General features: G+C 53.9%; 57 protein-coding genes, 1 tRNA gene and 1 other RNA gene (1 of these 59 running past the window's edge). 28 read left to right on the top strand and 31 right to left on the bottom strand.

Features of this window, described 5'->3' with window-relative positions; translation table 11 throughout:
• On the top strand, positions 1-515 hold the final stretch of the coding sequence (gene guaD, locus ABXG94_RS06475; protein WP_353533008.1) for a guanine deaminase. The gene continues 784 nt to the left of window position 1, outside the view; 515 of the gene's 1,299 nt are visible here — the last part of the coding sequence; its start codon lies beyond the left edge, outside the window; the stop codon is at positions 513-515.
• On the opposite strand, the gene ABXG94_RS06480 is transcribed toward guaD, so the two are convergent.
• The 4 genes from ABXG94_RS06480 to ABXG94_RS06495 form a co-directional block, all read right to left on the bottom strand.
• Complete coding sequence (locus ABXG94_RS06480) at positions 512-949, bottom strand: CAP domain-containing protein (protein WP_353533010.1); 438 nt, start codon at positions 947-949, stop codon at positions 512-514. The genes guaD and ABXG94_RS06480 overlap by 4 nt on opposite strands.
• Positions 949-2,301 (bottom strand): 8-oxoguanine deaminase, encoded by a 1,353-nt coding sequence (locus ABXG94_RS06485; RefSeq protein ID WP_353533012.1) that lies wholly within the window; start codon positions 2,299-2,301, stop codon positions 949-951. The genes ABXG94_RS06480 and ABXG94_RS06485 overlap by 1 nt, the downstream gene beginning before the upstream one ends.
• 117 nt (positions 2,302-2,418) lie before the next feature.
• Positions 2,419-3,222, bottom strand: a complete 804-nt coding sequence (gene hisN, locus ABXG94_RS06490) for a histidinol-phosphatase (protein ID WP_353533014.1) — start codon at positions 3,220-3,222, stop codon at positions 2,419-2,421.
• 49 nt (positions 3,223-3,271) lie between these two features.
• On the bottom strand, positions 3,272-3,637 hold the full coding sequence (locus ABXG94_RS06495; RefSeq protein WP_353533016.1) for a helix-turn-helix domain-containing protein: 366 nt from the start codon (positions 3,635-3,637) through the stop codon (positions 3,272-3,274).
• A gap of 289 nt (positions 3,638-3,926) precedes the next feature.
• Between ABXG94_RS06495 and ABXG94_RS06500 the strand changes: the two genes are divergently transcribed.
• Complete coding sequence (locus ABXG94_RS06500) at positions 3,927-4,889, top strand: NADPH:quinone oxidoreductase family protein (protein ID WP_353533017.1); 963 nt, start codon at positions 3,927-3,929, stop codon at positions 4,887-4,889.
• A 27-nt stretch (positions 4,890-4,916) separates the two neighbouring features.
• Here the strand turns inward: ABXG94_RS06500 and ABXG94_RS06505 are convergent, their stop codons facing one another.
• Positions 4,917-5,819, bottom strand: a complete 903-nt coding sequence (locus ABXG94_RS06505; RefSeq protein ID WP_353533019.1) for a LysR family transcriptional regulator — start codon at positions 5,817-5,819, stop codon at positions 4,917-4,919.
• A gap of 125 nt (positions 5,820-5,944) precedes the next feature.
• On the opposite strand from ABXG94_RS06505, the gene ABXG94_RS06510 reads away from it, so the two are divergent.
• The 3 genes from ABXG94_RS06510 (at position 5,945) to ABXG94_RS06520 (ending at position 7,629) form a co-directional block, all read left to right on the top strand.
• Complete coding sequence (locus tag ABXG94_RS06510) at positions 5,945-6,154, top strand: DUF1127 domain-containing protein (protein ID WP_353533020.1); 210 nt, start codon at positions 5,945-5,947, stop codon at positions 6,152-6,154.
• Between the two features lie 118 nt (positions 6,155-6,272).
• On the top strand, positions 6,273-7,052 hold the full coding sequence (locus ABXG94_RS06515) for a Bax inhibitor-1/YccA family protein (RefSeq protein ID WP_353533021.1): 780 nt from the start codon (positions 6,273-6,275) through the stop codon (positions 7,050-7,052).
• Positions 7,053-7,194: 142 nt separating this feature from the next.
• Positions 7,195-7,629: a hypothetical protein gene (locus tag ABXG94_RS06520; RefSeq protein ID WP_353533022.1), complete on the top strand. Its 435-nt coding sequence runs from the start codon at positions 7,195-7,197 to the stop codon at positions 7,627-7,629.
• A 25-nt stretch (positions 7,630-7,654) separates the two neighbouring features.
• On the opposite strand, the gene ABXG94_RS06525 is transcribed toward ABXG94_RS06520, so the two are convergent.
• The 3 genes from ABXG94_RS06525 to ABXG94_RS06535 all read right to left on the bottom strand — a co-directional run bounded on the left by ABXG94_RS06525 (position 7,655) and on the right by ABXG94_RS06535 (position 9,203).
• The gene (locus tag ABXG94_RS06525; RefSeq protein WP_353533023.1) at positions 7,655-8,167 is read right to left on the bottom strand and encodes a GNAT family N-acetyltransferase; all 513 of its coding nucleotides are present in this window, start codon (positions 8,165-8,167) and stop codon (positions 7,655-7,657) included.
• Between the two features lie 97 nt (positions 8,168-8,264).
• Entirely contained in the window at positions 8,265-8,432 is a 168-nt protein-coding gene (rpmG, locus tag ABXG94_RS06530) for a 50S ribosomal protein L33 (RefSeq protein WP_106607011.1), read from the bottom strand.
• Positions 8,433-8,690: 258 nt separating this feature from the next.
• Complete coding sequence (locus ABXG94_RS06535; protein ID WP_353533024.1) at positions 8,691-9,203, bottom strand: SRPBCC family protein; 513 nt, start codon at positions 9,201-9,203, stop codon at positions 8,691-8,693.
• A gap of 126 nt (positions 9,204-9,329) precedes the next feature.
• Here ABXG94_RS06535 and ABXG94_RS06540 point away from each other — a divergent pair, with 126 nt between their 5' ends.
• Positions 9,330-10,223: a LysR family transcriptional regulator gene (locus ABXG94_RS06540; protein WP_353533025.1), complete on the top strand. Its 894-nt coding sequence runs from the start codon at positions 9,330-9,332 to the stop codon at positions 10,221-10,223.
• A gap of 75 nt (positions 10,224-10,298) precedes the next feature.
• On the opposite strand, the gene rnpB is transcribed toward ABXG94_RS06540, so the two are convergent.
• The 7 genes from rnpB to ABXG94_RS06575 form a co-directional block, all read right to left on the bottom strand.
• An RNA gene (gene rnpB / locus ABXG94_RS06545) (RNase P RNA component class A) lies at positions 10,299-10,684 on the bottom strand.
• An 88-nt stretch (positions 10,685-10,772) separates the two neighbouring features.
• Positions 10,773-11,462: an N-acetylmuramoyl-L-alanine amidase gene (locus tag ABXG94_RS06550; RefSeq protein WP_353533026.1), complete on the bottom strand. Its 690-nt coding sequence runs from the start codon at positions 11,460-11,462 to the stop codon at positions 10,773-10,775.
• Positions 11,462-12,139, bottom strand: a complete 678-nt coding sequence (locus tag ABXG94_RS06555) for a hypothetical protein (protein WP_353533028.1) — start codon at positions 12,137-12,139, stop codon at positions 11,462-11,464. The genes ABXG94_RS06550 and ABXG94_RS06555 overlap by 1 nt, the downstream gene beginning before the upstream one ends.
• 36 nt (positions 12,140-12,175) lie before the next feature.
• Positions 12,176-13,663, bottom strand: a complete 1,488-nt coding sequence (gene gatA / locus ABXG94_RS06560; RefSeq protein WP_353533029.1) for an Asp-tRNA(Asn)/Glu-tRNA(Gln) amidotransferase subunit GatA — start codon at positions 13,661-13,663, stop codon at positions 12,176-12,178.
• Positions 13,663-13,950 (bottom strand): Asp-tRNA(Asn)/Glu-tRNA(Gln) amidotransferase subunit GatC, encoded by a 288-nt coding sequence (gene gatC, locus ABXG94_RS06565; RefSeq protein WP_353533030.1) that lies wholly within the window; start codon positions 13,948-13,950, stop codon positions 13,663-13,665. Before gatC ends, gatA begins: the two co-directional genes overlap by 1 nt.
• A 34-nt stretch (positions 13,951-13,984) precedes the next feature.
• Complete coding sequence (locus tag ABXG94_RS06570) at positions 13,985-14,641, bottom strand: ceramidase domain-containing protein (RefSeq protein ID WP_353533031.1); 657 nt, start codon at positions 14,639-14,641, stop codon at positions 13,985-13,987.
• Positions 14,642-14,751: 110 nt separating this feature from the next.
• Positions 14,752-15,204: a nucleoside deaminase gene (locus ABXG94_RS06575; RefSeq protein WP_353533032.1), complete on the bottom strand. Its 453-nt coding sequence runs from the start codon at positions 15,202-15,204 to the stop codon at positions 14,752-14,754.
• Positions 15,205-15,266: 62 nt separating this feature from the next.
• Here ABXG94_RS06575 and ABXG94_RS06580 point away from each other — a divergent pair, with 62 nt between their 5' ends.
• From ABXG94_RS06580 to dtd, 8 genes are all read left to right on the top strand, one after another.
• Positions 15,267-16,301, top strand: coding sequence for a pseudouridine synthase (locus ABXG94_RS06580; RefSeq protein ID WP_353533033.1), 1,035 nt, complete (start codon positions 15,267-15,269; stop codon positions 16,299-16,301).
• Positions 16,302-16,407: 106 nt separating this feature from the next.
• Positions 16,408-17,226 carry a TerC family protein gene (locus tag ABXG94_RS06585; protein WP_353533034.1) on the top strand — a complete coding sequence of 273 codons (819 nt, stop codon included), beginning with the start codon at positions 16,408-16,410 and terminating at the stop codon, positions 17,224-17,226.
• Between the two features lie 251 nt (positions 17,227-17,477).
• Positions 17,478-18,356, top strand: a complete 879-nt coding sequence (locus ABXG94_RS06590; RefSeq protein WP_353533035.1) for a 5-bromo-4-chloroindolyl phosphate hydrolysis family protein — start codon at positions 17,478-17,480, stop codon at positions 18,354-18,356.
• Between the two features lie 25 nt (positions 18,357-18,381).
• The gene (locus tag ABXG94_RS06595; RefSeq protein ID WP_353533036.1) at positions 18,382-19,581 is read left to right on the top strand and encodes a toxic anion resistance protein; all 1,200 of its coding nucleotides are present in this window, start codon (positions 18,382-18,384) and stop codon (positions 19,579-19,581) included.
• Positions 19,582-19,641: 60 nt separating this feature from the next.
• A complete protein-coding gene (locus tag ABXG94_RS06600; protein ID WP_353533037.1) occupies positions 19,642-20,511 on the top strand; it encodes a DUF2927 domain-containing protein in 870 nt (289 codons plus the stop codon).
• A 17-nt stretch (positions 20,512-20,528) separates the two neighbouring features.
• Positions 20,529-21,647 (top strand): SPFH domain-containing protein, encoded by a 1,119-nt coding sequence (locus tag ABXG94_RS06605; protein WP_353533038.1) that lies wholly within the window; start codon positions 20,529-20,531, stop codon positions 21,645-21,647.
• 46 nt (positions 21,648-21,693) lie between these two features.
• Positions 21,694-22,818, top strand: a complete 1,125-nt coding sequence (locus ABXG94_RS06610) for a TFIIB-type zinc ribbon-containing protein (protein ID WP_353533039.1) — start codon at positions 21,694-21,696, stop codon at positions 22,816-22,818.
• Positions 22,819-22,839: 21 nt separating this feature from the next.
• Positions 22,840-23,289 carry a D-aminoacyl-tRNA deacylase gene (gene dtd, locus ABXG94_RS06615; RefSeq protein ID WP_353533040.1) on the top strand — a complete coding sequence of 150 codons (450 nt, stop codon included), beginning with the start codon at positions 22,840-22,842 and terminating at the stop codon, positions 23,287-23,289.
• A 464-nt stretch (positions 23,290-23,753) separates the two neighbouring features.
• On the opposite strand, the gene ABXG94_RS06620 is transcribed toward dtd, so the two are convergent.
• The 5 genes from ABXG94_RS06620 to ABXG94_RS06640 all read right to left on the bottom strand — a co-directional run bounded on the left by ABXG94_RS06620 (position 23,754) and on the right by ABXG94_RS06640 (position 31,159).
• Positions 23,754-24,272 (bottom strand): alkylphosphonate utilization protein, encoded by a 519-nt coding sequence (locus tag ABXG94_RS06620; RefSeq protein ID WP_353533041.1) that lies wholly within the window; start codon positions 24,270-24,272, stop codon positions 23,754-23,756.
• Positions 24,273-24,406: 134 nt separating this feature from the next.
• Complete coding sequence (gene glpK / locus ABXG94_RS06625; RefSeq protein WP_353533042.1) at positions 24,407-25,894, bottom strand: glycerol kinase GlpK; 1,488 nt, start codon at positions 25,892-25,894, stop codon at positions 24,407-24,409.
• 267 nt (positions 25,895-26,161) lie between these two features.
• The gene (locus tag ABXG94_RS06630; protein ID WP_353533043.1) at positions 26,162-28,042 is read right to left on the bottom strand and encodes an acyl-CoA synthetase; all 1,881 of its coding nucleotides are present in this window, start codon (positions 28,040-28,042) and stop codon (positions 26,162-26,164) included.
• Positions 28,043-28,272: 230 nt separating this feature from the next.
• Positions 28,273-30,069 (bottom strand): ABC transporter transmembrane domain-containing protein, encoded by a 1,797-nt coding sequence (locus tag ABXG94_RS06635; protein WP_353533044.1) that lies wholly within the window; start codon positions 30,067-30,069, stop codon positions 28,273-28,275.
• 193 nt (positions 30,070-30,262) lie between these two features.
• The gene (locus tag ABXG94_RS06640) at positions 30,263-31,159 is read right to left on the bottom strand and encodes a LysR family transcriptional regulator (protein WP_353533045.1); all 897 of its coding nucleotides are present in this window, start codon (positions 31,157-31,159) and stop codon (positions 30,263-30,265) included.
• A 122-nt stretch (positions 31,160-31,281) separates the two neighbouring features.
• Here ABXG94_RS06640 and ABXG94_RS06645 point away from each other — a divergent pair, with 122 nt between their 5' ends.
• Positions 31,282-31,761, top strand: a complete 480-nt coding sequence (locus ABXG94_RS06645; protein WP_353533046.1) for an ester cyclase — start codon at positions 31,282-31,284, stop codon at positions 31,759-31,761.
• A 156-nt stretch (positions 31,762-31,917) separates the two neighbouring features.
• Positions 31,918-31,991 (top strand) — tRNA-Gly (locus ABXG94_RS06650).
• A gap of 48 nt (positions 31,992-32,039) precedes the next feature.
• Here the strand turns inward: ABXG94_RS06650 and ABXG94_RS06655 are convergent.
• The 3 genes from ABXG94_RS06655 to ABXG94_RS06665 form a co-directional block, all read right to left on the bottom strand.
• Positions 32,040-33,425 carry an FAD-binding oxidoreductase gene (locus ABXG94_RS06655; RefSeq protein ID WP_353533047.1) on the bottom strand — a complete coding sequence of 462 codons (1,386 nt, stop codon included), beginning with the start codon at positions 33,423-33,425 and terminating at the stop codon, positions 32,040-32,042.
• An 83-nt stretch (positions 33,426-33,508) separates the two neighbouring features.
• Positions 33,509-34,954: a sensor histidine kinase gene (locus ABXG94_RS06660; RefSeq protein ID WP_353533048.1), complete on the bottom strand. Its 1,446-nt coding sequence runs from the start codon at positions 34,952-34,954 to the stop codon at positions 33,509-33,511.
• The gene (locus ABXG94_RS06665) at positions 34,954-35,691 is read right to left on the bottom strand and encodes a response regulator transcription factor (protein ID WP_353533049.1); all 738 of its coding nucleotides are present in this window, start codon (positions 35,689-35,691) and stop codon (positions 34,954-34,956) included. The genes ABXG94_RS06660 and ABXG94_RS06665 overlap by 1 nt, the downstream gene beginning before the upstream one ends.
• 221 nt (positions 35,692-35,912) lie before the next feature.
• On the opposite strand from ABXG94_RS06665, the gene ABXG94_RS06670 reads away from it, so the two are divergent.
• The 4 genes from ABXG94_RS06670 to ABXG94_RS06685 are packed head-to-tail and all read left to right on the top strand — an operon-like array spanning position 35,913 to position 40,083.
• Positions 35,913-37,157 carry an ABC transporter substrate-binding protein gene (locus ABXG94_RS06670; RefSeq protein WP_353533050.1) on the top strand — a complete coding sequence of 415 codons (1,245 nt, stop codon included), beginning with the start codon at positions 35,913-35,915 and terminating at the stop codon, positions 37,155-37,157.
• Between the two features lie 59 nt (positions 37,158-37,216).
• Entirely contained in the window at positions 37,217-38,089 is an 873-nt protein-coding gene (locus tag ABXG94_RS06675; RefSeq protein ID WP_353533051.1) for a carbohydrate ABC transporter permease, read from the top strand.
• Positions 38,082-38,981 carry a carbohydrate ABC transporter permease gene (locus tag ABXG94_RS06680; protein WP_353533052.1) on the top strand — a complete coding sequence of 300 codons (900 nt, stop codon included), beginning with the start codon at positions 38,082-38,084 and terminating at the stop codon, positions 38,979-38,981. The genes ABXG94_RS06675 and ABXG94_RS06680 overlap by 8 nt, the downstream gene beginning before the upstream one ends.
• A gap of 4 nt (positions 38,982-38,985) precedes the next feature.
• The gene (locus tag ABXG94_RS06685) at positions 38,986-40,083 is read left to right on the top strand and encodes an ABC transporter ATP-binding protein (RefSeq protein ID WP_353533053.1); all 1,098 of its coding nucleotides are present in this window, start codon (positions 38,986-38,988) and stop codon (positions 40,081-40,083) included.
• A gap of 37 nt (positions 40,084-40,120) precedes the next feature.
• On the opposite strand, the gene ABXG94_RS06690 is transcribed toward ABXG94_RS06685, so the two are convergent.
• A complete protein-coding gene (locus ABXG94_RS06690) occupies positions 40,121-41,020 on the bottom strand; it encodes a LysR substrate-binding domain-containing protein (protein WP_353533054.1) in 900 nt (299 codons plus the stop codon).
• 126 nt (positions 41,021-41,146) lie between these two features.
• Here ABXG94_RS06690 and amaB point away from each other — a divergent pair, with 126 nt between their 5' ends.
• The 8 genes from amaB to ABXG94_RS06730 all read left to right on the top strand — a co-directional run bounded on the left by amaB (position 41,147) and on the right by ABXG94_RS06730 (position 49,700).
• Positions 41,147-42,643 carry an L-piperidine-6-carboxylate dehydrogenase gene (gene amaB / locus ABXG94_RS06695; protein WP_353533056.1) on the top strand — a complete coding sequence of 499 codons (1,497 nt, stop codon included), beginning with the start codon at positions 41,147-41,149 and terminating at the stop codon, positions 42,641-42,643.
• 314 nt (positions 42,644-42,957) lie between these two features.
• On the top strand, positions 42,958-44,142 hold the full coding sequence (locus ABXG94_RS06700; protein WP_353533057.1) for an ABC transporter substrate-binding protein: 1,185 nt from the start codon (positions 42,958-42,960) through the stop codon (positions 44,140-44,142).
• Positions 44,143-44,243: 101 nt separating this feature from the next.
• Positions 44,244-45,029: an ABC transporter ATP-binding protein gene (locus ABXG94_RS06705; RefSeq protein WP_353533058.1), complete on the top strand. Its 786-nt coding sequence runs from the start codon at positions 44,244-44,246 to the stop codon at positions 45,027-45,029.
• On the top strand, positions 45,026-45,733 hold the full coding sequence (locus ABXG94_RS06710; RefSeq protein WP_353533060.1) for an ABC transporter ATP-binding protein: 708 nt from the start codon (positions 45,026-45,028) through the stop codon (positions 45,731-45,733). Before ABXG94_RS06705 ends, ABXG94_RS06710 begins: the two co-directional genes overlap by 4 nt.
• Positions 45,734-45,738: 5 nt before the next feature.
• The gene (locus tag ABXG94_RS06715; RefSeq protein ID WP_353534013.1) at positions 45,739-46,749 is read left to right on the top strand and encodes a branched-chain amino acid ABC transporter permease; all 1,011 of its coding nucleotides are present in this window, start codon (positions 45,739-45,741) and stop codon (positions 46,747-46,749) included.
• Between the two features lie 5 nt (positions 46,750-46,754).
• Entirely contained in the window at positions 46,755-48,047 is a 1,293-nt protein-coding gene (locus ABXG94_RS06720) for a branched-chain amino acid ABC transporter permease (protein ID WP_353534015.1), read from the top strand.
• A 158-nt stretch (positions 48,048-48,205) separates the two neighbouring features.
• Positions 48,206-48,598 (top strand): BlaI/MecI/CopY family transcriptional regulator, encoded by a 393-nt coding sequence (locus ABXG94_RS06725; RefSeq protein WP_353533061.1) that lies wholly within the window; start codon positions 48,206-48,208, stop codon positions 48,596-48,598.
• Entirely contained in the window at positions 48,588-49,700 is a 1,113-nt protein-coding gene (locus ABXG94_RS06730; protein WP_353533062.1) for a M56 family metallopeptidase, read from the top strand. Before ABXG94_RS06725 ends, ABXG94_RS06730 begins: the two co-directional genes overlap by 11 nt.
• 104 nt (positions 49,701-49,804) lie before the next feature.
• Here ABXG94_RS06730 and ABXG94_RS06735 read toward each other — a convergent pair whose 3' ends face one another.
• The 7 genes from ABXG94_RS06735 to gloA2 form a co-directional block, all read right to left on the bottom strand.
• Complete coding sequence (locus ABXG94_RS06735) at positions 49,805-50,083, bottom strand: DUF2160 domain-containing protein (protein ID WP_353533063.1); 279 nt, start codon at positions 50,081-50,083, stop codon at positions 49,805-49,807.
• A gap of 1 nt (position 50,084) precedes the next feature.
• On the bottom strand, positions 50,085-50,882 hold the full coding sequence (locus ABXG94_RS06740) for a carbohydrate ABC transporter permease (RefSeq protein WP_353533064.1): 798 nt from the start codon (positions 50,880-50,882) through the stop codon (positions 50,085-50,087).
• Positions 50,883-50,893: 11 nt separating this feature from the next.
• Positions 50,894-51,757, bottom strand: a complete 864-nt coding sequence (locus tag ABXG94_RS06745; protein ID WP_353533065.1) for a carbohydrate ABC transporter permease — start codon at positions 51,755-51,757, stop codon at positions 50,894-50,896.
• Between the two features lies 1 nt (position 51,758).
• The gene (locus tag ABXG94_RS06750) at positions 51,759-52,844 is read right to left on the bottom strand and encodes an ABC transporter ATP-binding protein (RefSeq protein ID WP_353533066.1); all 1,086 of its coding nucleotides are present in this window, start codon (positions 52,842-52,844) and stop codon (positions 51,759-51,761) included.
• Between the two features lie 9 nt (positions 52,845-52,853).
• Complete coding sequence (locus tag ABXG94_RS06755; RefSeq protein ID WP_353533068.1) at positions 52,854-53,915, bottom strand: ABC transporter ATP-binding protein; 1,062 nt, start codon at positions 53,913-53,915, stop codon at positions 52,854-52,856.
• A 121-nt stretch (positions 53,916-54,036) separates the two neighbouring features.
• Positions 54,037-55,773 (bottom strand): ABC transporter substrate-binding protein, encoded by a 1,737-nt coding sequence (locus tag ABXG94_RS06760; protein ID WP_353533069.1) that lies wholly within the window; start codon positions 55,771-55,773, stop codon positions 54,037-54,039.
• A gap of 289 nt (positions 55,774-56,062) precedes the next feature.
• Positions 56,063-56,470: an SMU1112c/YaeR family gloxylase I-like metalloprotein gene (gloA2, locus tag ABXG94_RS06765; RefSeq protein ID WP_353533070.1), complete on the bottom strand. Its 408-nt coding sequence runs from the start codon at positions 56,468-56,470 to the stop codon at positions 56,063-56,065.
• Positions 56,471-56,532: the final 62 nt, after the last annotated feature.

The raw sequence follows: 56,532 nt of genomic DNA on the forward strand, positions 1-56,532 counted from the left end.
TTGGCCTGCTGGGGCAAAAGGGGCTGTATGGGCATGCCATCCACCTGACAGAGCGCGAGCGGGCCCGCCTGAAAGACGTGGGTGCCGGGCTCATTCATTGTCCAACCTCCAACACCTTTATTGGCTCTGGCCTGTTTGATCTGCCAGGGCTGATGGCCGAGGGTCAGCGTATCGGTCTGGCCACCGATACCGGCGGCGGCTCGTCATTTTCCATGCTGCGCACGATGGCAGCCGCCTATGAAATTTCTCAGCTGCGTCACACACCATTGCACGCCGCACAACTTTTGTGGCTGGCCACAATCGGCAGCGCACAAACCCTTCATATGAAAGACAAAATTGGTAATCTTGCGCCGGGAATGGAGGCCGATCTGGTGGTTCTGGACCTGGCTTCCACCGATGCGATTGCACAGCGGACGGCCCGCGCAGATGACATTTGGGAAGCGGTTTTTCCAACCATTATGATGGGAGATGACCGCGCCATTCGGGCGGTTTGGATCAACGGCAAAGCCGCCTAACAGCCGCCACGCCCCAACACCATAACCCAGATGTTGCCGCGTTGGCGCACAACGCCAATATCCGTGACCGAGGCGTCCAATAGGTTCTCGCGATGCCCACGAGATTTGATCCACCCACGGGTCACATCACGGGCCGAATGGTGCCCTTTGGCGATATTCTCTGCGATCACGCAATACCTATACCCTGCCCCAAGTGCACGGCCTGCCACATCTGATCCATCAGACCCCCGATGATCAAAAAATCGATTGCGCGCCATATCTGCGCCGTGCCGATCAGCCACGACCTCTAACAAACCCGAGACCCGCAGCGGTGGCAGCCCATATTGTGCGCGATACTGATTTGTCAGCCCTGCGACTTCACGGGCAGGCTCTGCACTGGCAAATGTTCCCACAGCCAAACTCAATGCTGTAATCACGCCACTCCAACGTAACATTACACCGACTCCAACAAGGCCCCCACCAGCTTAGTCTGACGTTCAAGTGCTAACGGAAGATTGACAGTTAAAAGGCAACCTTGTTTTACAACCTGCCGGCCTTCGACAAACAGATCCCGCACTTTTTGTGGCCCCGCCAATACCAAGGCGGCCGGGTCCCAGCTGCCCGCGCTTTCGATGCCGCTGACATCCCAAAGCGCAATATCAGCCCGTTTGCCCACCGCGATCTGACCACAATCGCTGCGCCCCAGAACCTCGGCCCCGCCACGGGTTGCCACCTCCAATGCCTCTCGGGCGCTCATCGCATCAGCCCCCAATGACACGCGCTGCAACATCATGGCTTGCCGTGCTTCGGCCATCAAATTCGAGGTGTCATTGCTGGCAGATCCATCTACGCCTAGGCCAACGCGAACGCCCGCATCTCGCATGGAACGTACGGGCGCAATGCCTGATCCAAGTCGACAATTCGAACAAGGACAATGCGCCACCCCGGTTTTTGTTTTGGCAAATAAATCAATATCTTGCCCATCTAACTTAACGCAATGTGCATGCCAAACGTCTTGTCCCACCCAGCCCAAATCTTCTGCATATTGTCCGGGTTTACAGCCAAATTTCTCTATAGAATAAGCCACATCTTCGTCGTTTTCCGCCAGATGCGTGTGCAGCATCACCCGCTTATCACGCGCCAATATCGCCGCTTCGCGCATCAGATCTCGGGTCACGGAAAACGGCGAACATGGGGCGATCCCAACCCTGACCATCGCGCCCTCGCGCGCATCGTGAAAGGCGTCAATCACCCGCACTGAATCTTGCAAGATTGTATTTTCATCCTCCACCAGCGCATCCGGTGGCAACCCTCCTGCACTTTCCCCAATGCTCATCGCACCGCGTGTGGGATGAAACCGCAACCCTATGTCCTGAGCGGCCGCAATCGTGTCATCTAATCGCGCGCCATTTGGAAACAGATAAAGGTGATCAGAACTCAGACTGCACCCGGACAATGCAAGTTCAGCCAGACCAATTTGGGCGGACGAATAGATTTCTTCGGGACCAAACTTTGCCCAAATCGGATAGAGCGTCTTTAGCCAACCAAAAAGCAGCGCGTCTTGCGCCTTGGGGACGGCCCGCGTCAAAGTCTGAAAAAGGTGGTGATGCGTGTTCACCAAACCGGGAGTCACCACGCAACTTTCTGCCGAAACCACTTCTCCCGTGGTCACAAGCCCCGGACCAACATCAGCAATAACGCCATCCCGAATCAAGACGTCAGATCCGGTCAACTCTGACCGTTCATCGTCCATTGTCAGAACAGTTTGCGCATTTTTGATTAAGATTTCACCACTTCGCACAATCACACCTCTCGCTGCCCGTTCGGATGTGATGTGTCACCGGGCCGACAGAAGCGGGTAAGGACTCGACCGTTGAAAACCCTATTTCAACGTATAGTTGAAATCAAGCCCCGCCCCGCTGAGCTATGCAAATTGACTTAGAATCTGCAACGCTTCGGCATGCACCCGTGCATTTGCAGCTGCAATAATCCGGCCACCATTTGGTGCAGGATTGCCCTGCCAGTCTGTCACAATGCCCCCAGCCGCCTCGACAACACCAATTGGCCCCTGAATGTCATAGGCATTCAACTGCGCCTCAATCACCAAATCCACCTGCCCGCAGGCGACTAGCGCATAGGCATAACAATCGGTGCCATACCGCGTCAGTTTGACTTTTTTGGCAACGGCTTGAAAGGCTCTGGCCTCCACGTCACTCCCCACTTCGGGAAATGTGGTGAACAGGATCGCCTCGTCCAAGGCAGTTTCTGCCCGCGCTTTCAGCGGTCTCGTGCCATGGGGTCCCACCACCTCGGCAACCCCAAAACCACCAATAAAACGTTCTTTAATATAGGGTTGATCAATGATGCCAAGCAAAGGGCCCGTGTCATCAGACACCGCAATCAGCACACCCCAAGTGGGTGTTCCACTGATAAATCCACGCGTGCCGTCGATCGGGTCTAGCACCCAAGTCAGCCCGGTGCGGCCGTCGCTATGTCCAAATTCCTCGCCAAAAACCGCGTCATCCGGGCGTTTTATGGCCAGAACTTCACGCATCGCCAGCTCGGCAGCCCTGTCCGCTTCGGTGACCGGATCAAACCCCGCTTCAAGCTTGTTGTCAGCCACCAGGCCTTGCTGTCGGAAAAACGGCAAAATGGCCGAGCGTGCAGCATCGGCCATTTCATTCGCTACCAAAAGCAGCTCTGATCCGTTGATATCTTCTTTAGTCATTTTCAATCCTACCCAGACGCAAAATCGCTATCTCAGGCAGATGGAAAACTCAAGCAACGTTGCTCAAAACGCGCGCTAATTCAAACAAGCGGCGGCGTTGATTTTCAGGAATCGCATAATAAGAACGCACCAGATCCAACGCTTCTTTGTCGCCCATCAAATCGGCAGGAAACGAAGAGGTCGATTCTGTGTTGCTTTCACCAATACCTTCAAAGAAGAAACTAACCGGCACTTCCAGCGCTTCTGCGATATCCCAAAGCCGGGACGCGCTCACGCGATTTGCACCAGTTTCGTATTTTTGAATTTGTTGGAATTTAATACCGACTTGTTCCGCCAGCTGCTGTTGGGTCATGCCCACCAACCAACGACGGTGTCTGATACGCTTACCAACATGGACGTCCACGGGGTGCGTCATTCTTTACTCCTTTAATACTGATCAACCGAACACACAGAAATACTGCAAGCCCGAGCGTCGAAGCCAGCTCCCACACTGACACCAACTGTGAAGATTGGTCACCACGCATCCCTTCGGCGACAGGTTATAATAACATCGCTCTACAATTGATCAAGCTATTTGAGAAAAACTTGCATTCAAAGTTACCATAGGTTGCTGACGCTTGGTGAATTCATTGCATTTTTTCATTGCACCCAAATTATAGAGAAATATTATTGCGCGGCCGATCATTAACAAACAGGACCACATCATGCGCGCTTTCCAAGTCCAGTCCTTTGACACGCCAGCGCGGCTGAGTGACCTGCCGATCCCCGCACCTGCCAAAGGTCAGGTGCGGCTCAAGATCCATGCCTGTGGCTTAAACTTCGCAGATCTTTTGATGCAAACCGGGCGTTATCAAGACACGCCGCAAGTGCCCTTTACGGCCGGCATGGAAGTGGCGGGCGTTGTGGATGCGCTTGGCCCAGACACCGAAGGCCCGGCAATTGGCACGCGGGTTGCCGCCTTTGGCGGACAAGGTGGGCTGGCAGAATACGGTGTGTTTGACGTGGAACGCGCTGTGCCCCTGCCCGCGAGCATGAGCTTTGAACAAGCCGCAGCCTTTCAAATCGCTTCTGGCACCAGCCATGTGGCCCTGTCCTATCGCGCAGACTTGCAGCCCAATGAAACACTACTGGTGCTGGGGGCCGCTGGGGGGGTTGGCTTAACCGCAGTTGAAATTGGCAAACTCATGGGGGCCAGGGTCATCGCTTGCGCGCGCGGCCAAGACAAGCTGGCCATTGCCAAAAACGCCGGTGCTGATCACCTGATTGATGCCACACAGGACGATCTGCGCACCGCAGTCAAAAATCTTGGTGGGGCCGATGTTGTTTATGACCCCGTTGGCGGCGACCAGTGGAAAGCGGCCTTTCGCGCCTGCAACCCAGACGCCCGTTTGCTGCCCATCGGCTTTGCCAGCGGCGAGGTTCCGCAAATCCCCGCCAATCACATGCTGGTCAAAAACCTGACAGTAATGGGCGTCTATTGGGGCGGTTATCTAAAATACAAACCGCACGTGGTGACCGACAGCATGGCCCACCTGTTTGCCTGGTTCACACAGGGCAAACTCAGCCCGCATATCAGCCATGTTTTACCGCTAGACCAAACCGCAGAGGCCATGAGCTTGCTCAAGGCGCGCAAATCCACGGGAAAAATTGTGATCACCCTGCCCTAAAACCGGTCATAGCTACGCGCTTACAACTTAGCCAACCGTGCTGAGGCGCGGGTGTATAAACCGGCCATCGCGATGCGGTTGCATCTGCAAAAAGGACAGGCGCAACATATCTGCCAACGCCTGTATCGCTTCGCCCTTAGAGGCATCCGCCCCGTACATATTGACGTAATAAGTACCGAGGTCGGGTAAAACTCCGGCGTGGTTGATCACCTCCAGATGCGGTGGCTCAGTGCCTTCCAGCATGGTCATCACTGCCAAATCAGCGCTGACGGTGGCTTCGACGGCCCGATCAGATGTCGAATCAAGCGCAGGTTCCCACTCGATCCCCTCGGAATCCAGCCCCGCCAAAGTCCCAGACCGGAAAAGACACCTGCGACAAGAAGCAAAACGCAACGGACGCCGCCGCCATGTTGCGCCCCCTTGGGCACCAACCCAGACCAAGGGCGTTGCGCACAGCTCTTCTGACTCGGGTGTGGCCGTCGCTTCGGTGGTCAAAATCAAATCAAACGCCCCCTTGCTGTGCTGTTCTTTCAATGCCTGAGTATAACTAAAGTGCAAATCCACTTTGACCCGCGGATAAGCTGCGTTGAATTTTTGCAAAACCTGAGGAATGGCCGGATACACAATATCATGCGGCACCCCCATGCTGATCGAGCCTTCAAAATCATCATGGGTCAGTCGCCGCACAGCCTCGTCATTCAAAGACACAATGCGACGGGCAAAGCCCAGCAACTGTTCGCCCTCCGCTGTCAGCGCGATTGTCCGCCCTGTGCGATCCAGCAAAGACACATCCAACAACTCTTCCAAGCGCTTCAGCTGCATTGAAACCGCAGATTGGGTCAGATTCAAAAACCCAGCGGCCTTGGTCACCCCACCCATATCCGCAACAGCCATAAAGCTGCGCAATGTGGTCACGTCCAGATTTCTCATACATCACACCTTTTGATGGAACCGACAACAAACATTCGTTTTAAAAATATCCCATAGCCGGGCATATACATCAAGAGTTTTGATGGAACTCGATGATAACATCACATTCAAGAAAGGACATGACCATGACATACCTACACTCTTTCGGTCGCTTTGCAGGCCTCTCTTTGAAAAAAGGCCACAGCCTCTTTGACCTGATCGCCCTGCGCCGCGAGCGCAATAAGCTTGCGGCACTGGATGCCAGAGCGCTTGACGATATTGGCCTAACCGCCGACCAAGCCCGCACCGAAGCCAGCCGCCCAAGCTGGGATGTGCCACAACATTGGTATAAATGATGTAATCGCGCGGGATTTCATACGGAATTCCTTGAAAACCCGCGCTGAGTCACCGATATTCACTAATGACGGTCCGCACATCACTTTGCGGACCCCTGACTTTTATCGGAGGCTATTGATGGCTGAATTTGACACAATCCGCGGCGTCGCAGGTGCACGCGCAGCAGATATTGATGCGGGCCTACGCGCCCATATGAACAAAGTGTACAGCACCATGTCCGCGGGCATGTTGATTACATTTGCTGCCGCTTGGGCGATTGCCACATTGGCCGTAACCAGCGACCCGTCTCAGGCGGTTGCGCAAATTGGCACTGGCAAGTACCTGACATCTTTGGGTGGCGCGATTTACACGTCTCCCCTTAAGTGGGTGATCATGTTTGCTCCGCTGGCCTTTATCTTCTTTGGCTTTGGCGCAGCAATGAAGCGCCTGTCAGCCTCTGGTGTGCAACTGGCGTTCTTTGCCTTTGCGACCCTTATGGGTCTGTCGATCAGCTCGATCTTCCTCGTTTACACCGGCTTTTCGATCATCCAGGTGTTCTTGGTCACCGCCATCGCCTTTGCTGGCCTGTCGCTTTACGGCTACAGCACCAAAAAAGACATCTCAGGTTGGGGCTCTTTCCTGATCATGGGTGTGATTGGCCTGATCGTGGCATCTATCGTCAACATCTTCATTGGCTCTTCTGCCATTGAATTCGGGATTTCGATCCTAGGTGTCCTGATCTTTGCGGGTCTCACAGCCTATGACACGCAGAACATCAAAAACACCTATTTGCAGCACGCGCATGCGGGTGACAGCGAATGGCTGGGCAAAGCCGCCATCATGGGGGCCCTCAGCCTGTACCTGGACTTCATCAACATGTTCATGATGTTGCTCAGCCTGCTTGGCAATCGCGAATAAGCGTCAAACATACCGCAAACTTACAAAGGCCGGCTTATTCAGCCGGCCTTTTTCTTTGCGCGGTATTTGGCCAACCGTGAAAAAAGCACTTAACATTTGCCGCAAACCACAGCATCAATTGCTGCACAAACCGGAGTTATCTATGCGCAACAGCCGTATCGCCCTCACCGCTGCTCTTGGCGCCACCGCAGCAACCGCCCATGCCGAAACAGACGCATGGAATTTGCTCGAGCAAATTCAGATCAAAGAGCTTGTCACCGAAACCTCTTATGAAGTGCAAAAAACGTACCCAAGCAACATGGACACCATTGGCAAAGATATAAAAATTTCTGGCTATGCGGTGCCCATGTATCCCGGAGACCAGGTGACAGAGCTTTTGCTGGTATCGGACATGGGCCTTTGCCCTTTATGTGGAAACTCAGAGCACGGCGCAAATCTTCAGGTCACGCTTGCCGAGCCGATATCCGTCATTGATGAAAGCCAGCGCATTGTATTGCGTGGCGATCTGATACCGGTCCGAGACCCGGAAACCTGGCAAGCTGCAATCCTAAAGAATGCCCGCATAGTCACGCAATAAAACCCACCCAGACAGCACGCACGCCCTAGCTGAGCGTGCGCCGCATTTCAACGGCCGGGAAGAATAGACCGGGTTCAAGCGCAAGCTCAATTTCCTGCACATAAGAAAAGCCCATCGCCTGATAAAAGCTTTGCGCCGTCAAAGTGCTCATGCAGCGCAACGCCCGCACGCCCTGTGCCCGCGCCGACTGAAACGACGCTTTCGCCAACGCCCGCCCAATCCCAAGACGCAATGCGCTGGGGGCCACGGCCACATGCCGCATGTGCCCCTCTCCGCGTGCAGCCAAGCCACGTGTTGGGCTGACATCCGTCCAGCCCCCAGCCCCGACAACACGGCCTGTGTCAGTCTCTTGCGCCAGAAAATATGTGCCTGACGTCAGCAATTCAGGACGTGCGGTTGAAATACGCGGCAAGGCTTTGGCCAAAATGCGTGGATTATAGTCAGGGGCCAATAATTGACCATAAGACAGCTGCATCATCGCCGAGATGCTGTCAGCATCAGCGGGCAACGCGGGGCGGATCGTGATTTGTGAATTCATTGTCGCAGTCCTGAAAAATCTCGGTTCAGGCGCGACGTCTTAAAAACAAAAAGCCGCGCTCAAGGGGCGCGGCTTTTGCATGTGTCTGAAAGCGATCTTACTTGATCTTGCCTTCTTTGTACTCAACATGCTTCCGCAACACCGGGTCGTACTTACGGACGACCATTTTTTCGGTCATTGTGCGTGCATTCTTTTTGGTCACGTAGAAATGGCCAGTGCCCGCGGTCGAGTTCAGGCGGATCTTAATTGTGGTCGGCTTCGCCATGTGTCTTCTCCTGCGCGGGCAGCAGCGCCCGTGAAATCTCTATTGAGCTGGCCTTTTACCTACGCCACCAGCCAAGTCAATGGCCAGCGAGGGGAATTCTTGGGGATTTCCGAAAAATTGTCAGATCTCCTGCATTCGGCAGGCCATCCCGTTATCAAAAGCTGCTTTCCTATTACTTTGCCAACCATTTCCCCAATCCATTTAGGCACCAAAGCACTTGCGCAATTCCGATACGCGTCCCTACACAATACCCTGCCCTCAAACCATTCGCTCGGCACGCTGTTTCAACGCCTGATTCATGCGAACAAATCCATCCAGCGTGTCCTGACGAATGAGCGCGAGCAACGGATAGGCTAAGAGCCCCCTGAATGTCTCACCATGGCGCAAAACCGTCGTGCCCTCTGGTGTTTCCTCAAGCAGAAAATAATGTTCGCCATCAAAGACCCCGCGAAAACCCAACTTGCCAACCCAGCGCAATTCAGAATTCTGATCAGCGGCCAGTACCTCAGGTCTAAACCGCATTGCTTTGCCGCCTTCGGGTTGAATGAGTACATCCAAATGTGACCCGACCACCAGATCACCCGACAGATGTTTCACAAAAGGATTCCACTCGGGATAAGCATCGCCTTGGGTCAACGTGCGCCAAACCGCGTCAACCGGTGCCGATATTTCGACTTGAGTGCTGATCGAAGGACCAACCATCAGCCCTGCTGCATAAAGTCCCGCAAGCGCCACCACCCCAATTTTTCCCGCAGTCAATAGAACTGACATCCCAATTCTCCTTTGTTTGTACGTTTCAGTGTGTCTCTCAACGGGTGTCAGCTTCTAACATTTATAAAGCTTTATAAATTGGCTAAAATTTGATAATTTATATAAATTATTTAATACAGGTCTGAAATGCCATATTCGCTTGATCATATCCGCACGTTCCAAGCTGTTGTGAAACACGGCTCGCTTCTTGCAGCTTCCAAACAGCTCGCGCTCACCCAACCAACTGTGGGCCGCCATATCGACCTGCTGGAAGACGCACTTGGCATTCAGCTATTTACGAGAGGTCGCGCGGGCATGCGTCTCACAGAGAAGGGGGCGGACCTTGTCGGAGTCGCCAATGAAATTTCAGGCAGCGCATTGGAATTTGAGCGCGTCGCAGCGGGGCTAGAAGAACAAATATCTGGGTCCGTACGGCTATCCACAAATCAGATTTTCGGCACATTGCTGTTGCCCGGCTTAGTTGCTGCCTTCATGCAAACCCACTCTGAAATTGACTTGGAAATTGTTGTGACCAACGCTGTTTCAAATCTGCTGCAACGGGACGCTGACATTGCAATTCGCATGTTCCGACCAACGCAAAACGACTTGATCGCGCGCAAAGTTACTGATCTTCCAATGGGGCTTTATGCCCACAAAAATTATCTTGATCGCAATGACGCGCCCCAAACGCTTGCGGCTCTAAAACAGCATGTCTTGATCGGCCAGGATCGCAGCCCAACTTTGATAGCCGCCTTTCATTCAGCAGGGATAGATTTGACACGGGGCGATTTCAATTTTCGCTGCGACGATGATGTGGCCGCACTGCATGCGGTGCGCGCGGGCATTGGCATCGGCCCCCTTCACACTGGCATGGCCGCGCGCTGGCCGGATTTGGTGCGAATTCTGCCACAGCTAGACATCCCACCACTGCAGCTATGGCTCGCGTGTCATGCGGACGTCAGGCACAACAAACGTATACGTCTGGTTATGGATTTTTTGGCGCAAAAACTCAGTTCGCCCTATGCCAACTGCTCTATCTAGCTTGGCCACGCCCGAATCGTACGTTTCAGGCCGCCAAACGTACAAATTGTACAAATAACCAAAAATGAAGAGAACGTGCGCAGGCGGCCTATAAGCCGGATTTTGTCCAAGAGGTTGCCCTCTTTGGATGACCATTCATCTAAAGGACCAGTTGCCTGATCCCCTCTAGCTGCCAACCCGGATCGCCAGGCCAAGACGTCCCTGCCGCAAGCGGCGTGCGATCCCTATTCGGCATTGCTCCCGGTGGGGCTTGCCATGCCAGTTCTGTTGCCAGAACCGCGGTGAGCTCTTACCTCGCCGTTTCACCCTTACCCTATTGAAAAGCAACGCTTTTCTACAAGGCGGTCTGTTCTCTGTGGCGCTATCCCTTGGGTTTCCCCAGCCGGGCGTTACCCGGCACCGTTGCCCTGTGGAGTCCGGACTTTCCTCGAGGTTACCCCCGCGGCCACCCAGCCACCTACGCAGGTGCTCACATATGCTGTGGCATCCGGATCGTCAATCTGACCCAGACTGAAATGTTAAGTTTTGAGTATTTTTGGAAAAGTGAATTCAGGACGTAGCCTGCGCCACAAGCCGCGCCATAATACGGCGATCTTCGGCATCTTCTGCCCCCGTTTTCCAAGGACAAAACCTTGATCTAAACGCCTGAAAACAAAGATTATTTGCCTTTTCTGGGTCTGGATCACAATCCAGTGGGTACCCAAAAGTTCTGGCCGATTGCGCCCACTCTTCGGTGCTTATTTTGTCATCCGGCCACAGGGCCAGATCCCTTTTTGCCAGCCGAGCCCAGTCAAATCGTTTCCCGGGATCAATTTTGCGTTGCGGTGCCAAGTCAGAATGCGCAATCACACCTTTTGGTTTAATATCCCAACGTTTCAAAACCCCCTCAAGCAACAGTTCCAGAGACGCCATCAGCGGTTCGGAGAATCCGTGATCGCCCTTGTTATCAAGCTCGATTCCGATCGAATGAGAATTTACATCCGTGATGTCGCCCCAGCGCCCTGCCCCCGCATGCCAAGCACGCGCAGCTTCATCTACCATCTGAAAAACCCGCCCATCAGCAGCGATTAGGTAGTGGGCTGATACTTCGGTATTGGGGTTGCACAGGGTGTCAAGCGCGCTTTGCGCATCTGACATCGCCGTATAATGGATCACCACCAAAGAGGGCCGCGCGTTTTCACGTCGCGGCCCAAAATTTCCAGAAGGATATTGAATGATATCAATCGCTTCGGAACCCATCAGCCATTCAAGGCCTTGCGAAACGGTTGCGGGTTCCAAGAACAGGCATAGCCATCGCCATCCGGATCCAAGCCCAACCGATCTTTTGCGGGACCACCTTTGGTCAAAAAGTCGATTTGCGCCTGATCAGGCGACGGGTATTTTCGACAATTGCGGTCAAACCGTGCCTGCGCGTTCAATCCAAACCGTTGATATATACGTGTCCCAACCGGGTTGGTACTTTTGAGCGCATAGTCAACGATATTTGGCCCCGAGGATTGACGCTGAGGCAGATCTGTTGGCGCAACAACTTGATATTGTGCGGCAATATCAGCTCGGCGTTTTGCGTCATCTTCAATTGTGCGCCGCGTACCGACCGTTGCAAAATCGTTTTCATCGGAAATTCCGGCGTTTTCAACTTTGACAGGCTGCGGATTGGACGGGCTAGCGTTCACCACCCCGTTTTGGCCCGCTGGAGCGGTTGCAACAACGGTTAAAGACTGTGTGGCCTGCAATGTAGAAAGCGTCTCTTGTGAGACCGCCTGCGCAGGCGGCACTGCAGGCTCAAACCCCGGCGCACTTGATGATTGCGGGTTCATGGCCGGGTTATCAAACCCAACACCGGCCCCGCTGTCAGGAACTGGTGGGCTGCAAGCCACCATCGCCAGAATTGCACAGCCGCTCAAAATCAACCGCATTGTTTTGCCTCGTGGTTTATGCATTTTTTTCTGACGTTACCACCAACGACCTGGTTTCGCTATAAAGCCAGCAGCGTTTTCAAGCGCATAGGCGGTATTTAGCAGATCGCCTTCTTCCCAAGGACGGCCAATCAACTGCAAGCCCAATGGCAAGCCTTGGCTGTCGATGCCTGTGGGTACGGAAATACCTGGCAACCCTGCCAGATTCACGGTGACGGTAAAGACATCGTTTAGATACATTTTCACCGGATCAGCGTCGTTCATTTCGCCCAATCCAAAGGCTGCGGACGGCGTTGCTGGTGTTAGGATCGCGTCGATACCCGCAGCGAACACATCATCAAAGTCTTTTTTGATCAGGGCACGCACGCGACGCGCCCGGTTATAATACGCATCATAAAACCCAGCAGACAGCACATAGGTGCCCACCATGACGCGGCGCTGAACTTCTGAGCCAAAGCCCTCGGCACGGGTCTTTTCATACATTTCAGTGATGCCATCACCTGCCGCCAAATTGGCGCGGTGCCCATACCGCACACCGTCATAACGCGCCAAATTGGAAGAGGCTTCAGCTGGCGCAATCACGTAATAGGAAGGTAAAGCGTATTTTGTATGCGGCAGGCTAATATCAACAATTTCCGCCCCCGCGGCTTTCAACATAGCGGTGCCGTCTTGCCAGAGTTTTTCGATTTCTTCTGGCATACCATCCATACGGTATTCTTTTGGGATACCGATTTTCTTCCCCTTGATATCGCCTGTCAGCATCGCCTCAAAATTGGGCACGGCCAATTCGGCAGAAGTGCTATCTTTGGGGTCGTGACCTGACATTGCCTCTAGCATTATCGCAGCGTCGCGCACGGATTTGGTCATTGGGCCAGCTTGGTCAAGCGAGCTTGCAAACGCCACAACACCCCAACGGGAACAGCGCCCATAGGTGGGTTTGATCCCAACAATCCCTGTAAAAGCAGCCGGTTGGCGAATAGAGCCACCAGTATCGGTTCCGGTTGCCGCGAGGCAAATATCGGCGGCCACAGCTGCTGCTGATCCACCTGATGACCCGCCTGGTGTCAGGGCAGCGGTGTCATTACCACGTCGCCACGGGCTTACTGCATTGCCGTAAACCGAAGTTTCATTTGAGCTGCCCATGGCGAATTCGTCCATGTTCAACTTGCCCAGCATAACCGACCCGGCGTCAAACAGGTTCTGGGTCACAGTGGATTCATACTCAGGAATAAACCCTTCCAGAATGCGGCTGCCAGCTTGGCTCGCGACACCCTTGGTGCAGAACAGGTCTTTGATTCCAATGGGCAGGCCACACATCGCGGGCGCATCGCCTTCTGCCAAACGTGCATCTGCAGCTTTGGCTTGCTGTAAAGCCAATTCAGGGGTGTTGTGCACAAACGCATTGAGAGCCCCGGAAGCTTCGGCGGCGTCTAGGCAAGATTGCGTAAGCTCGACCGACGTCACATCCTTGGCACGCAATTTGTCGCGTGCATCGGCCAGTGTAAGCGTATTTAGATCCGTCATTATTCAACCACCTTGGGTACGGCAAAAAAGCCTTCTCGCGCATCTGGCGCATTGGCCAATATTTTTTTCTGCTGGTCACCATCCGCCACGACATCAACACGGCGCTTCAGGCGCTGCGGTGTCACAGAGGTCATGGGTTCGACCCCCTCAACATCAACTTCGTTCAACTGCTCGATGAACCCAAGGATTGTGTTAAATTCCTGCGCCAAGGCCGGCAGCGCATCCTCTTCAACCTTAATACGCGCGAGCTTTGCCACGCGTGCGGCGGTGTCCTTGTCAATCGACATTGCGAAAACTCCAGTTGCAACTTGGAAATAGCGTTTAGCCTTGGTTTTGCATCGGTGCAAGCATGTGACGTCGGTAGGTCTCGATCATCCACCCTAATGCAACGGCATTCAACAAATGCCATAGAAAATGTGTGCCCAGTGGAAAGCTTGGGCAAAGTGGCAAATCGGTGGCGCGTATTACGATCGACAGAAAAATCAACCCTGCCCCAACGGCAAGCCGTTTTGCGGTTTGCGGCACCTTCCGACTAAGACCGAGCGCATAGATCAGGATCAACAGAGGCACAGGCCCATAAGCTGCCGAGGAGCCCAAAAACGCAATTTTCTGAAACACAGGCACGGTTAGGGCCGCATAGGGCACAAACAACAGCACTGCGCTGAAAGCGACCAAGGTACTGCTTTGCCAAAAATCTCTGGTCGCCGCGAAAATATACAACAGCACAAACAGCAAGATCGGCAAAGTGTCTGCAAGCCCTGCCCAGGTTTGCGCAAAGGTGTGAAACAGAAAACTGCCAAGTCCGATCAGTGCCAAGACAATGCAAAGCACCCGCGCACGTGGCAGCCCGTAACTACGACGCCACATCAACAACGCCACAATAACGAAGGCCAAGTTTGTTACGGCGTTGACAGGTTCCGCCCAAAACGCACTGTCCAGGCGCTCGCAATATCCATCAACCTGCTGTGCCCAATCCATGAAACATCCGATTCGTTTTGCTGATCACGTTGCTTGCTGACACGCCGGACCTATTGCCAGCTGCCACAATTAAATACCAACTTCCGCCAAGGCCCCAAAGATAAAAAATACTACGCGCGCTTATTGTGGAAAAAAGCGCGCAACAAAGCCTCGCTGTCCGCGCTTGCCAATCCATCATAGACCTCTGGAACATGATGGCTTTGGGGGTGACTAAAGACACACGGCCCCTGCGCAACGCCGCCGGACTTAGGATCCGATGCCCCATAATAAACTCGTGCAATACGCGCCTGAGAAATGGCGCTGGCGCACATTGGACAAGGCTCTAATGTCACGTATAGATCACAACCAGTCAGCCGTTCGCTCGCCAGTTTTTCCCCACCTGCACGTATCACAAGGATCTCTGCATGTGCGGTTGGGTCATTCAATTCTCGCGTACGATTGCCGTCGGCAGCCAATACCTGGCCATCTGGCGCGATCAGAACCGCGCCAACTGGCACTTCGCCCCGCTCGGCGGCCTTCTCTGCTTCGGTTAACGCAAGGTTCATGTGGCTTTTAAACTGCATTCTTATCTTTTGCCCCTGCATTGGCCCTTTCGCAATCCCTGTTTGACAGATACAGAATGCCCATGACCCAAGATACACCCAAAGGCGACCGGATCGCCAAAGTTCTGGCACGCGCCGGTGTGGCTTCGCGCCGCGACGCAGAGCGTATGATCGAGGCTGGCCGCGTGTGCGTTGATGGTAAAACATTAACGTCGCCTGCGCTTAATGTAATGCCAAAGTCCCGCATTCTGGTTGACGGCAAGCCTATCGCAGAAAAAGAACCAGAACGCATTTGGTTGTATCACAAACCAAGCGGGCTCGTGACCAGTCACAAAGACGAAAAAGATCGCCAAACGATTTTTGACGAACTGCCCGAAACATTGCCGCGGGTCATGACAATTGGCCGTCTGGACCTGAATTCCGAGGGTCTGCTGTTGCTCACCAACGACGGCGATGTCAAACGCAAGCTTGAACTGCCATCCACCGGCTGGGTGCGCAGATACCGAGTGCGCGTCAATGGCCGCCCAACTGATGCGCAATTTGATCCACTGCGCAAGGGTATCACGGTTGAGGGTGAAGATTTTGCACCGATGACGATCACCTTGGACAGTCAAAAAGGTGCTAATGCTTGGGTAACTGTCTCATTGCGCGAAGGCAAAAACCGCGAAATTCGCCGCGCCATGAATGCGATTGATCTCACAGTAAACCGCTTGATCCGCATCGCATATGGGCCATTTCAATTGGGCGACATCAAACCTGGCGAAGTGGAAGAGCTGCGCCGCAAAGTTGTACGTGACCAGCTAGGGCTTGATGGCGCGATACCACCTGAAGAGCGCAAAAAACCCACGCGGCGTAAAAAGCCAACCGGTGCTGCCAAGAGCGGCGACAAAACCACACAAATCAAGCATGCATCTGAAATACCTGCATTTGGCAAAAAATTCTCCAGCAAGTCTGGTGCTGCAAAACCCTCAAAAAATCGCGCAAAAGAAAAACGGCCAGAATCTCCTTGGGATGACTATGGTAACTTGATCGCGCGTGGACGTGGCAAGCGAAGTGGTGATAAGTCAGGGAAACCTGCCGCCGCGCGGTCCGGACGAAAGCCACCGTATAAGGGGTAACGCGCGCGGGGGGATCACTCTGAAAATTTCCCCGTTCTCAAGCCTTTGCGATGCCAACCGCTTGCGTTATGCAGAGATCAAATGCATGTAACGCAAGGGTGTTTTAATGGCCGACCTTTTAACAATTCAAAACCTTGGTAACCTAGTGATGCTTTGCTTTCTGCAAGCCGTTCTTGGGTTCGACAATCTTCTTTATATTTCGATTGAATCTCAGCGCGCACCTGTGGCGCACCAAAAATCTGTCCGCTTTTGGGGCATTATCCTCGCGGTGGCGCTGCGCGTCGTTCTATTGTTCACCATGATCGAACTGATAGACGCCTTGTCAGAACCATTCTGGGTGTTTAATCAGCCGGGCCTAATCGAAGGCGGTGTGAACTTTGCCACCTGTATCTTTATCATTGGCGGAATTTTCATCATCTATACGGCGGTGAAAGAGATCGGGCACATGTTGTCCATCGAGCATCTGGATGCCGATGTTTCAAATAAGGGTGGGAAGTCAGCGGCACAGGTTGTGACCTTGATTGTTCTGATGAACCTGATTTTTTCCTTTGATTCCATTCTGTCAGCGTTGGCGATCACCGATGTGTTTCCAATTTTGGCGGCCGCAATTCTGATTTCTGGTGGCGCAATGCTATTGCTGGCAGACGGTGTTACACGCTTTCTAGAAAAGAACCGCATGTATGAGGTTTTGGGACTGTTCATTCTGCTGATCGTTGGTGTTGTACTGCTTGGCGAATCCGGACAAGCGGCAGCCCATGCGATGCATGATGATTCCTTGGCACTGAAATTCTTTGGATATGAAGTGATCCCAATGTCCAAAACCACCTTCTACTTCAGCGTCTTGGTATTGTTTGCAGTCGAAATCATCCAATCCGGCTACTCGCGCAAACTCAACGCTGAGCGCGCGTCTCACGCTCGCCACTAAGCCAAAGCCCCTGTCGAATCCGAAAACGCCCGCATCGCGCGGGCGTTTTCTTTAGGTCTGGCACCAAAAATAGACCTCGGCGTGATACCGCTTTGGTTTTCTTCCCCCTAGCAACACAGTTCAAAAGTTCCTAAGTTTCTAGCAGGGTTAGCGGGGATAGCTATTACATGTCTGGAACTGGACTACAAAAACTGGCGTTTATCGTTCTCGTCATTTTGGTGTTTTACGTCTCTGTCGCAGGAGGCAACTAAATGGCGCAGAATTTTGGTGGAAAATACAGCCCAAACGGCAAGTCAAAGGACACGCATTCAAAACAATTTTTGAATGCCAAACGAACCCGCGTAGGCGGCCGTGTCAATTTGCTGTTTTTAGTCCCCCTGCCCTTGCTCTGGAAAGCTTTCACCTCGGAACCCATTGTCATGGCGCAGTATTTGGCCAGCCTTGGAACGCTTTTATTAGGCGCTTGGTTGACACGCGAGGGATTGCTGGCCGAGGAGGCCTATCACGCGCGCAAAATCGCGCGCCGTCCTGCTATGCCGCGCAAGATCATCGGTGGCGTTTTAACCGGGCTTGGCTTGGGCATTGCCGGACTGGCGGGATTTGGCGTGATAGATGCGCTTATCTTTGTGATTTTTGGAACCGGTCTGCATCTGCTTGCCTTTGGTCTTGATCCCCTAACCGACAAGGGTGCCGAGGGCATTGATACGTTCCAAACCGATCGCGTGGCACGCGCCGTTGAAGAGGCCGAGAAACATCTGACCGCGATGCGTGACGCTATTTTGCGCGCAGGGGATCGCGATCTAGAGCGCCGGGTGGCGCAATTTGAAACCACCGCCAGAGATCTTTTTCGCACTATCGAAGACGATCCACGCGACCTGACTTCTGCGCGAAAATATCTGTCGGTCTATCTAAAGGGCGCGCGGGATGCGACTTCGAAATTCGCAGATGTCTATGCCCGCAACCAAAACTCTAAGGCACGCGCAGGATATGAAGAGTTGCTGAACGATCTGGAACAAAACTTTGCAGCACGCACCCGCACGCTGCTGATCAACGACCATAGCGACCTGACGGTAGAAATTGACGTGTTGCGCGAACGCCTGCAACGCGAAGGCATCAGAGACGATGTATAACGCCATAAAACGCGAGGGAACTTAAATGTCAGAGACAGTACGTCAAAAAGCCGAAGCCACTTTGGCAGAAGTCGAAGCAATCAATGCCGTGGTATTGGCCGAGCCCGCCGAAAGCACAGCCATCGTGCCGCTGGCTGAAGCCGACGCCCCCACAAGCGATGAAATCACCAAACGAATGGCCGAATTGGACATGGAGGACACAAATTCGATTGTGACTTTTGGATCCTCTGCCCAAGCGGAATTGCAAGAAATCAGCCAGTCGATGCTGCAGGGCGTGCGCAACAAAGACGTTGGCCCAGCCGGCGATAGCCTGCGCAATATCGTCACGACGATACGCGGCTTTTCGATTTCCGAACTTGATGTGCGCCGCAAACGCAGTTTCTGGGAAAAGATATTGGGAAAAGCGGCACCGTTTGCCAAATTCACAGCACGGTTTGAACAAGTGCAGGGGCAAATTGATAAGATCACTGACAGCTTGCTGGACCACGAACACACGTTGATGAAAGACATCAAATCTTTGGATTTACTGTATGATAAAACACTTACGTTTTATGATGAATTGGCGCTGTATATCGCTGCGGGTGAAGCCAAAATAGCAGAGCTTGACGCCAAAGACATTCCTGCAAAGGAAGCCGAGGTCCAAGCCGCAGAAGAAAAAGATCAAGTAATGAAGGCGCAGGAGCTGCGTGATTTGCGTGCAGCGCGCGACGATCTGGAACGCCGGGTGCATGATCTGAAACTGACCCGTCAGGTGACGATGCAGTCCCTGCCCTCTATCCGTCTGGTTCAAGAAAACGACAAATCGCTGGTCACCAAGATCAATTCAACTTTGGTTAACACCGTGCCTCTTTGGGAAACGCAATTGGCCCAGGCTGTCACAATCCAGCGCAGCGCAGAAGCCGCCGCAGCAGTGCGCGATGCCAATGATCTGACCAATGAATTGCTGACGTCCAACGCCAAAAATCTGCGCGACAGCAACAAAGTGATCCGCGAAGAAATGGAACGTGGTGTCTTTGACATTGAGGCCGTCAAGCAGGCCAACGCAGATCTGATTGGAACCATCGAAGAAAGCCTGCAAATCGCCGACGAAGGCAAAGCGCGCCGTGCCGCTGCAGAGGTTGATTTAAAATCAATGGAAGCAGAACTGCGCGATACGCTGGCTTCTGCCAAAGCCAAAGCGACCGGGCTTGGTGAAACTATCGCGACTTCTGCTGGCTCTGAATAAATGGCATATCTCGGGGCTCGTTTAACTGGTTTGGCATTTTGTGCGCTTGCGGCGTGCGATTTGGCTGCGCCCGTTGCACCGGCCCCGACACCTGCATCCTTGCCGTTGCCTGCCGCGCCAAGCGCCGCTAGTGAATCGGTGCGGACATATTATAAAAATGTTCAAAATGACCTTTTGGTTCAGGGCCTTATGCGCGTTGACGGCGGTGGCCCAGACACGCCATATTCCGCAGATAATCTGGCGCGAAACTTCGAAAAAATCGCGTTCTATGATGAGCATAGTATCGGAACCAGCCTTCAGAGAAGCACCGGAGAGGCCCGACTTTTGGCACGTTGGGACAAGCCCGTGCGTATAGGTGTTGAATTTGGCCCCAGCGTCGATGCGGCGCAACGCGCCAAGGACAAAGCCTTTGTCGCCAAATTCGCAGACCGGTTGGGACGCGTCACCGGCCACCCGGTGACGACTGCAAAAACCCGTATAAACTTCAACGTTCTTGTGGTCGGCGAAGACGACAGAACCGCTATGGCGCAACGGTTTTCGAACCTTTTGCCCAGCCTTTCAAACGCCCATCGGACCTTACTGCAGAACTTGCCACGTGACATGCATTGCTTGGTGATCGTAAGCCATGCGGATTCTGACGAGCCCAAAATCATGTCCGGCGTCGCCATCGTGCGCGCCGAACATCCAGAGCTATTGCGTCAGGCTTGTTTTCATGAAGAAATCTCGCAGGGCCTCGGTTTGGTGAACGATAGCCCATTGGCGCGCCCGTCGATTTTCAATGACGACGACGAATTTGCCTATCTGACAAGCCACGACCAGGCTCTGCTAAATATGCTATATGACCCTCGGCTTGCCATCGGCATGACTGCTGATCAAGCACGCCCCATCATTCGTATTCTTGCCCGCGAACGCATGGGCCAAGATCTATGACCAATTAGGAGAAACCCATGGGTATTTTCGACTTCCTCACCGGCGAATTCATTGATGTTATTCATTGGGTCGACGACACACGCGACACGATGGTTTGGCGATTTGAACGCGAGGGCCACGAGATCAAATATGGGGCCAAGCTGACGGTGCGCGAAGGCCAGGCAGCCGTGTTTGTACACGAAGGTCAGCTGGCAGATGTGTTCACGCCTGGGCTTTACATGCTTGAAACCAACAACATGCCCATCATGACAACGCTAAATCATTGGGATCACGGCTTTAAAAGCCCCTTTAAATCAGAAATTTACTTTGTAAACACCACCCGTTTCAACGATTTGAAATGGGGCACCAAAAACCCGATTATGTGCCGCGACCCAGAATTCGGCCCCGTGCGATTAAGGGCCTATGGCACCTATTCAGTCCGTGTGAATGATGCGGCGCGTTTCTTGACTGAAATCGTTGGCACAGATGGTGAGTTCACCATGGACGAGATCAGCTTTCAAATCCGTAACATCATCGTACAAGAGTTTTCGCGCGCGATTGCAAAGTCGGGTATTCCAGTTCTGGACATGGCGGCCAATACCGCTGACGTTGGTAAGTTGGTGGCCCAGGCCATCGAACCGGTGATCAGCCAATATGGCCTGTCTATCCCTGAATTATACATTGAAAACATATCCTTACCGCCTGCCGTCGAGACCGCATTGGACGCTCGTACCTCGCGTGGCATCGCCGGAAATTTGGACGCCCATATGAAATGGAAAGCAGCCGAAGCCATGGGCAATGAGGGTGCTGCAGGGAACGCAATGGGCACAGGCCTGGGTGCGGGGATGGGCATGGCGATGGCCGGAAATTTGATGCAACAGCAAAACAGCGGACCTTGGGGGGCGGCCCCTCAGTCGACCGCCGTCGCGGCCCCTCCACCCCCGCCCGTCGAGCATGTCTGGCATATTGCAGAAGGCGGTAAAACCACAGGCCCCTTTTCCAAAGCCAAACTTGGACGCATGGCCGCTGACGGCAAACTGACCCGTGAAACCTATGTTTGGACTGCGGGCCAAGACGGTTGGAAAGCCGCCCAAGATGTTACTGAACTGGCGCAGCTGTTCACCACCATGCCTCCCCCGCCGCCTCCTGGCGCATAAGAAACATCGGCTAAACCATTGTTCTTGATCATCTAAGTAGACCGACATGACAGAATTGCCACCGATTCCACCACTGCCAACTAAACCAGAAAATGAGCACAGGTTTCCCTGTGACCAATGCGGTGCTGACTATCGCTTTGCACCAGAGGCCGGTGAATTACGCTGTGACCATTGTGGCCACCACGAAGCAATTGAAGACGTCGGTCCTTGGAAAGGCTCAATCAAAGAGTTGGATTTTGACCGCGCGTTGCAGAACCAATTGCCCGCGCAGGAGATCGAGGTAACCCGTGTTTCAACTTGCCCAAATTGTGCCGCTCAGGTGGAATTTGACGCGGTAGATCACGCCACAGATTGTCCATTTTGCGCGACGCCGGTTGTTGCAGACACCGGCAAACACCGCCATATCAAACCGCGTGGCGTGCTGCCTTTTGCGCTGGATGAGCGCGCAGCCCATGGGGCGATGGGCCAGTGGTTGGGGAAATTATGGTTTGCACCCAACGGCTTGCAAGAATACGCCCGAAAAGGCCGTAAGATGAACGGCATCTATGTGCCCTATTGGACGTTTGATGCCGACACCAAGTCCAGCTATCAAGGTGAGCGTGGCACGGTGTATTATGAAAACCGCACCGTCACGATTAGCGGAAAACAACAAACAAAACGTGTTGCCAAAGTACGCTGGCGTCCGAAATCAGGGCGTGTGGCACGATTTTTTGATGATGTCTTGGTGCTTGCGTCCAAAAGTTTGCCCAAACGTTTTACAGATGCTCTTGAGCCATGGGATTTGTCGGCACTGGAGCCTTATCGCCCTGAATTCCTTGCAGGATTTCGCGCTGAAGGCTATGCAGTCGAGCTGGAAGAGGGCTTTGTAGAAGCCCGCCAGCATATGGATCGCGTGATCCTGCGGGATGTCAAATTTGATATTGGCGGTGACCGTCAAAGAGTTCATGATATCAACACGTTGGTATCTGATGTGACTTTTAAACACGTGCTTTTACCGGTTTGGATGGCAGCCTATAAATACCGGGGAAATACCTATCGATTTGTAGTGAATGGCCGCACAGGCCGGGTGCAGGGCGAACGGCCATGGTCCGCTTGGAAAATCGCCATAGCCGTGATAGCTGGGGCCATCGTTGCGGGTGGAATTGGTTATTTTATCGCAATGAATCAATAAGATAGAAAAAGGCGCACAGAAATGCGAGCAGTGATTCAGCGGGTTTCCCAAGCCGAGGTGCGGGTGGATGATGTGGTTACCGGAGAGATCACACAGGGTTTGTTGATACTGATCTGTGCCATGAAAGGTGACTCTGAAGCAGACGCCGATAAATTAGCCAGAAAAATCAGCAAGATTCGCATTTTCCAAGACGAAAACGGCAAAATGAATAAGTCCGTTCTTGATATCGGTGGCAGCGCCTTGGTGGTCAGCCAATTCACATTGGCCGCAGATACGCGCAGCGGAAATAGACCTGGCTTTTCAACAGCTTGCGGTGCAGATGACGGAAATATGTTCTATGAGTATTTCACCAAATCGATTGCAGAAACCGGCGTTCCCGTTGAAAAAGGCATATTTGGCGCAGATATGAAAGTTTCGTTAATCAACGATGGGCCGGTGACCATTTGGCTCGACACGGATCAATGGAAATAGCCAGCGCGCTGTGTATTAACGCTGACTTTTTTGGCCGCCTGTTTACGCCTCGCTAAGCTTTGTGCCTGTCTTTGAACTAACTGTTGTGGTGTTGCACGCCACACCCCCCTAAGTGCGCCCGTTAAATGTTTGCCTAATTGTACAATTTGTACGTTTGAGGCCCTGAAACGTACGATTCGAGCAAGCTTAGTCGGCTTGCTATGCAGATTAGGTTAACAGCGCCCAAAAAAGCCCCTTTTTCGTGCAGTTTTTTTGAGAACCAATTTTTAACGTCTTGATGCAACACTCGACGTGATTTTGACGGTCATAGGTCAGGGTTCAAGTGGATGAAAATACAGTCGCGCAGGAAGGCGGAAAGCGAGACAGCCATGCCAAACACTTCGCGCAAAGACGGGCATTCTTGATGCCCATTCAAGACACCTGGTCTTTAACAAGAATAGAGAGGCGAGACGACTGTTACAGGCCTATCCGGTCTTTTTCACGAACTTGGTCAATATCACGATGCGTTGGCTTTCGACGCGACCTTCGATATGTTCTTGATTGGTTTGCACCAGGGAAATGTTGCGCACAGGCGTGCCGCGTTTGGCGGTAAATCCAGCGCCTTTGACGGGCAAATCTTTTGTCAACACAACAGAGTCACCTGCGGAAAGCACCACACCGTTGCTATCGCGGTGGATCACCTGGGGTTCGTCAGAAAGACCAGCCTTAGCCCAGTCCAGGGTTTCAGGTTCCAGATATGCGATGTCCAAAAGGTCCCGCGCCCATGGGGATTGTGGCAGAGCACTGAGCAAGCGAAAGGCCAGCACCTGGGTGGCAGCGTCAGCAGACCAGATGGCGTCGTTCAAACACTGCCAATGCGGTGCATCGCTGATGTCACCTTGGGCGGCAGGTAAACAGGTTGCACACAACAGCAGAACGTCATCGCGCGGGGTGACGGTGAATTTGGAAAGATTGGCGTCAGATGAACAGATTGCGCAGGCCATTATGCCCCCTTGGAGTGGTTTGAACCGCTTATGGGCACAATGAAGCCTGTCGTCTAGGTGCAACCGCAGGGCGGCGGCGCTTTGGAGGTCACCCTGCGACGCGACGCCGCCCTGCTTGGTTTGTGTTGCGTAGATTACACGGCCAATGTGGCATCAACCGCGCGTTTCCAAGCGGCATATTTGTCTTCGCGGAAAGGCTCTTGCATTTTTGGCTCAAACTTTTGCTCCAGACGCCAAGTGGCCGCAAAGCCTTGTTGGTCGGGATAGACCCCTGCCCGCATACCTGCCAGCCAAGCCACACCAAGGGCGGTGCTTTCCAACACCTCTGGCCGATCCACTGGTGCGCCGATGATATCTGCAAGAAACTGCATCGCCCAATCGCTGGCGGTCATGCCGCCGTCAACTCGCAGGATTTGGGTTTGCACCGCTTCGCCCATATCGCCGCGCATCGCCTCTAACAGATCGCGTGTTTGAAACCCGACGCTTTCAAGGGCTGCGCGGGCGAATTCGGCTGGGCCAGAGCCGCGCGTCAATCCATAGATGGCACCGCGACAATCCGGGGCCCAATAGGGCGCGCCAAGACCAGTGAAGGCGGGCACAAGGATCAGGTCTTGGGATTTGTCAGCCTGTTCGGCCAAACCCTGGGTTTCTTTGGCGTCTTTGATAATGCCCAACCCGTCGCGCAGCCATTGCACCACAGCACCCGCAATAAAGATCGCCCCTTCCAGCGCATAAGTGGGTTTGCCATCCAATTGGTAGCCAATGGTGGTCAACAGGCGGTTTTTGGACGCCACGGGTGTGTCGCCGGTGTTAAGCAGAGCAAAGCAGCCGGTGCCATAAGTGGATTTCATCATGCCCGGCTCAAAACAAGCGTTGCCAAGGGTGGCCGCTTGTTGATCGCCCGCGACGCCCAAAATCGGCACTTCGGCCCCAAAAATACCGGCGTCGGTGGTGCCAAAATCCGCGGCGCAGTCCAGCACTTCGGGCAACATGGCCTGCGGGATATCCAGCAGATCGCAGATGCGGCTGCTCCATTTGCCCTTGTGGATGTCATAAAGCATGGTGCGTGCGGCATTGGTGGCGTCGGTCACATGGCGCTTGCCGCCGGTGAGGTTCCAGATGATCCAGCTGTCAACGGTGCCAAAGGCCAATTGCCCCAGACGCGCGCGGGCATGCAAGCCCTCGGAATGATCCAGGATCCATTTGACTTTGGTTGAGGAAAAATATGGATCTAGCAGCAGGCCTGTGGTGTCGGTCACCAGCTCTTCATGGCCTTCGGATTTTAGAATGCGGCAGATGTCGGCTGTACGGCGGTCTTGCCATACGATGGCGTTGTGCACCGGTTCACCGGTTTGCCGATCCCAGATCACCGTGGTTTCGCGCTGGTTGGTGATGCCGATGGCGGTCACATCGGCGGCAGTGATACCGACTTTGGCAAAGACCGCGTTGCAGGTGGACAGCGTGGTGTTCCACAGATCCATCGGATCATGTTCGACCCAACCGGAATCGGGAAAATGCTGGGTGAATTCCTCTTGGGCGCTGTCGATGATCTTCATGTCCGCATCAAAAAGGATGGCGCGTGTGGATGTGGTGCCTTGGTCGATGGCGAGGATATAAGTCATGCTAGTTTCACCCATGTCTGACTGCAGTCATTGCAGAATGCCCGAGAACGCAGATGAGGCAAGGGTCTGTTGCCATCGCACGGCAACTGTGACCGCCCTCCTCACGATCAGTTCGCAATCTGTTAGCGTATAATTGCTCGTTTGAAAAGATACGAAACCAAAAGGAACCTATGGAAATTGCGCTTCTCAGCCATATTTCGCAAAAATTTGACAAAAGGGCCTAGAATTGACCTTCAAATGAAGGTCAATTCGGATCACCAGCATGTGCTACTCGGCCCACTCCCATGGGCGGGTAAAGGCCCCTAGTACTTTGGCCACATCATGTTCATTCGCGCTATTTTGAGCAAGCTGGGCCACCAGCCCGCGCTTTTTGTCGTCGACAACTTGGACAACGCGCGCCGGGCAGTCTGCCTTTTCCAAGGCTGCATTATAGACCCGGGTGATGGCAGATTTGCGCAGATCCGGCTTGAACACTTTGCCAACTGCGGTCTTGGGCAATTCGGGCAGAATATCGATGTGTTTTGGACGGGCAGCCCTTTCGTGAACATGGGTGTGGGCATGCTCCAAAAGCTCTTGCGTGCTGACCTCTGCCCCCTCGACCAATTCGACAAAGGCACAGGGCAATTCTCCGGAATGGGCGTCAGGCTGACCAATTGCGCCCGCCATGGCCACTGCGGGATGCAACATCAGGGCCTCTTCGATTTCAGCGGGGTCCAGATTGTGACCGCCGCGAATAATCAGGTCTTTGGCGCGGCCGGTAATCCACAGATAGCCGTCATCGTCCAAACGCCCCAAGTCACCGGTGCGCAGGTATTTGTCTGCATAGTAGAGGTCGACGTTTTTTTCCGTCTCTGTATAGGTGTGGCCCACGTAGACGCCTGGGTTGGACACGCAGATTTCCCCGACTTCGTCGGTGGCGCATTCGATCATGCCCTCAGCAGTCGATTTCACAATGCGCACATCCGTGTGGGGAAACGGGATACCAACCGAGCCAACTTTTTTTTCGCCAGCGGGCGGATTGCAGGACACTAGGCAGGTGCATTCGGTCAGCCCGTAACCTTCGACCACCGCGATATCAGAGGCGGATTCAAACCTGGTAAAGAGCTCCATCGGCATGGGAGCTGAACCAGAGAAGGCCACATTGACGCTGGATATATCGGCGTCCACAGGGCGTTGCATCAGGGCGGAAACAGCGGTGGGCACGGTGATGATAAACGAGATTTTCCAGCGCTCGACCAGCTTCCAGAAATTGTCAAACACGCCCTCGCCGCGATAGCCTGCCGGGGTTGGAAAAACCACATGGGCACCAGAGGCAATGGCGGACATCATGATGACCTGAACCGCAAAGACATGAAACAACGGCAACGGGCACATCAACACGTCATGTTCATCAAACAACAGGGTTTTGCCGATCCAGCCGTTATACACCATGCCGCCATACTTGTGCTGCGCCACTTTGGGCATACCAGTGGTGCCGCCGGTGTGAAAATAGGCCGCGACACGGTCGCCTTGGCTGTCGGCGAAATCAAGCGTTGTGTTCTGCTTGGCGAGTTCCTGATTGAAATTCAGCACATCCGCGTGGTGTTCACCGGGGTTTTTCGGACGGATCAGCGGCACAATCCAGCTTTTGGGCGGGCTGAGATAGCGGTTGAGGTCAACTTCGTAGACAGTGTGCACATCGGGGGCGTGACGCACCGCCTCTTTGACTTTTTGCGGCACATCGGTTTTGGGAAAGGCCTTGAGGGTGACCACCACTTTGGCCCCAGTTTCGCGCAGGATCGAGGCGATCTGTTCGGGTTCCAGCAAGGGGTTGATGGGGTTGGCGATACCGGCAATCATGCCGCCCATCAGCGCAAAAAGCGTTTCATGGCAATTGGGCATGACATAGGCGACGCTGTCAGTTTCCTGGATGCCAAGGCCACGAAACAGATTGGCGGCTTGTACAGATTTTTTGTGCAATTGGTCCCATGTCAGGGTCTCGGCCTTATCTGTCGGGCCAGAGGTGATTTGATAGCTGACCGCCGGGCGATCCGGATATTTGTCACGGACCCGCGTTAGAAATTCGTACATTGTGACAGCGACATCGCGCTTGTCATACGGCATTTCATTCTCGATGGCATTGCGATCATCGATGGATGCAAAACTCATGGTATCCTCCCCTGTGTCGCCCTGCCAATTTGTCATGGCTTTCAGGCTTGGCCGTTAGACAATACAGACCGTTGGGCCGGTGCAAGCATGTCCAAAGGTCAACGCGACTTCGACGTTACGTCGAAATCCGTCAATCCCAGTGTCCTCTCCTCTAAGGAGAATAACAAGAAAAAAGCGCCGGGCTCGTTTGAGCACAGCGCTTTAATGTCTTAACATCAAAGGGGTTACGGTCAGGCGGCTTCACCGGCGGTGAATTGCAGACGCGCCAGTTTGGCATAAAGCCCATCTTGGGACACCAATTCGTCATGACGGCCCTGCGCCACAACCCGGCCTTCGTCCATCACGATGATGCGGTCGGCTTTTTTCACGGTGGCCAAACGGTGCGCCACAATGATGGTGGTGCGGGTTTTGGCCAGTTCATCGACCGCCTGTTGCACCAGCCGTTCGCTTTCTGCGTCTAGTGCGGAGGTGGCTTCGTCCAACAGCAAGACCGGCGCGTCGCGCAGGATGGCGCGGGCAATGGCGATACGTTGTTTCTGACCACCAGACAGCATGACACCGCGCTCGCCAACATAGCTGTCATAGCCCTGTGGCAATTTGGTGATAAATTCATCTGCGGCGGCGGCTTTGGCAGCGGCACGCACCTCGGCATCGCTGGCATCTGGGCGGCCAAAGCGAATGTTTTCAAGCGCGGTTTCTGCAAAAATCACCGGATCTTGCGGCACAAGTGCCATCGAGCCACGGAAATCGCTGCGCGCCATTTCAGTCAACGGAATGCCATCAAACGTGACTTGGCCGCCGCGCGGATCATAAAACCGCTGGATCATTTGAATGATGGTGGTTTTGCCGGCACCAGACGGCCCAACCAAGGCAACGGTTTCTCCCGGTTGAATGGTCAGCGACACGTCCTGAAGGGCAGGCATGTCGGGGCGCGCGGGGTAGTTGAAGTTCACATCCTCAAAGGCAATTTCACCGCGGGCGGGCTGGGGCAAAAGCTTGGGGGCCTCTGGGTCCTTGACCGCGTCGGTCACCTGCAACAATTCGACAAGGCGTTCGGTGGCCCCGGCGGCCCGCTGTAGTTCACCCCAGATTTCTGACAGCGCGGCCACAGAGCCAGCCACCATGACCGCATAGATCACAAATTGGATCAGCGCCCCTGCGCTCATCAGGCCGCCGCGCACGTCGTTTGCGCCAATCCACAAGACGCCAACCACGCCGGAAAAGATCAGGAAAATAACGATGGTGGTCATCAGCGCCCGGGTGTTGATCCGACGTTTGGCGGCCGACAGGCTAAGATCGGTGACATCGACAAAGGCTTGTTGGGATTGGGTCTCGTGGGTGAAAGCCTGTACGGTTTGCACCGAGAGCAAGGCTTCGGAAGCGTTGCCCGATGACTGGGCAATCCAGTCTTGGTTTTCACGGCTGAGCACGCGCAATTTGCGACCAAGTACCAGAATGGGCACAATCACCAAGGGCACGATCAGAAACACCAGTCCGGTGAGTTTGGCAGAGGTAAAGAGCATCAGCGCCAACCCACCCAGAAAGATCAGCAGATTGCGCAGCGCAATAGAGATAGAGGAGCCGATGACCGACAGGATCAGCGTGGTGTCGGTGGTGATGCGTGACAGGACTTCGCCGGTCATGACGTTTTCAAAAAACGCCGGACTCATGTTGATCACGCGTGAAAACACCGCTTTGCGAATGTCAGCCACCACGTTTTCACCCAGCTTGGTGACCAGCATATAGCGCAGGGCTGTGCCAACCGCCAAAAGCGCGGCAACCCCAAGGGCCGCAAGAAAATAGAGATCAAGCAAAGCGCTGTCTGCAGTGTTGAAATTGTCGATCACCCGACGCACGGCAATGGGCATTACAAGCGATACGCTGGCGGTCAGCACCAAGGCCAAACCCGCAAACATCGCCAGAATTTTATAGGGGCGCAAGAAAGGACCAAGCTCTCGCAATGCGCCAACACGTTTGGATTTTGCCCGATCTTCTTCGTTCGGGGCTGGTGTAGGGTTACGTGCCATCTTGTCCTCTTTGCCTTTTAGGCTTTAGTGGCCGCCCTGCCCCAGATCGTCAAGTGCGGCGGATTGACGGAGCTTGGCAAAATTGAGCATTTTGCGCAATTTCCGTGTTTTCCTGTGCTTTGGCATATTTGGCGCGCGGGTCAGCCTGGCAAGGGCTGTATTTCGCTTATACAGATTTGTGGATCAGAGCAGATCAATGGCTTGCGTTTTGTGGAGCCTGTTTGAACGCATTTAGAGCGAGATGGATTAACCCGTGTTTGGGGGCATTGGCTGGCCAAACGGCAAACACGCTCAAACTTGGCAACTGCCATTCAGGCAAGACGTATTGTACTTTGCCGCGGATCACATCGTCTTTGGCAAGAACCTCTGGCACAATCGCCAACCCGGCCCCGGCGCGCGCCAGACGGTAGAGCGACTGTGCGTCGTTGGTAGACAGCTGTGACTTGGGCTTAAGGAGCACGCTTTGACCATTTTGGTCTTTGAATTCATGTGGCGTATTTTGCACCGGGAACAATGACACCCAATCCCAATTGGCAAGCCCACTCGGCGTTTTGACCGGCGGTTGCTTGGCAAGATAATCACTGGACGCAATCAAGACCCGCCGAACTTGAAACAGGTTGCGCGACGTCGCGGTGTTTTTTGTATGCGGGCCCATTCGGATGGCGATGTCAAATCCGTCGTCGATCATCTCGCGCTGGGTGTCAGAGAAATCGAGCGCTATCTGAATGCGCGGATAAGCCAAGGCGAAGGCGGTGATTTGATCAACCAATCGCGATTGTGACAAAACAGAGGGCAAAGTGATGCGCAGTTCGCCGCTGGGCGAATTCGCTTGGGTGGTCAGGTTTTGCAACTCACCTTCGGCGGCCTCAAGCATCTTGCGCGTTGCGGCCAACAGGCTTTCGCCTTCGCGGGTCAAGGCGAGCTTTCTGGTCGAGCGGTAGATGAGCGCGACGCCCAGATGTTCTTCGAGCTGCGAGATGTGATGGCTGACCACCGAGGGTGACAGGTTCAACGCCCCAGCGGCCCCACGAAAAGAGCCATGGTCAATGGTTTTGGCAAAAATGGCCATTTGGCGCAGGCGGTCGATCATTATGTAAAAAATCCGAACAGTTAAATCTATCAATTCTACCTTATGGAATAGTGTGGATTTGTCCATGTTGAATGCATAGGCGAAGTGGAACGCACGTCGCCGCAGTAATGATTGGACATGACATGAACAAAGCTCAAAAACTTATCGCCGCAGCCTCGGTTGTATTGGCCCCCCTTGGCACCGCGGCCTTTGCTGATAACACCGACACAGTGCAGGTGTTTTATGACTTGCTCAGCAACCCTGGATCCGAAAGCCACGTGACCGCGTTTATGGGTGTCACAGCAGAGAATTGGGAAAGCGTTGGGGACTATTCCGGCAAGAACAAATCCCGCGAGGGCTTGGTCGGGCAGCTGGGCTTTTTTGATCAGCTGATCCCCGATCTTGAATGGTCCGTCGAAGCGATGCACGAAGCGGGTGAATTTGTGACTGTGCGCAGCCGCGCGACGGGCACGCCAGTTGGGCCGTTGTTTGGGGTTGATGGTCAGGGCCGAGATTTTGAGATTTTGACCATTGATATTCACGAGCTTGCGGATGGCAAGATTGTGCGGACACATCACGTGGAAGACTGGGCCGGTGCCCTGCAACAGCTGTCTGGCAAATAGGTCTCTGCCAAAGCCCGTAAATCAAACACCGTCGCGTTGGCATTCCAAGCGCGACGGCACATGGTTTGGCGATCTATTTTGCCGGGCCAATTTGGGATCTAATCACAAATAGCTATTGACCTCAGAATCGGGATAAAATACATCCAGCTTTACTGAGCGGGCGTTGTGTAGTGGTAAGACCTTAGCCTTCCAAGCTAATGACGCGGGTTCGATTCCCGCCGCCCGCTCCAAGTCATGCCAAACCCCCTTAGACTTTGATAACACTGCGAATTACGCGATCAATTCAGCGCAACCAGTTTGCCTGGATTCAGGATATTGTCAGGGTCCATGCTGCGTTTCAGGTTGGTCATCACGCCATAGGCCGCGCCGTGTTCGGCCTGCATATAGGGCAGTTTTCCGGTGCCAACCCCATGTTCACCCGTGACAGTTCCATCCAGCGACAAAGCCACATGGTTCAACTTGGCGGCAAGTGATTTCGCAGTGGCAATTTCTTGGGCGTTCTGCGGATCCACCAGAATTTGCAAATGAAAATTGCCATCGCCGACATGGCCGACCACCGGGGCGATCAGGCCGGTTTTGGCGATCATGGCTTTGGCCTGCCCGATGCATTCTGCCAATGCGGAGATCGGCACGCAGCAATCTGTCAAAACCGCGGTTGCCCCTTTTCGCAGGGATTGTGCTGCGTAATAGGCGCTGTGGCGCGCTGCCCAAAGGCGATTGCGATCTTCGGTTTTTTTGGCCCAGTTGAAATCAGAGGCCCCAAATTCATCGGTGATGGCTCGGAAGGCATGGACCTGTTCTGCGACCCCGGCATCGGAGCCGTGGAATTCCAAAAACAAATGCGGTTTTTCAGGAAGATCCATATCTGGGTTATAGAGGTTCATACCGCGCATTTGCACTTCGTCCAGCAATTCAATGCGCGCCATGGGCAAACCGCATTGAATGGCCGCAATCACGCTGTTGACGGCATCGTCCACAGTTTCAAACGCACAAGTGGCAGCTGAAATGGCTGCGGGCTGACCAAACAGGCGCACGGTGAGCTGGGTGATAATGCCCAAGGTGCCTTCGGAGCCGATAAACAGGTGGGTGAGGTCATAACCGGCGGATGATTTACGCGCCCGGGACCCGGTTTGAATGATGGTGCCGTCAGCCAGCACCACTTCGAGCGCCATGACGTTTTCGCGCATGGTGCCATAGCGCACGGTGTTGGTGCCAGAGGCCCGCGTGGCCGCCATGCCGCCCATCGTTGCATCTGCCCCCGGATCGACGGTGAACATCAGCCCCGTTGCACGCAATTCTTGGTTCAATTGGGTGCGCGTGACCCCCGGTTGCACCACCGCGTCCAGATCTTCGGGATGCACATCAAGCACCTGATTCATTTGACTGAAATCCATGGAAATGCCGCCCTTGATCGGGATCACATGACCTTCGAGCGAGGTGCCAACCCCAAAGGGCACAATCGGGCAAGCATGGGCTGCGCATATTTTGACGATCTCTGACACTTCGGCGGTGCTTTGTGGGAAAACCACGGCATCGGGCAATATCGGGGTGCTGTGGGCTTCGTCTCGGCTGTGGATTTCGCGGATCGATTGGCCGGTCGACAGGCCGTCCCCTAATAGCGATTTTAGGGCAGTGAGGACAGCGGGGATATTTGCAGCAGACATAAACGGCCTTTCCTGGATTTGCGGGCAAGTGTGACCTTTGACGCCCAAAAGGCAAGCGGGATCGGGCGCTTAGACGACAGTTTTTAGCGTTGAATGGTCAGCCGCGCGCGCAGGCCGACAGGGCCTTTTTCAAAACTAAGATTGCCGCCATGCATGGTGGCAATGGTGGCGACAATCGTCAGGCCAAGCCCAGTGCCATCAACCGATTGGGTATTTTCACCGCGCTGAAACGGCGCAAGCAGTTGGTGAATGGCCTCGACCGTCAGATCTGTGCCCTCGTCCTCGACCAGAATGGTGGCCGTGTCCGAACTGGTTTCAAGCCGCAACGTGGCGCGACGCCCGTATTTAAGCGCGTTATCAATCAGGTTGGTGATGGCCCGTTGCAGGGCTATGGGGCGTGCGGTGACCAAGACGTGGCGGTCTTCGGGCACAATCCCCTGCCCCTGACGCGACATAAAGAGCGAGGCACTGCCTTTGACCACAACCGGGTCAGCGCGCTGAAACGAGACCGGGCTGCCCGTGTCGCTGTAGTCGTCCACCAGCGCATCTATCAGCGAGATCAGCGACAGTTTGCGCGGCTCTTCGACGTTAAGTTCCGCGCGCGTAAAGGTCAGCACGCTTTCGATCATGCCGGTCATCTTGTCGATATCCCCTTCGAACTTGGCACGCAGGGCCTGGTCTTCGATCAAGGCGGTGCGCAGACGCAGGCGCGCGGCGGGCGTGCCCAAATCATGGCTGACCCCTGACAACACGGTGGCGCGTTTTGAAAGGCTTTCGCGTTCGGCCTCTAGATACATGTTGACCGCATCAACGATCTCGCGCAGCTCGGCGGGGCCTTGGGTGGTGTAGCTGGCAGGCCCTCCAAGGCGACGACGCGCCAAAAGCGCCTGTGCAAAGGTTTGAAAGGTCGCGGAAATATTTGCGACATGCGTGATGAGGGCAGCCAGAAACACCGCGGCGCCAAGCGCGGCAATAAGCCGGTAATCTTTGGGCGCAACATCACAACCCCACAGGTCTGTGCCATCGGTGCGCTGCCATTCACCGCCATCAAAACGGGTGTAAATGATGGACTGCGAACAATATGTCGCCAAAAGCCGCGTCAGCTGCCCAAATTTTTCCGGCACACTGGGGCGGGTTTGCGCCGAGAGTTCAGAAACCTGATAGCGCAGTTTGTCAGAGATCACGACAATCGAGAGCACCGCCCCTTCGATGGGATTATTCACATTAAGATGCAGCGACATATTGGTGACATAGGCCGGTTTTGGCGTGCCGCTGATGCGTTCAAATTTCCCGGCTTGGGCGTTGCCACGGTCTGCACCACTGAGCGTGGTGATGTGCACACCATCAGGTGCCACGCCGCTGGTGCGCAGGGATTCAAAAATCGAAAACCCCGCGGCAAAGGCACCTGTCAGATGGCGATCCCAGGCGCGCGACGAGGCAAACCACAGGCTGGCACAAATTAGCCCGGTCAAAAAACCCGAAATAACCCAGCCTGTGGCGAGGGTTCGAAAGGCAAACCGTCGTCGCATCAGCCGTCTTGGACCTGAACATCGGTGGCCAAAACATAGCCGGTGCCGCGTTCGGTTTTGATGATTTTAGGATCTTTGGGGTTGGTTTCTATCTTAGAGCGCAAGCGACCGACCAGCACGTCTATGGCGCGGCCAGTGGCTTCTGGTGTGGTGTCTTGGGCAGCGGTCACATCAAGTGCGGCGGCAATTTCCTCACGGGTCAGCGGGATATGCGGATTGGCCAGCATGACTTTTAGAAGACCGGTTTCGCGTTGGCTGAGTGTAACCTGAAAACCATCAGGCGATAAGACTTCGTCGCGTTTGCCATCATATGTCCAGCCGGCAAAGCGAAAGGTAGAAACCCGGCGGCGGTATATGAGTGACGAGCTGCGCTGCGCACGGGTCAAGACAGCGCGCACCCGGGCCAGCAGAAGTTCAGGATTAAAGGGCTTGGCAATGTAGTCATCTGCCCCGACCTCATAGCCGCTCATACGCTGATGGTCTGCGGAAAGCGCAGAGACAAAGATCACTGGCACAGCTTGGTCCTGACGCAATCGGCCACAGATCTCGACGCCGTTTTCATCCCCCAACATCACATCCAGCAAAATCAGGTCGATGCGGCCACTGTCCATATGGTTGCGAATTTCTTGTTCGGTGGAGGCGGGCAAAGCGATGAAACCGTTTTTGCGCAAAAACTGTATCATCATGCTGCGCATGTCGGCATCATCGTCAACGACAAGTAAACGTGGAATCGCCAAGTGAAACCTCCTTTTGTGACCCTTTTGGGCCGCTTGCCCTTTTGTCATTGTAACACTGTGCAACGAAATCAAGAGCAAGGTAACAATGGGTAACAGATGGGCGGAAAAACTGAAAGTCTTGGGCTTTAAGACGCTGATCTTAGATTGATTTAAAACCTGACCGCGCAGCATGCTTGGGCATCTGGCTTGGAATGAGCCACGAATTTTGGGAGGAATACAGAATGAAAAAGATCGCATTATCAGCGGTATCAAGCATCGCGATTATGGCGGCATCTTCTGCTATGGCGGGGCCTAAAGCAGAGGTTCTGCATTATTGGACATCTGGCGGTGAAGCGAAATCGGTTGCGGTCCTGCAGGAAGAGTTTGCAGCCAACGGTGGCACATGGACAGACATGCCAGTTGCTGGTGGCGGCGGTGACGCGGCGATGACAGCACTGCGGGCACGGGTTCTGTCAGGCAACGCCCCAACAGCGGTTCAACTGAAAGGCCCAGCCATTCAGGAATGGTATGAAGAAGGCGTTTTGACTGACATCTCGGCAGTTGCAGAAGCCGAAGGTTGGGCAGATGTTTTGCCAGCCTCTATTGCGGCACATATGCAATGTGACGGCACTTGGTGCGCGGCACCGGTGAACGTGCACCGCATTGACTGGATCTGGGCAAACGCTGAAATCCTGTCAGCCAACGGCATTGCGATGCCCACCACTTGGGACGAATTCAACGCAGCGGCAGTCAAGTTGCAGGCAGCAGGTATCATCCCGCTGGCGCATGGTGGACAGGCTTGGCAGGATGCAACCGTGTTTGAAGCTGTTGCCCTTGGCCTTGGGGGGGCGGACTTCTTTCAGAAAGCCTTTGTTGATCTGGACAAAGACACGCTGACATCTGACACGATGGTTGCGGTATTTGACCAAATGCGCACCCTGCGCGGCTATGTTGACCCAAACTTTTCTGGTCGTGACTGGAACCTTGCAACCGCCATGGTCATGAATGGCGAAGCGGCATTTCAAGTTATGGGCGACTGGGCCAAAGGCGAATTCCTAGCTGCGGGCAAAGTACCGGGCGAAGATTTCCTATGTGCTTCTACGCCGGGTGAGGGTTTCTTGTACAACGTGGACAGCTTTGCGATGTTTGACGTCAAAGGCGACGACAACGAAGCGGGTCAGGCCCTGTTGGCAAAACTGATCGTTGGTAAGAACTTTCAAGAAGTGTTCAACCTGAACAAAGGGTCCATCCCTGCCCGTGTTGATGTGGGTTTGGAGGCCTTTGACAGCTGCGCGCATACTTCTTCTGCGGACATGAACGCCAGTTCTGAAAGTGGTTCGCTGTTGCCGAGCTATGCCCATGGCATGGCCCTGCGTGGTGCGCAATCTGGGGCAATCACCGATGTTGTGACCGCCCATTTTAACTCTGACATGTCCTCGAGCGACGCGGTTCAGATGTTGGCAGACGCCGTAGCAAACAGCTATTAATTTCGATAACGGCAACGTCCCGGCACCATGCTGGGGCGGGCCAATAACGGGAGGACGATATGTCTGACTGGTTAGAAGATCACCTGCCTAAGGTGGTTCTTGCCCCCTCTTTCGTCGCCGTGTTGATATTTGTTTACGGGTTCATTGGCTGGACTGCATGGGTGTCTTTGACCCGATCCAAGCTTTTGCCCAAATACGATATCGAAGGCATTATTCAATATCAAAAACTGTTTGCCGCCCCACGTTGGGATACGGCGATGAACAACCTGTTTATTTTTGGTGCGCTGTTTATTGGCATCGCGATGATCCTGGGCTTGCTTTTGGCGATCCTGTTGGATCAGAAAATTCGCGTCGAAGGTGTGATCCGCACGATCTATTTATACCCGATGGCCCTGTCGATGATTGTAACAGGTACCGCTTGGAAATGGATTTTGAACCCTGGTTTGGGTGTACAATCCATGGTGCAGGGTTGGGGGTTTGAGAATTTCAAATTCGACTGGCTTGTGAACCCAGATTACGCGATTTACACCGTTGTGCTTGCGGGTCTTTGGCAAAGCTCGGGCTTTGTGATGGCCTTATTTCTGGCCGGTCTGCGCAGTGTGGATGAAGAAATCATCAAGGCCGCACAGGTTGATGGCATACCAACATGGCGTATCTATTCGGCGATCATATTACCGTCGATGGCCCCGATCTTTTTGTCCGCCTTTATCGTGCTAGCGCACCTTGCGATCAAAAGCTTTGATCTGGTCATCGCGCTGACAGGTGGCGGCCCCGGATATGCGACCGATCTGCCAGCGACATACATGTACGCAATGGCCTTTTCACGCGGCGACATCGGACAGGCAGCCAGCTCTGCCATGGTGATGATGCTGGTCGTGTTCACCATTGTTGTGCCTTACCTTTACTCTGAATTGAGGGCGAAAAATGACTGATTTATCGATGCCCCAAACCCAAGACAGCGCCCGCGCTGACTATGGTAAAATCGCTTTGCGGTGGCTGCTTTATGTGATGCTTGGCCTGTTTGCGCTGTATTACCTGTTGCCTTTGTTTGTGATGATCACCACATCGCTGAAAAGCCTTGAGGAAATTCGCACCGGTAGTTTGATTTCACTGCCCCGCTCAGTGACATTTGAAGCCTGGGCAACCGCATGGTCTGGTGCCTGTACCGGCATTCAATGTGAAGGACTGCGTCCTTATTTTTGGAACTCTGTTCTGATGGCAGTGCCGGCGGTGGCGATCTCTACGATCCTTGGCGCGTTAAATGGCTATGTCGTGGCGCAGTGGCGTTTCAAAGGCGCAAACCTGATCTTTTCACTGATGTTGTTTGGCTGCTTTATCCCGTTTCAAGTGGTTCTGTTGCCGATGGCACGTATGCTCGGGATCATGGGGCTTGCAGGCAGCATTCCCGGCTTGATCTTTGTGCATGTGATCTATGGCCTTGGCTTCACAACGCTGTTTTTCCGCAACTACTATGTGACGATCCCCCAAGAGTTGGTGAAAGCCGCCAAGGTGGATGGTGCTGGGTTCTTCCGGATCTTCTGGTCGATCTTTTTGCCGCTGTCGTTGCCGATCATCGTTGTGACCGTGATCTGGCAGTTCACGCAGGTTTGGAATGACTTCTTGTTTGGCGTGTCCTTTAGCCAAGCCGGAACGCAGCCCGTGACCGTTGCTTTGAACAATATCGTAAACTCCACCACTGGCGTGAAAGAATACAATGTGGATATGGCCGCCGCGATCATCGCTGCCCTGCCCACGCTGTTTGTCTATGTCGTCGCCGGTAAATATTTCATCCGCGGTCTAACCGCCGGATCCGTGAAAGGGTGATCAGATGCAACCTATTCTGGACATTAAAAACCTCTATAAAAACTATGGGCCTGTTGAGATCCTGAAAGATATCAATGTGGCCATCGATCCCGGTGACTTTTTGGTGCTGGTCGGCCCCTCTGGCTGCGGTAAGTCAACTCTGCTGAACTGCATTGCGGGGCTGGAACCCATCACTGATGGCAATCTGTATATTGGCGGCAAGGACATGACCCATGTCAGCCCCAAGGATCGCGACATTGCCATGGTGTTTCAAAGCTATGCTTTGTACCCCACCATGTCGGTGGCCAAAAACATCACATTTGGCATGAAGGTGCGCGGTGTGGATGCGGCCACTCAGGCGGAAAAGCTGAAAGAAGTGGCGGCGCAGTTGCAGATTGAACCGCTGCTCAATCGTCGCCCCGGACAGCTGTCAGGTGGTCAGCGTCAACGTGTTGCCATGGGCCGCGCGCTGGTGCGCGACCCTAAGCTGTTTTTGTTTGATGAACCCTTGTCAAACTTGGACGCAAAGCTGCGGGTAGAAATGCGCACCGAAATCAAGAAGCTGCACCAGACCCTAGGCACGTCGATGGTGTATGTGACCCATGACCAGATCGAAGCCATGACTTTGGCCACCAAGATTGTGGTCATGAAGGGCGGTATTATTCAGCAGATCGGCACCCCCGCCGAAATCTATAATACCCCTGCCAATATGTTTGTGGCCGACTTTATGGGCAACCCGGCGATGAACTTGATCCCGGCGCGTACCAAAAGCAATGGTGCAGGTGTTCAAATTGAAATTGAACGTCCCGGCGAAGCGCCAATTGTGCTGCATGATCCACGTCACAAAAGCCTGCCCGATGATGTTGTGCTGGGCCTGCGCCCAGAGGACATCGCAGAACCGGGTCGCCGTGGTGGGGCAGATGTGCACGAGGCCGAGTGTTTTGTGGACATCGTTGAACCCGCAGGTGCCGACACTTTTGTGATGATGAAGCTCGGCGGCAAGCCGGTGACTGCGCGTCTGCATTCAGACACCAGCGCGGTGGCTGGGGAAAACCATTCACTGGCGTTTGATTTTAGCAAAGTGTCCTACTTTGAGCCAAACTCTGGCGAGCGTTTGAACTAGGCACTCGCAATGTGATAGCCTGTAAGACCGCCCCGTATCACGCGGGGCGGTTTTTTACGTTGGCTTTTAGCCAGCGCATAAAGGCTTGTGTTTTGGCTGACCGCTCACCGAGCGGCGTTACCATATAATAGTTTTGCCCGGATTGATCAGCCACCGGCGCAAGCGGCAGCAAAGCCCCAGAGGCCAGCTCATTTTCGATCAGATATGTCGGCAAGATCGCCGCGCCCAACGCATGAATGGCGGCAGAAATCACCAGCGAGAACTGATCAAAGTAGCTGCCCCTGCGGGTGTTTGGCCCATCAAGCCCCAGCGAAGTTTGAAACTGCGACCAAAGATGTGGCCGAGATGAGATATGCAGCAGTGGCAAATTAAGAATATCAGCCTGCCTGTTCTGTGGGTTGGACCGGATCAATTCAGGCGAGGCCACCACAACCAGGTTTTCGGGGCAAAGCGGCGTCAGCTGCGCGCCGGGCCAGTCGTCATGACCAAAGTGAATGGCCAAATCCACCGAGCGCTGCTGTAAGTCAAAGGGCTCTGAATGGCTGATCAGCATGGTTTCAAGATTGGGATACGCCTTGGTAAAATCACGCAACCGCGGGATCATCCAGCGTGAGGCAAAGGTGGGCGGCACAGCGATCGAGAGAAGCTCTTGAGCTTGGCCGGCAGAAACGGCTTGCAATATGGTATTGCGCAGCTTGCTTAGATCGCGCGCCAGGTTGGTTGCCAGCGCCTCGCCCGCGCGGGTCAGTCGCACGCCGCGCCCAGCACGGGTGAACAGGGCAAGCCCCAATTGTTCTTCGAGGTCTTTGACCTGACGACTTACTGCCCCCTGCGTGAGCCCCAATTCATCAGCAGCAGCAGTAAAGCTTTGGTTTTTTGCTGCGGCTTCAAAACACCGCATGATCGAAAAACTTGGGAGATCGTTAGGGGTCTGCATCGCACATCCATGAGTTTTATTCACATATAAATGCATTATTCAGGTATTTTTATATAGATCAACCAAGCATAATCTGGGTGCAAAGCCAAAGCTGGCCTTTCTGGCATATCGATGAGGAGAATTGCGATGCAACATTCTGAGGTTCTGCAAAAACTAGGGTTCACGGCTGATGAATTGACCGGGGGGGGCCTGTTGGTGCGGTCGCCGATTGATGGCACCGAAGTTGCGCGATTGACTGAAACACCACGTGCCGAGATGCAGGCCGTTATAAAGCGTTCGAAGGCGGCCTTCAAAGCATGGCGCAGCGTGCCGGCCCCGCGTCGCGGCGAATTGGTGCGCTTATTGGGGGAGGAGCTGCGCGCTGCCAAGGATGATCTGGGGGCGCTAGTGACTTTGGAAGCGGGCAAGATCACCTCGGAAGGCCTGGGTGAAGTGCAAGAGATGATCGACATTTGTGATTTTGCGGTGGGCTTATCGCGCCAGTTGTATGGCCTGACAATTGCCTCTGAACGCCCCGGCCACAAGATGAGTGAAACCTGGTTGCCCATGGGTCCGTGTGGCGTGATTTCAGCGTTCAACTTTCCGGTGGCGGTTTGGTCTTGGAATGCGGCCTTGGCCTTGGTCTGTGGCAACCCGGTGATCTGGAAACCTTCGGAAAAAACACCGCTGACGGCTTTGGCATGCCAAAAGATCTTTGACAAAGCGTTGGCGCGGTTTGGCGATGCGCCCGTCGGGCTGTCGCAAGTGGTTATTGGCGGCGCAGATATTGGCGAAGCCTTGGTGATGTCCAAAGATGTTCCGGTTCTATCGGCGACGGGCTCTACCCGCATGGGCAGTATTGTCGGGCCTAAAGTGGCGGCGCGCTGGGGCAGGTCTATTCTGGAACTTGGCGGCAATAATGCGATGATCGTTGCGCCTTCAGCAGATATCGACATGGCGGTGCGCGCGATTGTGTTTTCGGCTGTTGGTACGGCAGGACAACGTTGTACAAGCCTGCGAAGATTGATTGTGCATAGTTCGATCAAAGAGGATTTGGTTGCCAAGTTGGCCAAGGCCTATAGCTCTTTGCCGGTCGGTGATCCGCGCGATGCGGGCACGTTGATCGGGCCGCTGGTGGATCATGCCGCATTGGACGGGATGCAAAACGCTTTGGCGGCCGCGGTTGTTGAGGGCGGCAAAGTTCACGGTGGCCAGGCTGTGACTGAGGGCGTGCCCCGCGGGGCCTATGTGGCCCCTGCCCTTGTCGAAATGCCAAGCCAATCTGACACGGTGAAAACAGAGACCTTTGCGCCGATCCTTTATGTCATGGGGTATGAGACGCTCGACGACGCCATAGAGATGCAAAATGATGTGCCCCAAGGGCTGTCTTCTTGCATATTCACGTTGAATCTGCGCGAAGCAGAAAGCTTTTTGTCTGCCTCCGGGTCTGATTGCGGCATCGCGAACGTGAACATTGGCCCCTCGGGCGCAGAGATCGGCGGGGCCTTTGGCGGAGAAAAGGAAACCGGTGGCGGGCGCGAGTCTGGGTCAGACGCTTGGAAGGCCTATATGCGTCGACAAACCTCGACGGTGAACTATTCGGCGGAGTTGCCGTTGGCTCAGGGCGTCAAATTTGACATCTAACCTTTGCCAAAGTGAACACATTGCTGCCCCTGCATTGGGGCAGCATTCCTGTGAGACATCCCCCCGAATAGCCGTGTTGTAGTGCAAGAACTGCGTGACCCGAGCGAAAAATCACGCAAAACGCAAAAAATTAGTTTCAAATCCACCTTATTATTCTGCATTTTGTGTCGCGAACCCCGAAAAATATTTCTAAATATTTTTAAACCAGTGGGTAAAATTACTTTTTCCCCAACTGCGGCCTTGGTGACCTTTTCAAATCAAAATTCGCCATCTAGTCTCGCCTCAGGATAAAAATCCAACATGGGAGCAAACACATGAAAAAAATTCTACTTGCAAGCGCTGCCACGGCGCTGATTTCTGGCGCTGCTGCGGCTGACGAAATCAAAGTGGGTCTGATGCTTGGCTTTACCGGCCCTGCTGAATCTTATGCGCCACCAATGGCCGGCGGTGCACGCGCGGCTGTCAAAGAAATTTCCGAAAGCGGCAAATTCCTGGGCGGCAAAACCATCAATCTGGTTGAAGGCGACTCGACCTGTGCAGATGCCGCGATCGCAACCTCAGTTGCCGAACGCTTTGTGACTGCCGAAGGTGTTTCAGGCATCATTGGTGCGCTGTGCTCGGGTGCAACGACTGCTGCTTTGCAAAACGTCGCCATTCCAAATGGCATGGTCATGATTTCGCCCTCTGCGACATCACCTGCGCTGACCACTATTGAAGACAATGGCTTGTTCTTCCGCGCAACGCCTTCTGACGCGCGTCAGGGCGAAGTTATGGCAGACATTCTGTTGGAAAACGGCGTAGACACAGTTGCTGTGACCTATACCAACAACGACTATGGCAAAGGCTTGTCGGACGCATTTGAAGCTGCCTATACCGCCAACGGTGGTACAGTGACCATCAACGCATCACACGAAGATGGCAAAGGCGATTATTCAGCAGAAGTTGGTGCGCTTGCATCCGCGGGCGGTGATCGTTTGGTCGTCGTCGGCTATGGTGACCAAGGCGGTAAAGGTATCATTCAAGCGGCACTTGATACGGGTGCATTTGATCTGTTCCACCTGCCGGACGCAATGGTTGGTTCCGCAACCGAAGCAAACTTTGGTTCTGATCTAGACGGGACATTGGGCCAGGTACCGGGCACTGATGCTCCGGGTGGTGATTTGTATACGCCAATTGGCGAGGCAAACGGCTTTGACGCAACTGCGCCATTCTCTCCTGAATCTTATGATGCGGCGTCTATCCTGTTGCTGGCGATGCAAGCGGCGAATTCTAACGATCCAGCTGTTTACAAAATGAAAATGTTTGACGTGGCCAACGCACCGGGCGAACAGATTTTCCCAGGTGAACTGGCGAAAGCACTGGAGATCCTGGCCAACGGTGGCGAAATCGACTTTGTTGGTGCATCCGCTTTGGAGCTGATTGAGCCAGGTGAAGCGTCCGGTGCCTACCGGGTGATCAAGACCATCAAGGGCAAGCAAGAAACCATCGCATATCGCTAAGACGGTCGTATAATATGACCAAGCCCGGGGCAGTGCCTCGGGCTTTTGCACATGGCATCGCCCGCAAGAGGCGGTCCACATAAACAACGGGGACATACCACATGATCGAAGTGCGTGACCTACACATGCATTTCGGCGGATTCCGCGCAGTTGATGGCGCTTCACTGACCATTGAACAAGGCACCATTACCGGGTTGATTGGCCCAAATGGCGCAGGGAAAACGTCGCTCTTTAACTGCATTGCTGGGGTGCTGACACCGACCAGCGGACAAGTGTATTTTGACGGTGAGGACATCACCGGGTTGAAACCACACAGCTTGTTTCACAAAGGCATTCTGCGCACCTTTCAGGTGGCGCATGAATTCCATTCCATGAGTTGCCGCGAAAACCTGATGATGGTGCCTGCAGAGCAGCATGGGGAAACCCTGTGGAACACTTGGTTTGGTCGCAAGCGCATTGCCGATCAGGAACGCGCGTTGCGGGCCAAGGCGGATGAGGTTTTAGAGTTTCTGACAATCGAACATATCGCCGACCTGCGGGCTGGTGAGGTTTCAGGTGGGCAGAAGAAATTGCTAGAGCTGGGCCGCACCATGATGGTGGATGCCAAGATGGTGTTTCTGGATGAGGTTGGGGCCGGAGTGAACCGTACCTTACTTTATACAATTGGCGACGCGATCAAGCGGCTTAATGTCGAGCGTGGCTATACATTTTGCATGATTGAACACGATATGGATTTCATCAAACAGCTGTGTGATCCGGTGATCGTGATGGCGCAGGGATCTGTTATGGCCACCGGCTCTGCGGATGAAATCATGTCAAACGAACAGGTCATCGAGGCCTATCTGGGCACCGGCGTGAAAAACAAAAAGAAAGAGAGCGCGACATGAGTTTTCTTTCTGCAACCCAAATGACAGGCGGCTATGGGGCCGGTCCTGACATTTTACATGCCTTGGATCTGACCGTCGAAAAAGGCGAGATCGCGGTGATTGTCGGCCCGAATGGCGCGGGCAAATCAACCGGCATGAAAGCGGTGTTTGGCATGCTGAACCTGCGCGCGGGCACGGTGAAGCTGGATGGCAAAGACATCACAGCGCTTTCACCGCAAGAGCGCGTGCATATGGGCATGGGATTTGTGCCGCAGGTGCGCAACATTTTCCCGACGATGAGCGTGCGTGAAAACCTTGAGATGGGCGCGTTTATTCGCACCGATGATTTTGAAGACACCATCGAGCAGGTCTATGAGCTGTTTCCGGCAGTATATGAAAAACGCAATCAGAATGCGGGTGAATTGTCCGGTGGGCAACGTCAGCAAGTTGCGGTTGGCCGTGCGCTGATGACACAGCCCAAACTGTTAATGCTGGATGAACCAACGGCGGGTGTGTCCCCAATTGTGATGGATGAGCTGTTTGACCGCATTATCGAGGTGGCAAAGACGGGCATTTCAATCTTGATGGTTGAACAAAACGCCCGGCAAGCGCTTGAAATCGCGGATAAAGGCTATGTGTTGGTTCAGGGCAAAAACGCCTATACCGACACCGGCGAAGCGCTTTTGGCGAACCCCGAAGTTCGCCGCACATTCCTGGGAGGTTGATCATGATCGATATTCTCAATGCTTTGGTGGCATTCACCAATTTCGTTATTGTTCCTGCCTCTGCTTATGGCGCGCAATTGGCCATCGGTGCCCTTGGGGTGACGCTGATCTATGGAATTCTGCGTTTCTCCAATTTTGCCCATGGTGAAACAATGGCCTTTGGCACCATGTTTGTTTTGCTTTTAACGGCGCTGCTTCAGCAATGGGGTATTTCGCTAGGTCCGTTGCCAACTGCCCTGTTGGCCCTGCCCTTTGGCATTGCGGCTGCGGCCGCCTTTGTGCTGATCACAGATCGCACGGTTTACAAGTTTTACCGTCGTGTCAAAGCCGCGCCGGTGATGTTGGTGATCGTCTCGATGGGGGTGATGTTCATGATGAATGGCATCATTCGCATGATTGTGGGCACCGATGATCGGCGTTTTACTGACGGCGCGAGATTCATCATGAAAGCGCGTGAATTCAAAGAGATGACCGGGTTATCAGAGGGGCTGGCGATCAAAACCACTCAGGTTTTGACGCTGGTTGTTGCGGTGATCACTGTGGCGCTGCTGTTTTGGTTCCTCAATAAAACCCGCACGGGCAAATCCATGCGTGCCTATTCGGACAACGAAGACTTGGCTTTGTTGTCGGGCATCAACCCTGAGCGGGTTGTCACCATCACCTGGCTGGTTGTTGCGGCCTTGGCGACCGTGGCGGGCACGCTTTACGGGCTAGACAAAAGCTTTAAGCCTTTTGTGTTTATGCAGCTTTTGTTGCCGATCTTTGCCTCGGCTATTGTAGGCGGATTGGGGTCGCCGCTGGGGGCAATTGCCGGTGGTTTTCTGATCGCGTTTTCCGAAGTCACGCTGACCTATGCGTTTAAGAAGGTGGTGACTTATCTGGGCCCGGATGGCTGGGTGCCGGATAGTTTGGTGCAATTGTTATCTACCGATTACAAATTCGCCGTTTCCTTCGCCATTCTGATCATTGTCCTGCTGTTTAAACCGACCGGACTATTTAAGGGGCAATCGGTATGACCAATATGAAAACACCAATTTACTTTGCCCTGATGGGCCTGTTGATCGTCGGGGTTGGGGTTTTTGAATCCTGGAACAACGCGCTGTTTGTGCTGAACTTTGGACTGATCTCTGCGATCATGGCTTTGGGTGTGAACCTGCAATGGGGCTATGCTGGTCTGTTCAATGTCGGCGTGGTCGGGTTTGTCGCCCTTGGGGGGCTTGCGGTGGTTATCACGTCGGTTTCCCCTGTCGCCCCGGCCTGGCAGGCCGGTGGACCGCGCATCTTGTTGGCCTTGCTGATTATGGTGGGTGTGATCACTGCGGCCATCATGATGTGGCGACGTCTGCCAAAAGGCGCAATGCGCGGGTTGATAGTTGGCGCGATCCTGATTGTGGGCTTCTTTGTGTTTCGGGAAACTTTTGATCCGGCTGTGGCCGCGATCGAGGCAGTGAACCCCGCGCAACAGGGCTTCTTGGGCGGTCTGGGGCTGCCAGTGCTGCTGGCTTGGCCTGTTGGTGGGCTTTTTGCCGCTGGGGCCGCCTGGCTGATTGCCAAGACCGCGCTTGGATTGCGGTCTGACTATTTGGCGATTGCCACGTTGGGCATTGGCGAAATCATCATTGCTGTGCTTAAAAACGAAGATTGGCTGAGCCGCGGCGTTAAAAACGTCAACGGCCTGCCCCGCCCCGTGCCCTACGAAGTGGATTTGCAACAATCAGAAGGCTTTGTGGGCTGGATGGAACGTATTGGTGCAGATCCGGTGATTGGCTCGACGATTTTTGTAAAATTGTGCTATGCGGCCTTGTTTTTGGCGGTGATCATATTGATCGTCAGCTTGATGCAACTGGCGCTAAATTCACCTTGGGGCCGCATGATGCGCGCCATTCGTGACAATGAAATCGCTGCCGAGGCCATGGGCAAGGATGTCACTAAGAGACACTTGCAGATCTTTGTTTTGGGGGCCGCGATCTGTGGCATTGCCGGGGCAATGATGACCACTTTGGATGGCCAGTTGACGCCCGCGTCTTATCAACCGCTGCGCTATACATTCCTGATTTGGGTGATGGTGATTGTCGGTGGTTCGGGCAATAATTGGGGCGCGGTTCTGGGAGGCATGTTCATCTGGTTCCTCTGGGTCGAGGTCGAGCCGATTTCAATCTTTTTGGTCAGTGTTCTGACATCCGGCATGGATGCCACGTCGCCATTGCGCGAAGCCATTCTGGAACGTGTGGCCTATATGCGCCCGCTGACCATGGGGCTGATTTTGCTGCTGGTCCTGCGCTTTAGTCCACGTGGATTGTTGCCAGAGAAATAGCTCTGTGAAGGGCGACTGTGGCGGGCGTCCAGAGCGCCCGCCGACTTTTCTGCCACGCTTGGGCAATCTTGCGCGACGAATGGCCTTATAAAAAAGACTTTCGCAAATTCTTCCGATATTGTACTAATTATATAGTTTATGATTTTGGAGATGTGCAGGTGGCACGCCGTCGAAGTGAAATGCTCACGGATGTTGAGCTTGAATTCATGATCGCCCTTTGGGGCATTGGCTCTGGTTCTGTGCGCGATATCATGTCTGCGTTGCAGGATGATATGAAGCGCGCCTATACCTCTGTTGCCACAATCATGAAGATTTTGGATGACAAAGGCTATGTGACGTCCGAACGTGTTGAGCGCAGTTTGGTTTATAAGCCCGCACTCCAGAAAAGCGACTATGAGGGGCGGTCCCTCAGAAACTTGTCCAATTCCTTGTTTGGAGGCACGCCAACGGCCCTTGTCGCCCGTCTGGTGGATAACGAGGAACTGACTGACGAAATGATCCAGGAAATAAAAGAGATCATTGATACAAGGATCAGAAAGGATGACGGTTAGTCATATCGTAGGGGGGGCGATCTGGATTCAATCGATGATCCTGGTGGCCGCAATTGTCTTTGGTTTGTTTGAAGGGGCACTAACCCTCACAGGCCTTAGGCGCAGGTTTCTGACGCGCCGCCGTTTGGGCGTAACAGCAATCGTGAGTTTGGCGCTGTTGCCTTTGGTGCAGCCCTATCTGGTTGCCTCGCCCTATGCGGCGACTTTGAACGCCACGGATGTCGTGGTCGGCCAATACCTAAAGGGCAATCTCTTTATCAGCGCCAATGAAATGTCGTCTTTACTGGCGGCAAAAACACTTTGGCTGGAACAACTTACAACTGCCAGCGGGCTTTTGGCCCAGTTTATCATTGCGGTATTCATAGTCGCCTTTGTCGGGCGCGCTGGGTATCTGGTGATGAATTTCCGGCGAATTTGGCAAGCGGTTCAAGCCGGACAGTTGATGCGGCAAACGCGCCGTACGCGCGTGGTCATCAGCCCCGCAATTTCTGTGCCGTTCTCGACACGGGGTCTTTGGTATTACTATGTGGTGCTGCCCGACTCTATGTGCAGCGACTGTCAAACGATGCAAATGTCGATTGGCCATGAAATGCAGCATATTCGCCAAGGAGATGTCGACGCAGAGGTGATCTTGTCATTGCTCTCGCCCCTGGTGGTGTTGAACCCCGGCTTCTGGTTCCTATCCAGCCGGATGCGCCGCTTGGGTGAATTGGCCTGCGATCGCGCCTATCTGGCCCGTCGCGGGTTTGATGCGCACAGCTACTCTATGCGATTGTTGAATATTGCGCGCAGCACGCGATTTGCCACCCAGCAGCCAACAGCCTTTGGCGTGCCGTTGATTGGGCGCAGCGTGCCCTTTCTGGCGCGTCGGTCGATGTTGAAAGACCGCATTATTGAAATTGCCCGTGATCAGGCCAAACCGACGCGCGAAACACGTTTGTTTGGCTGGGGGCTTTCAGCGGTGATGGCTGTTTTGGTTCTGGCTGGCGCGACGTCGCTGGCCGAACCTGCAGACTGGAGTCACGAGCGGTTGATGTTGTCGTCCGTTGCCAATCTGGAGCGCCTTAATCAGTTAAACACACTGGCCCAACGCAGCTGGTGACGCGGTTTAATACGGCTGAGGGCGCAGAGTTCTACAGAGTTCTCCCATAGAAAAGGGCGGTTGGAATGTCTCCAACCGCCCTTTCTTTGATATCTGTACGGGGTCTAGACCTTCCAAAAGCAAAGGATGCCCCAGCAGATCGAGATAAACAGCGGCCCCCAGAGCGGCATCCCAATCAGACCCAGCCAGATCAGAAAGATAAAGCTGGTGCCCAACAGCGATAGGAACAACCGGTCACCGCGGGTGGTGGTGAGCCCAAGGATTCCCTTGCGCTCTGCCCCACCGGGATATTTGATTTCAACCACCGTAAGAAACCCGATTGCGCTGAAGATCCCAATGAAGATCAGGGCCGTTGGCCACGTCCATGCCATCCAAGAAAACATATCAAACCCTCCCCATCGCGAAGCCCTTCGCGATATAATTGCGTACAAAGTAGATCACGATGGCACCCGGAATAATGGTCAGCGTGCCAGCCGCCGCCAGCAGACCCAGCTCATAGCCGGCACTAGAGGCAGTTTTGGTCATCGTGGCGGCAATTGGCTTGGCGGCAACCGCCGTCAGGGTCTTGGCCAGCAGCAATTCCACCCAAGAGAACATGAAGCAGAAGAAAGCCGCGACGCCCACACCAGCTTTGATGGTTGGGATAAAGATCGACATGAAGAACCGCGGGAAGGAATAGCCATCCACATAGGCGGTTTCATCCAGCTCTTTTGGCACGCCGCCCATAAAGCCTTCGAGGATCCAAACTGCGAGTGGGATATTAAACAGGCAATGCGCCAAAGCCACCGCAAGGTGGGTGTCAAAGATGCCCACAGCCGAATAGAGCTGAAAGAACGGCAGCGCAAAGACAGCCGCCGGTGCCATGCGGTTGGTCAGCAGCCAAAAGAACAGCTGTTTGTCGCCCAGAAAGCGGTAGCGGCTAAAGGCATAAGCGGCCGGCAGGGCCACGGCAATCGAAATAACCGTGTTGATCGATACATAGAGGATCGAGTTGATGTAGCCCCAATACCACGTTGGATCGGTAAAGATGGTTTTATAAGCGTCCAGCGTAAAGGTCTGTGGAAACAGCGAAAAGCCGGACAGGATTTCATTGGTTGTCTTAAAGCTCATCGCGACAAGCCAATAGATCGGCAGCATCAGGAAGAAGATATAGACAATGGGAACGAGGGATCGTTTTTGCATGATCGCTCTCCTTAATTCAGATCGTCTTTGGTCATCAGGGTGTAAAACAGCCATGACACCAAAAGCGTGATTGCAAAGTAGATAAGAGACATCGCGGCGGCTGGTCCAAGATCGAACTGGCCAAGGGCGATTTTCACCAGGTCAATCGACAGCAAAGTGGTCGAGTTGCCCGGCCCGCCGCCCGTCAAAACAAACGGCTCGGTATAGATGTTGAAACTGTCCATAAACCGCAACAAGATGGCGATGGTCAGGACGTTTTTCATCTTGGGCAGTTGGATAAACCGAAACACCGACCAATTAGAGGCCCCATCGATTTTGGCCGCTTGATAGTAAGCGTCTGGAATGGAAACCAGCCCGGCATAAGACAGCAGCACAACCAGCGATGTCCAATGCCACACATCCATCGTGATGATGGTCATCCAGGCGGCAATAGGGTCTTGGGTCATGTCATAGTGAATGCCCAGAATATGGTTGATCGTATAGCCCATCAAGCCAATGTCTGGCAGCGCAAATATGTTCCACATCGCGCCCACAACGTTCCAAGGGATCAACATAGGCAACGCCATAAGCACCAGACAAACCGGCACCCAAAAGCCCTTGCGCGGCATAGAAAGCGCAATCGCGATGCCCAGCGGGATTTCAATGATCAGGATCAGAAAGGTGAACAGGAACTGACGGCCAAGCGCCGCATGGAACCGCTCAGACCGTAAGATCTGTTCAAACCACGTCAGGCCTTCCCAGAAAAACAGGTTGTCCCCAAAGGTTTCCTGCACCGAATAATTGACAACGGTCATCATCGGGATCAGCGCGTTAAACGCCACAAGCAACAGGACAGGCAAGACAAAGAACCATGCCTTTTGATTTTCGGTCTTCATATCAGGCCCCCTTCCCTGCGGGTTTGGTCGCATTCCAGCCATCGGCATAAACACGTGTCTGATTTTGTTTGAAGTTCAGATGCACGATATCGCCCTGATTTGGCGCATCGCCGTTTAAGATCGCTGACACGCGTTGTTCGCCTACCATGGCATCCACCACCCGGTGTCTGCCTACATCCGCAACGCGCCGCACATGCGCTTCGATGCCGGATGTATCTAGTGAAACAAACTCTGGACGAATGCCGATTTCAATCTGCCCCGAAGTACCAGGGTTCACCGCCCCTTCCAGGGCCACGTGATGACCATAGAAAAAGGCTTCACCCTGTCGCAGTTCGGCGGGTAAAACATTCATGCCCGGGGAGCCAATAAAGTGCCCCACAAAGGTATGGGCCGGACGTTCAAACAGTTCGACCGGTGTACCGATTTGCACCACCTCGCCGTCCTGCATCACAACCACCTGATCGGCAAAGGTTAATGCTTCGGTTTGGTCATGGGTCACATAGATCATTGTGCGCCCGGTTTTCTGATGCAGCTCTTTGAGTTTTGAGCGCAATTTCCATTTCAGATGCGGGTCAATCACCGTCAGCGGTTCGTCAAACATCACAACATTCACATCATCGCGCACAAGCCCACGGCCCATCGAGATTTTCTGTTTGTTGTCCGGTGAAAGCCCCGCAGCGCGGCGTCCCAGCATATCTGACACTTCAAGCATCTCAGAGATCTCTTGTACGCGTCTATCAATGGTGGCTTGATCTACGCCCCGGTTTTTCAACGGAAATGCCAGGTTTTCATAGACAGTCATCGTGTCATAGATCACCGGAAACTGGAAAACTTGCGCAATGTTGCGCTGGTCCGGTGGCAGATGCGTGACGTCTTTGCCGTCAAACAGGATCTGGCCTTCGGACGGCACCAGCAGCCCAGAGATGATGTTGAGCAAAGTGGATTTGCCGCAGCCTGATGGGCCAAGCAGCGCATAAGCCCCACCATCTTGCCAATCGACGTCAACTTCTTTGAGGGCGAAATCTTCCGGGCCCTTGGGCTCTGGAAAATAGGAATGCCTTAGATTTTTGAGTGTAATTTTAGCCATCTCGCCCCCCTAGGCGGCCCGGCTGCCGTCGGGCGCAAAGTATAAGCACGCGTCGGCATCCATGTAGAAAGTGTGGTTTTCCCCAATTTCATAGGGGTGCGCACCATGCGCGAGCGAGACCCATCCGTGGTCGTCAAATTCAAAATGGGCTGAACTTTCAGAACCGCTGAGTTCGGTCACACCAATGCGTCCGGTCAAGGCAACATTGGCCTGATCGGTGGCATTGGGCAGAATATGGTTTGGCCGCACTGCAACGGAATAGCTGCCATCCGCAAGAGCTGCTGCGTCACCCGTCACAGACCAGCGCACCTCTCCCATCACCATTTGGTTGCCTTGCTTGACAACGGGTGCGTGATTGATCGGAGGATCTGAGAAAATAGCCGCCGCCGTCAAAGTTGCGGGGGCGCGGTAGATATCCGCAGTGGTGCCAAATTGGGCCACGCGTCCATCCATCATCAGCGCCGTTTCACCGCCCAGCAACAGGGCCTCTTCGGGTTCTGAAGTGGCGTAAACCACCACGGCTCCGCGATCGGCGAACAATTCAGGCAACAATTCACGCAGCTCTTCGCGCAATTTGTAATCCAGATTGGCCAAAGGTTCGTCCAGAAACACCGCCTGGCTGTCCTTGGCAATCGCACGCGCCAAAGCGCACCGCTGTTGCTGACCGCCCGAAAGCTCGTGTGGGCGTCGATGTAACATCGGTCCCAGTTTCAGGATGGCGGCTGCTTCGCCAACGCGGTCTTCGATTTCAGACTTGGCCATGCCTGCCACCCGCAGCGGCGAAGCGATGTTGTCAAAAACCGTCATATGCGGATAGTTCACAAAGAATTGGTGGACCAAGCTGATTTTGCGTTTTTGCGTTGTCAGTTTGGTGACATCAGTGCCGTCCATCAGGATCTGTCCAGAGGCAATGGGATCAAGCCCAGCCATCATTTTGATCAATGACGTCTTGCCAGCGCCGGTTTCGCCCAGCAGCACGTTGAAGTGGCCTTTTTTCAACGTCAGGGTTGTCGGCTTGATGTGGGTCACACCGCTAACAACCTTGGATAAGTTCTTGAGTTCAAGTGCCATTTTGCACCTTTGTATTTAGAGATACCGCGCGGTTTCGCGGAGATTGGCTGGGACCACTTGGGCCCCAGCCTGCGTCAGACCTTGGTCGTCACGGGGAGTGGGTCAGGTCAGACGGGTGACGTTAGTTGGCGTTCCAGCGGGCGACCAACTCTTCATAGTTGACGGTTTGGCCAGCGGGCTTTTCATTGTCCAACTTTGGCTTAGCGCCACCATTGGCAAACCACCAGTCAGCGTCTTTCTCTTCGTTCAGACGCGGACCGCAACCACCGTAGACGCTTTGCGCTTCGTCAGCACGTTGCATACGGGCCATGGTGATGTCCATTTCTTCAGCCAGACGGTTCATCGCTTCTTGAGGGGTAAAGGCCCCAGAGTTCACGTCGCCAATTTGCTGCCACCAGATTTGTGCCAGTTTTGGATAGTCAGGCACGTTGATGCCGGTTGGAGACCAAGCCACACGATCTGGCGAACGGTAGAATTCTACCAGACCACCCAGTTTTGGTGCACGTTCTGTAAACGACGCGTGGTTCACCGAACTGTCGCGGGCAAAAGTCAGGCCAACGTGTGATTTTTTCACATCAACTGTTTTGGATGTCACGAACTGTGCGTAAAGCCATGCCGCTTGGGCGCGATCAGAGGGTGTGGATTTCAGGAAAGTCCATGAGCCAACGTCCTGATAACCAACCTTTTGGCCTTCTTCCCAATATGGACCATGTGGAGATGGAGCCATGCGCCACAGTGGATTGCCGTCGCCATCAACCGTGTTGTTGCCTTCGGATTGTGGTTTCACCATGTCTGCGGTGAAAGCCGTGTACCAGAAGATTTGCTGGGCTACGTTGCCTTGGGATAGTGCTGGCAGAGACTGGTAAAAGTCAAAACTTGCGGCACCTGGAGGCGCGTAGTTCCGCAGCCATTCATCCCATTTGCGGATCGCATAAACCGCTGCTGGGCCGTTTGCTGCGCCACCGCGGGTCACGCTTGCACCGGCTGGGTTACAAGAGCCCGCCTCCATGCGGATGCCCCATTCATCAATCGGCACGCCGTTTGGCTCGCCCTTGGAACCGGCACCGGCCATCGACAGCCATGCATCGGTCATACGCCACCCCAGATCAGGGGCGCGTTTGCCATAATCCATGTGGCCGTAGATGGCTGTTCCGTCGATTTCTTTCACGTCTTTAGAAAAGAACTCAGCGATGTCTTCGTAAGCCGACCAATTGACTGGCACGCCCAGATCATAGCCGTATTTCGCTTTGAAGGCTTCTTGGAAATCAGCGCGGTCAAACCAGTCTTTGCGGAACCAATACAAGTTGGCAAATTGTTGGTCAGGCAGCTGATACAGGTCGCCATCTGGTCCAGTTGTGAACTGGGTGCCCATGAAATCATCAAGGTCCAGGGTTGGTGATGTTGTTGCCGCCCAATCGCCCGCCATCTGATCAGTGAGGTTATAGGCCAATTGCAAACGAGAGTGCGTCCCGATCAGATCAGAGTCGTTCACATACCCATCATAAAGGTTACGTTGGGTTTGCATTTGCGTTTGAACCGCTTGCACAACTTCGCCCTCACCCAGGATCTGGTGATTGACTTTGATGCCCGTGATTTCCTCAAAGGCCTTGGTCAACACTTCGGCTTCGTAGCCGTGTGTTGGAATGCCTTCGGACAATACGTTGATTTCCATGCCTTTGAACGGAGCTGCGGCAGAAATGAACCAATTCATCTCGCCCATTTGAGCATCTTTGCTGATCGCTGACGGCTGGAATTCCGCGTCAACCCAGCGCTTGGCAGCTGCTTCGTCGGCATAGGCCGAGTGTGTACCCGCAATCACGGCAACAGCCGCAACAGCGGAAAGAAGATACGTCCGCATCTTTTCCTCCCAATTGTATAAAGTCCGGCCTCTCCGCCGGGTGCTTTACGTTTGCAAATGCACGGGCCTCAGTCAACTAATAAATTAGTAGATGGGTGTTTGCAGACGGATTTATTGAAAAAGAGGCAATGTAAACATTTGTAATAAAACAAAAACATTCTCAAAGGAACGCCTCATTTATCAAAAAGAAACACGCATATTTTGGCCATAGAATTGAAAGGGTCGGCAAAAAAATCACGAAATACGCCCAGAACAATGGCCGCAATCCGATATAGAATTTCTTCAATCCCTAGAAATTTTCTGTGGCCTTGACCTCATAAAGCTCGATCGGCAACCCGTCAGGGTCTGAGAAAAATACGAATTTTGCGCCGGTGAATTCATCGACCCGCAGCTCTTCGGTGGCAATCCCTGCTTTGGTCAGGGCATGGATCGAGCTTTCAATGTCAGTCACGGCAAATGCAAGATGGCGTAACCCCTGTGCTTCGGGCGATGATGGACGTTTTGGCGGCGCAGGAAAGGAAAACAACTCTATCTGACCGCCATCTGGAAGTGCCAAATCAAGCTTCCAAGAGTCGCGTTCCGCCCGATGGTTTTCAGCCAAAACCTTTAGCCCCAAAACCTTGGTATAGAACTGTTTAGACACCCGGTAATCGCTGCAAATAACCGCAACGTGATGAATGGACTTCAGGGAAATCATCAAAAAATCCTTTAGCAAGGTTTGGCGACAGGCGCGCAGGTCTGGCCGTGCAAATCATCTTT

It is taken from the genome of Cognatishimia sp. WU-CL00825, from assembly GCF_040364665.1.
Lineage (GTDB): Bacteria > Pseudomonadota > Alphaproteobacteria > Rhodobacterales > Rhodobacteraceae > Cognatishimia.

Bases quoted from the DNA above. Each gene is read 5' to 3' on its own strand.
- ABXG94_RS06705 (WP_353533058.1), top strand. From the start codon at position 44,244: ATGATCGAAGTGCGTGACCTACACATGCATTTCGGCGGATTCCGCGCA.
- ABXG94_RS06670 (WP_353533050.1), top strand. From the start codon at position 35,913: ATGAAAAAGATCGCATTATCAGCGGTATCAAGCATCGCGATTATGGCG.
- ABXG94_RS06675 (WP_353533051.1), top strand. From the start codon at position 37,217: ATGTCTGACTGGTTAGAAGATCACCTGCCTAAGGTGGTTCTTGCCCCC.
- ABXG94_RS06590 (WP_353533035.1), top strand. From the start codon at position 17,478: ATGGCGCAGAATTTTGGTGGAAAATACAGCCCAAACGGCAAGTCAAAG.
- ABXG94_RS06495 (WP_353533016.1), bottom strand. From the start codon at position 3,637: ATGACGCACCCCGTGGACGTCCATGTTGGTAAGCGTATCAGACACCGT.
- ABXG94_RS06645 (WP_353533046.1), top strand. From the start codon at position 31,282: ATGAACAAAGCTCAAAAACTTATCGCCGCAGCCTCGGTTGTATTGGCC.
- hisN (WP_353533014.1), bottom strand. From the start codon at position 3,222: ATGACTAAAGAAGATATCAACGGATCAGAGCTGCTTTTGGTAGCGAAT.
- ABXG94_RS06535 (WP_353533024.1), bottom strand. From the start codon at position 9,203: ATGTCAGTTCTATTGACTGCGGGAAAAATTGGGGTGGTGGCGCTTGCG.
- ABXG94_RS06570 (WP_353533031.1), bottom strand. From the start codon at position 14,641: ATGGATTGGGCACAGCAGGTTGATGGATATTGCGAGCGCCTGGACAGT.
- ABXG94_RS06720 (WP_353534015.1), top strand. From the start codon at position 46,755: ATGAAAACACCAATTTACTTTGCCCTGATGGGCCTGTTGATCGTCGGG.
- ABXG94_RS06610 (WP_353533039.1), top strand. From the start codon at position 21,694: ATGACAGAATTGCCACCGATTCCACCACTGCCAACTAAACCAGAAAAT.
- ABXG94_RS06510 (WP_353533020.1), top strand. From the start codon at position 5,945: ATGACATACCTACACTCTTTCGGTCGCTTTGCAGGCCTCTCTTTGAAA.
- ABXG94_RS06550 (WP_353533026.1), bottom strand. From the start codon at position 11,462: ATGGGTTCCGAAGCGATTGATATCATTCAATATCCTTCTGGAAATTTT.
- ABXG94_RS06500 (WP_353533017.1), top strand. From the start codon at position 3,927: ATGCGCGCTTTCCAAGTCCAGTCCTTTGACACGCCAGCGCGGCTGAGT.
- gatC (WP_353533030.1), bottom strand. From the start codon at position 13,950: ATGTCGATTGACAAGGACACCGCCGCACGCGTGGCAAAGCTCGCGCGT.
- ABXG94_RS06730 (WP_353533062.1), top strand. From the start codon at position 48,588: ATGACGGTTAGTCATATCGTAGGGGGGGCGATCTGGATTCAATCGATG.
- ABXG94_RS06605 (WP_353533038.1), top strand. From the start codon at position 20,529: ATGGGTATTTTCGACTTCCTCACCGGCGAATTCATTGATGTTATTCAT.
- ABXG94_RS06745 (WP_353533065.1), bottom strand. From the start codon at position 51,757: ATGAAGACCGAAAATCAAAAGGCATGGTTCTTTGTCTTGCCTGTCCTG.
- rpmG (WP_106607011.1), bottom strand. From the start codon at position 8,432: ATGGCGAAGCCGACCACAATTAAGATCCGCCTGAACTCGACCGCGGGC.
- ABXG94_RS06585 (WP_353533034.1), top strand. From the start codon at position 16,408: ATGGCCGACCTTTTAACAATTCAAAACCTTGGTAACCTAGTGATGCTT.
- ABXG94_RS06740 (WP_353533064.1), bottom strand. From the start codon at position 50,882: ATGCAAAAACGATCCCTCGTTCCCATTGTCTATATCTTCTTCCTGATG.
- ABXG94_RS06690 (WP_353533054.1), bottom strand. From the start codon at position 41,020: ATGCAGACCCCTAACGATCTCCCAAGTTTTTCGATCATGCGGTGTTTT.
- ABXG94_RS06630 (WP_353533043.1), bottom strand. From the start codon at position 28,042: ATGAGTTTTGCATCCATCGATGATCGCAATGCCATCGAGAATGAAATG.
- dtd (WP_353533040.1), top strand. From the start codon at position 22,840: ATGCGAGCAGTGATTCAGCGGGTTTCCCAAGCCGAGGTGCGGGTGGAT.
- ABXG94_RS06760 (WP_353533069.1), bottom strand. From the start codon at position 55,773: ATGCGGACGTATCTTCTTTCCGCTGTTGCGGCTGTTGCCGTGATTGCG.
- ABXG94_RS06505 (WP_353533019.1), bottom strand. From the start codon at position 5,819: ATGAGAAATCTGGACGTGACCACATTGCGCAGCTTTATGGCTGTTGCG.
- glpK (WP_353533042.1), bottom strand. From the start codon at position 25,894: ATGACTTATATCCTCGCCATCGACCAAGGCACCACATCCACACGCGCC.
- ABXG94_RS06520 (WP_353533022.1), top strand. From the start codon at position 7,195: ATGCGCAACAGCCGTATCGCCCTCACCGCTGCTCTTGGCGCCACCGCA.
- ABXG94_RS06700 (WP_353533057.1), top strand. From the start codon at position 42,958: ATGAAAAAAATTCTACTTGCAAGCGCTGCCACGGCGCTGATTTCTGGC.
- ABXG94_RS06750 (WP_353533066.1), bottom strand. From the start codon at position 52,844: ATGGCTAAAATTACACTCAAAAATCTAAGGCATTCCTATTTTCCAGAG.
- ABXG94_RS06525 (WP_353533023.1), bottom strand. From the start codon at position 8,167: ATGAATTCACAAATCACGATCCGCCCCGCGTTGCCCGCTGATGCTGAC.
- ABXG94_RS06655 (WP_353533047.1), bottom strand. From the start codon at position 33,425: ATGTCTGCTGCAAATATCCCCGCTGTCCTCACTGCCCTAAAATCGCTA.
- ABXG94_RS06575 (WP_353533032.1), bottom strand. From the start codon at position 15,204: ATGCAGTTTAAAAGCCACATGAACCTTGCGTTAACCGAAGCAGAGAAG.
- ABXG94_RS06640 (WP_353533045.1), bottom strand. From the start codon at position 31,159: ATGATCGACCGCCTGCGCCAAATGGCCATTTTTGCCAAAACCATTGAC.
- ABXG94_RS06595 (WP_353533036.1), top strand. From the start codon at position 18,382: ATGTCAGAGACAGTACGTCAAAAAGCCGAAGCCACTTTGGCAGAAGTC.
- ABXG94_RS06755 (WP_353533068.1), bottom strand. From the start codon at position 53,915: ATGGCACTTGAACTCAAGAACTTATCCAAGGTTGTTAGCGGTGTGACC.
- ABXG94_RS06620 (WP_353533041.1), bottom strand. From the start codon at position 24,272: ATGGCCTGCGCAATCTGTTCATCTGACGCCAATCTTTCCAAATTCACC.
- ABXG94_RS06680 (WP_353533052.1), top strand. From the start codon at position 38,082: ATGACTGATTTATCGATGCCCCAAACCCAAGACAGCGCCCGCGCTGAC.
- ABXG94_RS06515 (WP_353533021.1), top strand. From the start codon at position 6,273: ATGGCTGAATTTGACACAATCCGCGGCGTCGCAGGTGCACGCGCAGCA.
- ABXG94_RS06660 (WP_353533048.1), bottom strand. From the start codon at position 34,954: ATGCGACGACGGTTTGCCTTTCGAACCCTCGCCACAGGCTGGGTTATT.
- ABXG94_RS06580 (WP_353533033.1), top strand. From the start codon at position 15,267: ATGACCCAAGATACACCCAAAGGCGACCGGATCGCCAAAGTTCTGGCA.
- ABXG94_RS06685 (WP_353533053.1), top strand. From the start codon at position 38,986: ATGCAACCTATTCTGGACATTAAAAACCTCTATAAAAACTATGGGCCT.
- amaB (WP_353533056.1), top strand. From the start codon at position 41,147: ATGCAACATTCTGAGGTTCTGCAAAAACTAGGGTTCACGGCTGATGAA.
- ABXG94_RS06635 (WP_353533044.1), bottom strand. From the start codon at position 30,069: ATGGCACGTAACCCTACACCAGCCCCGAACGAAGAAGATCGGGCAAAA.
- gloA2 (WP_353533070.1), bottom strand. From the start codon at position 56,470: ATGATTTCCCTGAAGTCCATTCATCACGTTGCGGTTATTTGCAGCGAT.
- ABXG94_RS06710 (WP_353533060.1), top strand. From the start codon at position 45,026: ATGAGTTTTCTTTCTGCAACCCAAATGACAGGCGGCTATGGGGCCGGT.
- ABXG94_RS06555 (WP_353533028.1), bottom strand. From the start codon at position 12,139: ATGCGGTTGATTTTGAGCGGCTGTGCAATTCTGGCGATGGTGGCTTGC.
- ABXG94_RS06480 (WP_353533010.1), bottom strand. From the start codon at position 949: ATGTTACGTTGGAGTGGCGTGATTACAGCATTGAGTTTGGCTGTGGGA.
- ABXG94_RS06540 (WP_353533025.1), top strand. From the start codon at position 9,330: ATGCCATATTCGCTTGATCATATCCGCACGTTCCAAGCTGTTGTGAAA.
- ABXG94_RS06735 (WP_353533063.1), bottom strand. From the start codon at position 50,083: ATGTTTTCTTGGATGGCATGGACGTGGCCAACGGCCCTGATCTTCATT.
- gatA (WP_353533029.1), bottom strand. From the start codon at position 13,663: ATGACGGATCTAAATACGCTTACACTGGCCGATGCACGCGACAAATTG.